This window comes from Cohnella fermenti (assembly GCF_004801405.1).
Taxonomy (GTDB): domain Bacteria; phylum Bacillota; class Bacilli; order Paenibacillales; family Paenibacillaceae; genus Cohnella; species Cohnella fermenti.
Map to the genome: position 1 here is coordinate 1 of NZ_SSOB01000050.1, position 57671 is coordinate 57671.

Annotated in this window: 43 protein-coding genes (1 of these 43 running past the window's edge); 31 read left to right on the top strand and 12 right to left on the bottom strand. The window is 61.3% G+C overall.

Going from position 1 to position 57671, the window contains the following annotated elements; genetic code table 11:
* Positions 1-820: 820 nt before the first annotated feature.
* The 16 genes from E6C55_RS27860 (at position 821) to E6C55_RS27940 (ending at position 19129) form a co-directional block, all read left to right on the top strand.
* Positions 821-1978, top strand: a complete 1158-nt coding sequence (locus E6C55_RS27860; protein WP_136373110.1) for a betaine/proline/choline family ABC transporter ATP-binding protein — start codon at positions 821-823, stop codon at positions 1976-1978.
* The gene (locus E6C55_RS27865) at positions 1968-2642 is read left to right on the top strand and encodes an ABC transporter permease (protein WP_136373111.1); all 675 of its coding nucleotides are present in this window, start codon (positions 1968-1970) and stop codon (positions 2640-2642) included. The genes E6C55_RS27860 and E6C55_RS27865 overlap by 11 nt, the downstream gene beginning before the upstream one ends.
* Before the next feature lie 45 nt (positions 2643-2687).
* Positions 2688-3599: a glycine betaine ABC transporter substrate-binding protein gene (locus tag E6C55_RS27870; protein WP_136373112.1), complete on the top strand. Its 912-nt coding sequence runs from the start codon at positions 2688-2690 to the stop codon at positions 3597-3599.
* Positions 3600-3612: 13 nt separating this feature from the next.
* Complete coding sequence (locus E6C55_RS27875) at positions 3613-4242, top strand: ABC transporter permease (protein WP_407923773.1); 630 nt, start codon at positions 3613-3615, stop codon at positions 4240-4242.
* Positions 4243-4787: 545 nt separating this feature from the next.
* Positions 4788-5519 (top strand): glycerophosphodiester phosphodiesterase, encoded by a 732-nt coding sequence (locus E6C55_RS27885; protein WP_136373114.1) that lies wholly within the window; start codon positions 4788-4790, stop codon positions 5517-5519.
* Positions 5520-5528: 9 nt separating this feature from the next.
* Entirely contained in the window at positions 5529-6695 is a 1167-nt protein-coding gene (locus E6C55_RS27890; protein ID WP_136373115.1) for an SLC45 family MFS transporter, read from the top strand.
* A 410-nt stretch (positions 6696-7105) separates the two neighbouring features.
* On the top strand, positions 7106-8986 hold the full coding sequence (gene htpG, locus E6C55_RS27895; protein WP_136373116.1) for a molecular chaperone HtpG: 1881 nt from the start codon (positions 7106-7108) through the stop codon (positions 8984-8986).
* A 218-nt stretch (positions 8987-9204) separates the two neighbouring features.
* A complete protein-coding gene (locus tag E6C55_RS27900) occupies positions 9205-10158 on the top strand; it encodes a CapA family protein (protein ID WP_230986895.1) in 954 nt (317 codons plus the stop codon).
* A gap of 202 nt (positions 10159-10360) precedes the next feature.
* A complete protein-coding gene (locus tag E6C55_RS27905; RefSeq protein ID WP_136373118.1) occupies positions 10361-13114 on the top strand; it encodes a chitinase N-terminal domain-containing protein in 2754 nt (917 codons plus the stop codon).
* Positions 13115-13219: 105 nt separating this feature from the next.
* Positions 13220-13777 (top strand): DUF1273 domain-containing protein, encoded by a 558-nt coding sequence (locus tag E6C55_RS27910; protein WP_136373119.1) that lies wholly within the window; start codon positions 13220-13222, stop codon positions 13775-13777.
* Positions 13778-13869: 92 nt separating this feature from the next.
* Positions 13870-14289, top strand: a complete 420-nt coding sequence (locus E6C55_RS27915; RefSeq protein WP_136373120.1) for a hypothetical protein — start codon at positions 13870-13872, stop codon at positions 14287-14289.
* A gap of 126 nt (positions 14290-14415) precedes the next feature.
* Positions 14416-15429 (top strand): ThiF family adenylyltransferase, encoded by a 1014-nt coding sequence (locus tag E6C55_RS27920; protein ID WP_136373121.1) that lies wholly within the window; start codon positions 14416-14418, stop codon positions 15427-15429.
* Positions 15430-15538: 109 nt separating this feature from the next.
* Positions 15539-16033 carry a CYTH domain-containing protein gene (locus tag E6C55_RS27925; protein ID WP_136373122.1) on the top strand — a complete coding sequence of 165 codons (495 nt, stop codon included), beginning with the start codon at positions 15539-15541 and terminating at the stop codon, positions 16031-16033.
* Positions 16034-16102: 69 nt separating this feature from the next.
* Positions 16103-16360, top strand: coding sequence for a hypothetical protein (locus E6C55_RS27930; RefSeq protein ID WP_136373123.1), 258 nt, complete (start codon positions 16103-16105; stop codon positions 16358-16360).
* A gap of 905 nt (positions 16361-17265) precedes the next feature.
* A complete protein-coding gene (locus E6C55_RS27935) occupies positions 17266-17934 on the top strand; it encodes a DUF6904 family protein (RefSeq protein ID WP_136373124.1) in 669 nt (222 codons plus the stop codon).
* A 28-nt stretch (positions 17935-17962) separates the two neighbouring features.
* Entirely contained in the window at positions 17963-19129 is a 1167-nt protein-coding gene (locus E6C55_RS27940) for an iron-containing alcohol dehydrogenase (protein ID WP_136373125.1), read from the top strand.
* A gap of 16 nt (positions 19130-19145) precedes the next feature.
* Here the strand turns inward: E6C55_RS27940 and E6C55_RS27945 are convergent, their stop codons facing one another.
* Complete coding sequence (locus E6C55_RS27945) at positions 19146-19421, bottom strand: hypothetical protein (protein WP_136373126.1); 276 nt, start codon at positions 19419-19421, stop codon at positions 19146-19148.
* A gap of 214 nt (positions 19422-19635) precedes the next feature.
* Here E6C55_RS27945 and E6C55_RS27950 point away from each other — a divergent pair, with 214 nt between their 5' ends.
* Complete coding sequence (locus E6C55_RS27950) at positions 19636-25761, top strand: DUF3320 domain-containing protein (RefSeq protein ID WP_168735916.1); 6126 nt, start codon at positions 19636-19638, stop codon at positions 25759-25761.
* Positions 25762-26167: 406 nt separating this feature from the next.
* On the opposite strand, the gene E6C55_RS27955 is transcribed toward E6C55_RS27950, so the two are convergent.
* Positions 26168-27397, bottom strand: a complete 1230-nt coding sequence (locus E6C55_RS27955) for an MFS transporter (protein WP_136373128.1) — start codon at positions 27395-27397, stop codon at positions 26168-26170.
* Positions 27398-27630: 233 nt separating this feature from the next.
* On the opposite strand from E6C55_RS27955, the gene E6C55_RS27960 reads away from it, so the two are divergent.
* The 3 genes from E6C55_RS27960 to E6C55_RS27970 all read left to right on the top strand — a co-directional run bounded on the left by E6C55_RS27960 (position 27631) and on the right by E6C55_RS27970 (position 31212).
* Positions 27631-29037 carry an NAD-dependent malic enzyme gene (locus E6C55_RS27960; RefSeq protein WP_136373129.1) on the top strand — a complete coding sequence of 469 codons (1407 nt, stop codon included), beginning with the start codon at positions 27631-27633 and terminating at the stop codon, positions 29035-29037.
* 111 nt (positions 29038-29148) lie between these two features.
* Positions 29149-30294: a YecA family protein gene (locus E6C55_RS27965; protein WP_136373130.1), complete on the top strand. Its 1146-nt coding sequence runs from the start codon at positions 29149-29151 to the stop codon at positions 30292-30294.
* Positions 30295-30300: 6 nt separating this feature from the next.
* On the top strand, positions 30301-31212 hold the full coding sequence (locus E6C55_RS27970) for a coiled-coil domain-containing protein (protein ID WP_136373131.1): 912 nt from the start codon (positions 30301-30303) through the stop codon (positions 31210-31212).
* Position 31213: 1 nt separating this feature from the next.
* Here the strand turns inward: E6C55_RS27970 and E6C55_RS27975 are convergent, their stop codons facing one another.
* Entirely contained in the window at positions 31214-32482 is a 1269-nt protein-coding gene (locus E6C55_RS27975) for a purple acid phosphatase family protein (RefSeq protein ID WP_136373132.1), read from the bottom strand.
* Between the two features lie 174 nt (positions 32483-32656).
* Here E6C55_RS27975 and trhA point away from each other — a divergent pair, with 174 nt between their 5' ends.
* Together trhA and E6C55_RS27985 are read left to right on the top strand one after the other, a co-directional pair.
* Entirely contained in the window at positions 32657-33295 is a 639-nt protein-coding gene (gene trhA / locus E6C55_RS27980; protein WP_136373133.1) for a PAQR family membrane homeostasis protein TrhA, read from the top strand.
* Positions 33296-33677: 382 nt separating this feature from the next.
* Positions 33678-34616 carry a transposase gene (locus tag E6C55_RS27985; RefSeq protein WP_168735917.1) on the top strand — a complete coding sequence of 313 codons (939 nt, stop codon included), beginning with the start codon at positions 33678-33680 and terminating at the stop codon, positions 34614-34616.
* 284 nt (positions 34617-34900) lie between these two features.
* On the opposite strand, the gene E6C55_RS27990 is transcribed toward E6C55_RS27985, so the two are convergent.
* The 4 genes from E6C55_RS27990 to E6C55_RS28005 all read right to left on the bottom strand — a co-directional run bounded on the left by E6C55_RS27990 (position 34901) and on the right by E6C55_RS28005 (position 39064).
* Positions 34901-35197: a hypothetical protein gene (locus E6C55_RS27990; protein ID WP_136373135.1), complete on the bottom strand. Its 297-nt coding sequence runs from the start codon at positions 35195-35197 to the stop codon at positions 34901-34903.
* Between the two features lie 96 nt (positions 35198-35293).
* Complete coding sequence (locus tag E6C55_RS27995) at positions 35294-36520, bottom strand: MFS transporter (RefSeq protein ID WP_136373136.1); 1227 nt, start codon at positions 36518-36520, stop codon at positions 35294-35296.
* Between the two features lie 22 nt (positions 36521-36542).
* Positions 36543-37874 (bottom strand): D-arabinono-1,4-lactone oxidase, encoded by a 1332-nt coding sequence (locus E6C55_RS28000; protein ID WP_136373137.1) that lies wholly within the window; start codon positions 37872-37874, stop codon positions 36543-36545.
* Positions 37871-39064: an amino acid deaminase/aldolase gene (locus E6C55_RS28005; RefSeq protein ID WP_136373138.1), complete on the bottom strand. Its 1194-nt coding sequence runs from the start codon at positions 39062-39064 to the stop codon at positions 37871-37873. The genes E6C55_RS28000 and E6C55_RS28005 overlap by 4 nt, the downstream gene beginning before the upstream one ends.
* Positions 39065-39174: 110 nt before the next feature.
* Here E6C55_RS28005 and E6C55_RS28010 point away from each other — a divergent pair, with 110 nt between their 5' ends.
* Positions 39175-40074 carry a DUF72 domain-containing protein gene (locus E6C55_RS28010; RefSeq protein ID WP_230986893.1) on the top strand — a complete coding sequence of 300 codons (900 nt, stop codon included), beginning with the start codon at positions 39175-39177 and terminating at the stop codon, positions 40072-40074.
* A gap of 81 nt (positions 40075-40155) precedes the next feature.
* Here E6C55_RS28010 and E6C55_RS28015 read toward each other — a convergent pair whose 3' ends face one another.
* The 3 genes from E6C55_RS28015 to E6C55_RS28025 form a co-directional block, all read right to left on the bottom strand.
* The gene (locus tag E6C55_RS28015) at positions 40156-41619 is read right to left on the bottom strand and encodes an RICIN domain-containing protein (protein ID WP_136373140.1); all 1464 of its coding nucleotides are present in this window, start codon (positions 41617-41619) and stop codon (positions 40156-40158) included.
* Between the two features lie 435 nt (positions 41620-42054).
* Positions 42055-43557: an FtsW/RodA/SpoVE family cell cycle protein gene (locus E6C55_RS28020; RefSeq protein ID WP_168735918.1), complete on the bottom strand. Its 1503-nt coding sequence runs from the start codon at positions 43555-43557 to the stop codon at positions 42055-42057.
* Complete coding sequence (locus E6C55_RS28025; protein WP_136373142.1) at positions 43554-43889, bottom strand: PadR family transcriptional regulator; 336 nt, start codon at positions 43887-43889, stop codon at positions 43554-43556. The genes E6C55_RS28020 and E6C55_RS28025 overlap by 4 nt, the downstream gene beginning before the upstream one ends.
* Positions 43890-44073: 184 nt before the next feature.
* Between E6C55_RS28025 and E6C55_RS28030 the strand changes: the two genes are divergently transcribed.
* The 7 genes from E6C55_RS28030 (at position 44074) to E6C55_RS28060 (ending at position 53943) form a co-directional block, all read left to right on the top strand.
* A complete protein-coding gene (locus E6C55_RS28030; protein WP_168735919.1) occupies positions 44074-45168 on the top strand; it encodes a LacI family DNA-binding transcriptional regulator in 1095 nt (364 codons plus the stop codon).
* A gap of 139 nt (positions 45169-45307) precedes the next feature.
* On the top strand, positions 45308-47923 hold the full coding sequence (locus E6C55_RS28035; protein ID WP_136373144.1) for a glycoside hydrolase family 2 protein: 2616 nt from the start codon (positions 45308-45310) through the stop codon (positions 47921-47923).
* A 58-nt stretch (positions 47924-47981) separates the two neighbouring features.
* Positions 47982-49043, top strand: coding sequence for a serine hydrolase domain-containing protein (locus E6C55_RS28040; RefSeq protein WP_136373145.1), 1062 nt, complete (start codon positions 47982-47984; stop codon positions 49041-49043).
* Between the two features lie 175 nt (positions 49044-49218).
* Positions 49219-50211, top strand: a complete 993-nt coding sequence (locus tag E6C55_RS28045) for a carbohydrate ABC transporter permease (RefSeq protein ID WP_136373146.1) — start codon at positions 49219-49221, stop codon at positions 50209-50211.
* A 3-nt stretch (positions 50212-50214) separates the two neighbouring features.
* Positions 50215-51096, top strand: coding sequence for a carbohydrate ABC transporter permease (locus E6C55_RS28050; protein ID WP_136373147.1), 882 nt, complete (start codon positions 50215-50217; stop codon positions 51094-51096).
* Between the two features lie 136 nt (positions 51097-51232).
* Positions 51233-52711 carry a type 2 periplasmic-binding domain-containing protein gene (locus tag E6C55_RS28055; protein ID WP_136373148.1) on the top strand — a complete coding sequence of 493 codons (1479 nt, stop codon included), beginning with the start codon at positions 51233-51235 and terminating at the stop codon, positions 52709-52711.
* Positions 52712-52902: 191 nt separating this feature from the next.
* On the top strand, positions 52903-53943 hold the full coding sequence (locus E6C55_RS28060; protein ID WP_136373149.1) for a hypothetical protein: 1041 nt from the start codon (positions 52903-52905) through the stop codon (positions 53941-53943).
* Positions 53944-54193: 250 nt separating this feature from the next.
* On the opposite strand, the gene E6C55_RS28065 is transcribed toward E6C55_RS28060, so the two are convergent.
* Both E6C55_RS28065 and E6C55_RS28070 read right to left on the bottom strand, forming a co-directional pair.
* On the bottom strand, positions 54194-55951 hold the full coding sequence (locus tag E6C55_RS28065) for a cache domain-containing sensor histidine kinase (RefSeq protein WP_136373150.1): 1758 nt from the start codon (positions 55949-55951) through the stop codon (positions 54194-54196).
* Entirely contained in the window at positions 55932-57194 is a 1263-nt protein-coding gene (locus E6C55_RS28070) for a response regulator transcription factor (RefSeq protein WP_136373151.1), read from the bottom strand. The genes E6C55_RS28065 and E6C55_RS28070 overlap by 20 nt, the downstream gene beginning before the upstream one ends.
* Before the next feature lie 201 nt (positions 57195-57395).
* On the opposite strand from E6C55_RS28070, the gene E6C55_RS28075 reads away from it, so the two are divergent.
* Positions 57396-57671, top strand: partial view of a peptidylprolyl isomerase gene (locus E6C55_RS28075; protein ID WP_168735920.1) — the beginning only. Its footprint extends 837 nt past the window's final position; the window shows 276 of its 1113 coding nt (coding positions 1-276); the start codon lies at positions 57396-57398; its stop codon lies beyond the right edge, outside the window.

A 57671-nucleotide genomic window follows, 5' to 3' on the forward strand; every position in this document is an offset into this window, starting at 1 on the left:
TCTACAAATAACCATTCTGTGAAAGATGCGTCGAAGAGCCGTATGCGGGAATTCCGCACGTACGGATCTGTGAGGGGGACGGGCACAATCCTCGAAAGGAGAGGCCCTACCTACTCGACCATTCGTGCTGCCCCAAAACCGGCATTCCGCCCGATTATATGTGAAAAATAGCATACATAGAGAAAATGCCGGGCCGAGGTGCCGGATATATGTTAAAAACCACATAAAACGCCGCGATTCCCGCCAATCCACGCCGACGAATGCGAAAAACCACATAAAATCGCCGGCAGAAGGGGAGGGGCGCAGAGTTCGCGGAGGAAGCCGCACAACGATGCCGCGAAGAGGCGGCTGAGGGCGGAGATGAGCGGGAAACTCGCACAAGGCCGCTCCGAAGAGGCGGTTGGAGGCGATACGATGCACTTGGAACACGGAGAATCGCCCGCCACGCAGCACGAAACAAACAACTTCATATGACGTTAAAGGTTGTCAGTTTATCGATTGTTTGTTATAGTGAGTAAAGCCAAGACAGACCAGGTGCCACCCTCTGCCCGCCGCTTCCACCCGCGATTCCACGAGAGCCTCGCTTATCCGCATCGATTACGACAAGAAGCCAGACGCGAGAGCCTCTCGTTTCGGCGGCGCGTTTGTTTTTTTCGCCAGAATGCCCCGTTCGCGACCTTGCATTCGCTTCTCCGGGTTCTCCGATTGTAGAACTTCATTGATCAGAATATTCTGACAGAGGAGAGGCGCGACGGTGCGGGCCTTGTTTGGGCGACGATACGCAGAAGAAGAAGGCAGAAGAAGAAGGGGGAGTTGCGAGATGATAAGACTGCTCGGCGTCAACAAAATGTACGACAACGGACACCAGGTGCTTGAGGACTTGAACCTCGTCATCAAGGAAGGGGAGATCACGGTTCTGATCGGTCCGAGCGGCTGCGGCAAAACGACGACCATGAAGCTGATCAATCGGCTGATCCAGCCCTCTTCCGGGCTTGTCCAGATCGACGGGGAGGACATCTCCGCGCTCGATCCGGTCGCCTTACGGCGCAAGATCGGCTATGTCATTCAGAACATCGGCCTCTTCCCTCATATGACGATTGCGCGCAATGTCGGCGTCGTGCCGAGAATGCTGAAGTGGGACAAGGCGAAGATCGAGCGGAGGGTGAACGAGCTGCTGGAGATGGTCGGGCTCGAGCCGCGAATGTTCGCCGGCCGTTACCCGTCGGAGCTGAGCGGTGGCCAGCAGCAGCGGGTCGGCGTCATTCGGGCGCTGGCCGCGGACCCGTCGGTCATTCTGATGGACGAACCGTTCAGCGCGCTCGATCCGATCAGTCGCGAGCAGTTGCAGGACGAATTGCTCCGCTTGCAGCGGGAGCTGAAGAAGACGATTGTCTTCGTGACGCACGACATGGACGAGGCGATCAAGCTGGCCGACACCATCGTGCTGATGAACGCGGGAAGGGTCGTTCAGGCCGGCTCGCCCGACCAGATTCTGCGCCATCCGGCGAACGACTTCGTGAAGAATTTTATTGGGAAAAAGCGGCTGTCTGCAAACCGGATCTTCGAGGAGATGCCGACGGCGAGCGATGTGATGGTGCAGTCTCCGGCAATCGCCCTGCCGACCCGCGGCTTGGCCGAGGCGATCAAGATGATGGAGAGCCGCAAGGTCGACTCGCTGCTTATCGTGGACAAGGCGAACCAACTGCTCGGCGCCGTCTCCATCTACCAGGTTCTCGACCACTACGGCGACGAGACCAAAGCCGTCGCTGACGTCATGTCGCCGGCGAAGATTACGGTCCGCAGGGACACTCCCGTGTCCGCGGCCTTGAACCTGATGAGCGCGCATCAGCTTCCGAACGTGCCCGTTGTCCGCGAGGACGGCCAGTTCGTCGGCCTCATTACAAGAGGCTCGGTCGTTCGTCATCTGGCCGACGTCTACGCCGCGGAAGACGGAGGGGGCGAGGCCGATGCGGGCTGATTACCTGGAGTTCTGGAAGAATCGGTACCCGGACCTGCTCGCGGCGACGGGAGAGCATCTGACGATCTCCCTGGCTTCGATCGCCCTCGGCGTTGCGGTCGCGGTTCCGCTCGGCATCTACCTGTCCGGAAGCCGGATCAGGTGGCTGCGTTCGCTCGTCTTCTCCGTCGCGAATCTGTTCCAGACGATTCCGAGTCTGGCGCTGCTGGCGATTCTGATTCCGCTGCTCGGAATCGGCATGAAGCCGGCGATCTTCGCGCTGTTCCTCTATTCGCTGCTGCCGATTCTGCGCAGCACGTACGCGGGCTTCCAGTCGGTCGATCCGTCCGTGCTGGAGGCGGCCAGGGGGATGGGCTTCAGCCGTTCGCAGCGGCTGCTGAGCATCCAACTGCCGCTCGCCTTCCCGTACATCATGTCGGGCGTTCGCCTGACGACGGTTTACATCATCAGTTGGACAACGCTGGCCGCCCTGATCGGGGCCGGCGGGCTCGGACAACTGATCGTCTCCGGCATCGGCGTCAACAAGACGGAACTGATCGTGTCCGCATCGCTGTGCGCGATCGTGCTGGCGCTGATCTTCGATCGCGCGCTCGGCGCGGTCGAGAAGTTCGGCGCCCGCCGGGCGAGAACCGAACGGGGCGACGCATCCCTGCTTCACGGATAACACGCATAACCCAAACTAACACAGAGATAACCAGAGGAGGTCACTATGAGCAAGAAAATATTTTCAACCGTTGCACTTGTCCTGATCCTTGCTTCAATCGCAACCGCCTGCGGAGGCGGCAACAGCGGGAAAGCGTCGTCCGGCACGATCAAGATCGGCGCCCAGACGTATTCCGAACCGAAGATTCTGGCCGCGATGTACAAGGCGCTCATCGAGGATCGCACCGACGTGAACGTCGAGATTGTACCCGACCTGACCGCAAGCTCCATCGTCATCAAGTCGATGAAGAGCGGCGACATTCAGATGGCGACGCTGTATTCCGGCGAGATCTTCAACGGGTACTTCGACATCGAGGATACGAAGGACCGCGCGAGCGTCCTGAAGCAGGCGCAGGAGGGCTTCGACAAGAATTACGGCTTCAAGTGGTACGATTCGTACGGATTCGAGAACACCTACGCGCTGGCCGTCCGGAAGGAGCTGGCCGAGGAGCACGGCCTCAAGACCGTGTCCGATCTGGCGAGCCTGGCGGGGTCGATGAAGGTCGGCGTCGATACGACATGGCTGGAGCGGGAAAACGACGGCTATGACGCATTCACGAAGCATTACGGGTTCTCGTTCTCGAAGACGTATCCGATGGAGATCTCCCTCGTGTACAAGGCGGCGGCCGACAAGGAAGTGGACGTTGTCCTCGCGTATACGACGGATGCCGGGCTCAAGCAGTACGATCTGCAGACGCTTGAGGACGACAAGCAATTCTTCCCGCCGTACGACGCGTCGCCGGTGCTGAGCCAGGATACGCTCGAGAAGTATCCCGAGCTTGACGAGGTCGTCTCGCTGCTCGTCGGCAAGCTGGACGCCGCGACGATGGGCTCGCTCAACTACGAGGTCGACGTGAACAAGCGGACGCCGGAGGACGTGGCTGTCGAATACTTGAAGGCGCAGGGTTTGCTTGAGTAGGAGGTGAAGCGCGTTGGGGAACACGAATCTATGGACGTATGTGCAGGACAATTGGCCTCATCTGCTCAGCCTGATCTGGAGCCATATCGTCATGGTGCTGTGCGGCCTTGCTCTGGCGCTTGTCGTCGGCATTCCGCTCGGCATCGTCAGCGCGAGAAGCGAACGGCTCGCAGCCGTTATCCTCGCCGCGGCGAATATCGTGCAGGTCGTGCCCAGCCTGGCTCTGCTTGCTCTCTTGATGATTTTCCTCGGGCTCGGCTTCAAAACGATTGTCGTCGGCCTGTTCCTGTACTCGCTGCTGCCGGTGATCCGGCATACGTACGTCGGGATCAAGCAGGTCGACAAGGGCGTCGTGGAGGCCGGCCGGGGAATCGGCATGAGCCCGCTGCAACTGCTCATGAAGATCAAGCTGCCGTTGTCGCTGCCATTCCTGATGGCGGGCCTGCGCGTCGCGGCCGTCATCGCGATCGGGGTGGCGACGCTCGCTCCCCTTATCGGCGGGGAAGGGCTCGGCCGCGAGATTTATTCCGGCCTTAATATGCGCAACAACGTGCAGATTTACGCCGGGGCGATCCCGGCGGCGCTGCTCGCCATTCTGGCGGATCTCGTCCTCGGCAGGCTGCAGGGGAGGCTTCGCGCCTAAGCGGAATTGCGGCGTGCCGGCAGCAGGGGGAAGCGCTAAGAGGTAAGAAGCAAGAAGCAAGAGGTAAGAGGCAAGCGGCAAGAGGTAAGTTGCAAGAGGCAAGCGGCAAGAGGCAAGAGGCAAGAGGCAAGAGTAAGGCCAAGAACCAAGAGGCAAGTTGCAGGGGCCGCCCCCGAGTCGCAGACTTGGGAGCGGCCCCTTGCTTCTTGCATGCCCATGCCCCGATGAGCGGCATTCCCGCCTAACGCCGCGCCCACCGGACCACTTCGAGCGCCGATGTACGTCAAGCCCGCCTAACTCCTCGCCCACAGCTCAACCCGTGCTCCTATGGGTGGCCCCCTATCCTCCCGCGCGCCCGACTGTTGCACCGATTTCCCGCCCCGCCTATTTCCGCTGCCCCCCTACGGTTCTTTTCTTCGCCCGCGCGTGATCGCTTACATAAAAAGGGTTATCTTTCCCCGTATATCCTGTATAATCGTGTTGGCATATCCAATTCGAACTCCAATTAAATTCCAATTCAACTTATCGGCTTGGGGGAATGACTGGTGGCGGGACTCATTAATTTCGCGCATCGCGGGGCTTCGGCGTATTGCCCGGAGAATACGATGGCGGCGTTCGTCCGGGGAATCGAGCTGGGAGCGAACGGCATCGAGACGGATGTGCAGATGACGGCGGACGGACAGCTTGTGCTGATCCACGACGAGCTGCTCGCGCGCACGACCGGTTCGCCGAAGCTGGTGAAGGACGCGACGCTGGAAGAGATCAAGCGGCTCGATGCCGGTTCCTGGTTCGATCCGCAGTTCAAGGGAGAGCGGGTCCCGACGCTTGCGGAGCTGCTGGAGCTTGTGTGCGGCACGGGCGTTCAGGTGAACCTCGAGCTGAAGAACGGCGTTGTGCTCTATCCCGAGCTCGAAGAGGCCGTTATCGCGGAAGTCCGGCGTTACGGGCTGACGGAGCAAGTCATCATCTCCAGCTTTAATCATTATTCGCTTGTGAAGTGCAAGCTGCTCGCGCCCGAGATTCGAACCGGCATCCTCTACGGAGAAGGCTTGTACGAGCCGTGGGACTATGCGGGGCGAGTCCGGGCGGATGCGCTTCACGCCTTCTATTACGCCGTTATTCCCGAGTGGGTGGAGCAAGCGGCGGCTCGCGGCATTGTATACCATCCCTACACCGTCAACGACGCCGCGACGATGCGCCGGCTCGTCGGCATGGGCGTAGCGGGGATCATTACCGACTACCCGGACCGGCTGGCTGCGGTCTTGAGCGAAGCCTAAGGAGGGCCCATGAAGAAAACCTGGCTGCTTGGCTTCGGCTTCTTCAGCATCAGCATTACATGGGCGCTGTACAACGGCTTCGTGCCTTTTTTCCTCGACAACTACCTCAAGAGCACGGCGCTGATCGGCTTCATGATGACGATCGACAACTACTTCGCGCTGTTCCTCCAGCCCTGGATCGGCAGCCGCAGCGACAAGACGTTCACGAGATTCGGCCGAAGGATGCCGTATCTTCTCTTCGGAATGCCGCTTGCGGCGGTGTTCGTCGTGCTGATTCCGCTGCACACGAGCTTCGTGACGCTGGTGCTGTTCATGGTGCTGATGAACCTCGCAATGAGTCTGTACCGCTCGCCCACCGTCGCGCTCATGCCCGATCTGACACCGGAAGCGCAGCGGACGAAGGCCAACGGCATCATCAACTTCTTGGGCGGCATCGGCGGCATTCTCGCCTACGGAGTCGGTTCGATCCTGTACGATGCGGACAAGACGCTGCCGTTCGTCGCGGCTGCGTGCGTCACGATCCTCTCCATGACCATCCTCTATCGCACGATTGACGAGCGGAGGGACATCGCCGTTCCGATCGAGCGGGAGAAGGAGCGGATTCGCTGGCGCAGCGAATGGGACCGGACAACGCTGCTGCTGCTCGGCGCGATCTTCTTCTGGTTCGTCTCCTACCAGGGAGTCGAGGCTCTGTTCACCCTGTACGGCGAGCATCACCTTGGCTTGTCCGAGAGCGCGGCGGCGTTCTCGCTGACGTTCTTCTCCCTGTTCTTCGTCCTGTTCGCCATCCCTAGCGGCTGGCTCGGCAATCGCTTTGGCAAAAAAAGAACGATCATGATCGGAGTGTGCGGGCTGCTTGTCGTCTTCGCGCTTGTTCCGTTCGTGGAGTCCCTTCTGCCGCTTCGTCTTTTGCTCGCCCTTGGGGGCGCCTTCTGGGCTTGCATCAATATCAATTCCTATCCGTTCATCGTCTCGATGGGAGGAGAAGGCAGCATCGGCGCGCGAACGGGCATCTACTATCTCGCCTCCTCGCTTGCGGCGATCTCGTCTCCTCCCCTGCTCGGGCTCGTCATCGACGGCTTCGGCTACGGTTCCCTGTTCGTCTGCGCGGCGGGCGGGATGCTGGTCGCTTTGATTTTCCTGTCTCTGGTTAAGCATGACGGGCGTTCTGGTTAGTGCATTGACGATCACTTTTTATGTGAAAAATCACATTGGCGGGGCACGATAACGAGCAGGTTGAGCGAATATATGTGAAAAATAGCATAAATGGAGGAAATTCCAGCACGATTTCCCGTATATATGCTAAAAATCACATAAAACGCCGCGATTCCCTCCAGTTCAGGCCAACGAATGTGAAAATTCATATAAAATCGCAGCAACTGCCGAATCAACGTCGGATCAGTGCCGGATATCAGGCAGAGAGCGCGCCACCGTCAGGGTTTAGGACGCTTTTTCTTGGTTGACAGCAATTTCTGCAATATGCTATATAAAAATAAGATTAGCACTCAAAGCCATTGAGTGCTAAAATAATACCCGTAGCGAATAACCTCAATACTCTCCGAACGAGAAAGGAGCCCCATCCATTCATGGCCAAGAAAGAGTTCAAAGCGGAATCCAAACGGTTGTTGGAGATGATGATCAACTCCATTTACACTCAGAAGGAGATTTTCCTCCGGGAATTGATCTCCAACGCGAGCGATGCCATCGACAAAATCTATTATCGGGCCTTGACCGACGACAGCCTCGTCTTCGACAAGGACAATTACTATATCCGGGTGGCGGCCGATAAGGCGACCCGCACGCTGACGATCTCCGACACGGGCATCGGCATGACTGCGGACGATCTCGAGGAGCATCTCGGCGTCATCGCCAAGAGCGGCTCGCTCGCGTTCAAGAGCGAGAACGAGGCGAAGGACGGCCACAACATCATCGGCCAGTTCGGCGTCGGCTTCTACTCGGCGTTCATGGTCGCGGACACCGTTACCGTCGTCAGCCGCGCGCTCGGCAGCGATCAAGCGTTCAAGTGGGAATCCACGGGGGCGGACGGCTACTCGATCGTTCCCGCCGAGAAGGAGACGGTCGGCACCGAGATCACCCTCAAGATCAAGGACAACACCGAGGATGACAGCTACGACGAATATCTGGAAGAGTATCGCCTGCGCGCGATCGTCAAGAAGTACTCGGACTTCATCCGCTACCCGATCAAGATGGAGATCAGCGGCAGCCGTCCGAAGGAAGGCGAAGAAGGCGAGTTCGAGACGTACAAGGAAGAGCAGACCGTCAACAGCATGGTGCCGATCTGGCGCAAGAACAAAAGCGAGCTGAAGGACGAGGACTACGACAACTTCTACATGGAGAAGCGCTACGGCTTCGACAAGCCGGTGAAGCACATTCACATCAGCGCCGACGGAGCGGTCGTCTACAACGCCATCCTGTACATTCCGGAGAGCACTCCGTTCGACTATTACACGAAGGAGTTCGAGAAGGGGCTTGAGCTGTACTCGAACGGCGTCCTGATCATGAACAAGTGCGCCGACCTGCTGCCGGACCACTTCAGCTTCGTCAAGGGCATGGTCGACTCCGAGAACCTGTCGCTCAACATCTCCCGCGAGCTGCTGCAGCAGGACCGCCAGTTGACGGCGATCGCGAAGCACCTCGAGAAGCGCATCAAGAGCGAGCTGCTTAACCTGCTGAAGAACGACCGCGAGAAGTACGAGGCGTTCTACAAGTCGTTCGGCCGCACGCTCAAGTTCGGCATCTACAACGACTACGGCATGCACAAGGAGACGCTGCAGGATCTTCTGCTGTTCACTTCTTCCAAGGAGAAGAAGAACGTCAGCCTCGAGGAATACGTGTCCCGTATGCCGGAGGAGCAGAAGTACATCTATTATGCGACAGGCGAGTCGATCGAGCGCATCGAGAAGCTGCCGCAGACCGAAGTCGTGGCCGACAAGGGCTACGAGATTCTGTACTTCACCGACGATGTCGACGAGTTCGCGATCAAGGTGATCCAGAGCTACAAGGAGAAGGAATTCCGTTCCGTCTCCAGCGGCGATCTCGGCATCGAGCCCAGCGAAGAAGAGAAGGCATCCGAAGCGGAGGAGTCCGAGAACAAGGATCTGTTCGAGTCGATGCAAGGCCTGCTCTCCGGCAAGGTGAAGAAGGTCAAGGCGTCGAAGCGCCTGAAGAGCCATCCGGTCTGTTTGTCCGCCGAAGGCGACGTGTCGATCGAGATGGAGAAGATTCTCAAGGCGATGCCGAGCGGCCAGGACGTTCAAGCGGACAAGGTGCTGGAGATCAACGTGAACCACGAGGTGTACCAGTCGCTGAAGGACGCGTACGCGAACGACAAGGAGAAGCTGAACCTGTACACGAACCTGCTGTACAACCAGGCGCTGCTGATCGAAGGCTTGCCGATCCAGGACCCGGTCGAGTTCACGAACAACATCTGCAAGATCATGCGCTGATCGGGGCGACCCGGAGGCTGGACGGCAAGCAGAAGCATGTTCGGCAGAAAAGATTATTTTGGAGCGAGGAGTGTCCATTAGGCGGATACCCGCGTTGCAGCGAAGAGGCTGTTCTCCCGGTCGGTTGACGATCGGGGGAACGGCTTTTTTTGTGACCACTTGGCATGGGCGCGAATACCTTGTTCACACCGAAGAAGGGAGCGAACGCCTTGGCCCAAGTGACAATCGCGATTGTCGGCGACTTCCTCATGAAGCGCCCGGTCATCGCCTCGGCTCACCGCAAGGGCGGCCGGTTCGAGTTCCATTCGCTGCTGAAGCCGGTTCGCCCGTACTTGAAGCGCCCCGGCGTGACGATCGGCAACCTGGAGACGACGTTCTCCGGCTATTCCGGCCCGGGAGTGAAGGGGAGCGGCTACCCGACGGAGTCGGTCCACCCGAGAACGGGGTATCCCCGGTTCAACTGCCCAGATGAGCTCGCCGCAGCGCTGAAGTCGGCCGGCTTCAACGTCATGGTCACCGCGAACAACCACAGCATGGACGGGGGAGCGCGCGGACTCAAGCGAACGCTGGACGTTCTGGATCGGCACGGCCTGAAGCACACGGGCACGTACCGCCGCGCCCAGGGAGCGGGAGCGCCGCTTATCGTCAAGGCGGGAGGCTTGCGGATCGGCATCCTCTCCTATACAAGAGGAACGAATTCGATTCCCGTCCCGCAGCCGTGGCTCGTGAACCGAATCGATTCGGCAGAGCGGATCAAGAGGACGATTCGCAGGCTCCGCTCGCGCACCGACTTCATCGTCGTCTACCTGCACTTCGGCCAGGAATTCCGGACCTATCCGAACAAGCGGGAGATTCGGCTGATGAACGAGCTAATCCATGAAGGGGCGAATGCCATCGTCGGCGCGCATCCCCACGTTCTCCACCCGGTCCGCTCCTTCCGTGCGCGCGATCGGGACGGCAGGCTGCTGACGAGGGTGGCCGCCTCCTCGCTCGGCAACTTCGTGTCGAAGAAGCTTCGCGGACGGGAGGATTCGATTACCGGCCTCATTCTGGAATTGACCGTGACCAAGAGCGGCAGCAAGGCTGCGGACATCTCCCGGATTCGCCGCATCAAGACCAAAGTTCGTCACGGCGGAGGAAGCGGCTATCGCATCGTCCCCCTTCGCAAGTAACGCTCCTCCTCTTGCCGCAACCGAGCCGACGTGGGCTGGGTTGTTTTTTTCGTTGTTTTGTCATGATTAGCTATTTAAACGTTCATGCGGCGACACGGGCTTTGAGGATTTACCTAGAAATTACAAAACTTTACTCTATTTCTACTAAAGAGGTGATAGACTATTCGGTGAATTCCTATTCCAATTATCAAGGAGGAAGATGATGAGTAAAGCATGGAGCTGGAAGCGCGGTTGGGCGAAGCTGGGGTTGGCACTGACGATTCTGTCTCCGGCGCCGTACGGGCTGGCTGCGGCGGTGCCGTCCGCTGCGGCGGAAGGGCCGGCGGATGCCGCTCCGTCCATCAACCCGACGGTCGTTAACGAGAATGCGGGCAAAAGGGTGCTCTTCGACAACACGCATGCGCAGACGTCGGGTGCGGCGGATTGGGTCATCGACGGAGGCTTCTCGGACTTCGGCAACGCATTGGCTGCGGACGGCTATTACGTGAAGGAGCTGCGCAAGGAGACTGCGTTCACGTACGCGGACCTGGCGGATTACGACGTCTTCGTCGTCGCCGAGCCGAACATCCCGTTCAAGACGAGCGAGCAGGCTGCCATGAAGCAATACGTCGAGGAAGGCGGCAGCATCTTCTTCATCGGCGACCACTACAACGCCGACCGGAACAAGAACCGTTGGGACGGTTCCGAGAGCATCAACGGCTATCGCCGCGGCGCATGGAGCAATCCGGCGCAAGGCATGGACGCCGGAGAAGCGGCTTCCGCCGCGATGCAGGACGTCGCCAGCTCGGACTGGCTGGCGGACAACTTCGGCATCCGCTTCCGGTACAACGCGCTCGGCGACATTAACGCGACGAACATCGTCGCTCCGGAGCAGGCGTTCGGCATCACCGAAGGCGTCGCAGGCGTCGCGATGCACGCGGGATCGACGCTGGCAATTGTCGATCCGACGAAGGCGAAGGGCATCGTCTACTTGCCTCAGACAAGCGAGGCGTGGGCCAGCGCCGTCGACCAGGGCGTCTACAATGGCGGCGGCGTCGCCGAAGGGCCGTATGTCGCCGTCTCCAAGCTGGGAGCGGGCAAGGCGGCCTTCATCGGCGACTCTTCGCCTGTCGAAGACGCTTCGCCGAAGTACTTGCGCGAGGATACCGGCGCGAAGAAGACGACGTACGACGGCTTCAAGGAAGTGGATGACGGCGCGCTGCTCGTCAATCTGGTGAACTGGCTGTCGGAGCAGGAGAGCTATGCAAGCTTCGACGAGGTTCCCGGGCTGACGCTCGATCAGCCGACCTCGCTGCATTCCTTCGAGCAGCCGGATCTGTCGACGGAGCCGCAGCCCGAGCCGTGGGCCGCGCCGAACGCAGGCTACCTCTGGTATGACCGCTCGACGTTCAAGCCGGGCTCCTACGGCGGGGCAACGGTGACGGGAACGCCGGCATACAGCTTCACGACGCCGGCGACGCTGTCCAACGAAGCGGTCACGCAGATTCGCGTCAGCTTCAGCAACCTGGCGGCGAATGCCACCGTGTCCGGCTTCCAGGTCGGAGCATACCTGACGGGCGGCACGCAGATCGCCAAGGTTCAGAATGCGGACGGAAGCTGGCCGTCCTCCTACGGCTACAGCACGTCATTCAGCGTGACGACGGACAGCACCGGCTCGGCCTCCAAGGAGCTGAACGTCATGATCAACCCGAGCGTGGCGAACGGAACGGCCGCGAGCCTGAGGCTTCGGCAGAACAGCACGAACCTGCTGACGACGACGGTTGCGATCTCCAGCGAGGCGAGTCCCGGCATCAACGATCCGGTTACGATCGCCGAGGCGAGAGCGAAGGCCGAAGGAACGTCCGTCATCGTGGAAGGCGTCGTGACGACAGAGCCGGGCGCGTTCGGAGGCCAGGCGTTCTATCTGCAGGACGCGACGGGAGGACTCTACATCTATCAGACTGCGTTCGGCTACCATAAGGGCGACAAGCTGAAGATCAAAGGCAATCTTGCGCTCTACAACACGGAACTGGAGCTGGCCGACATCGCCTCGATCGAGAAGACGGGGACGGACGTTCTGCCCGAATACAAGCCGGTCAGCTTCATTGACGACAGCAACCAGGGGCAGCTTGTCAGCCTCTCCTCCGCGACGATCGCGAACATCATTACGGCCAGCCCGGCCGGTTCCTTCGAGTTCGACGCCATAACCGAGGACGGAACGAACCATGTCCGGGTCGATGTGCGCACGGGCCTGTCCCTTGAGACCTTCTCTTATGAAGAAGGCGACGTCGTGGATATCCGGGGCGTCTCGGCGATTTTCCGCGACTTGTATCAATTGAAGCCTCTCGGGCCGGACGATATCTCGGCATCTGCGTTCGAAGAGCCGCCGCTTGCGACCGGCGCTCCGGGCAAGCCTGCCTTAAGCGACGACAACGGTTGGGATAACGGTCTGCGCGACGGCAGCTACAAGGTGACGATGAATGTGTGGTGGGGCAACAACGGCACGGAATACAAGCTGTACGAGAACGGCGTCCTGATTGCGGACGAGTCTCTGTCCGACGCTTCTCCTAATGCCCAGAGCGCGACCGTGGCTGTCGCGGGCAGGGCAAACGGAACATACGTGTACACCTGCGAGCTGATCAATGTATTCGGATCGGCCTCCTGCGACCCTTATACGGTAACGGTCGTCGACGCCAATCCGGGCAAGCCTGCGCTCTCCCACAACAACTGGGACGGAGACGGCAATTACACGATCTCGGCCAATCTGTGGTGGGGAACGAACGGCAGCGAGTACAAGCTGTACGAGAACGGCATCCTGATCGACGAGCAAGCGCTGACCGAAGCGACGCCGGGCGGGCAGCATGCGGAGACGGCGATCGCCGGCCGCGCCGCCGGAACGTACGAATACAAGGCGGAATGGATCAATGCCGCAGGCGCGACCGTCAGCGACACCTTAACGGTGAACGTGGTCTCGTAAGGACGGGCGGCTTGGGAACAGTGAAGGCCGGAGCCTGGAGCTCCGGCCTTTTGCCGTCGATTATGGTATGCTTAGAGCAAAGTTATCTCGTACAAGGAGCGCCGGATGAAGAACCTTCTCGTAACCGGGTATCGCGCGCATGAACTCGGGATTTTCAGCCAGAAGCACAAAGGAATCGAATATATCAAGAAAACGATCGAGGCCAAGCTCGTTCCGCTGGCGGAAGAAGGGCTGGAGTGGGTGCTGACGCCGGGGCAGTACGGGGTCGACCTGTGGGCCTGCGAGGTTGTCATCGAGCTGAAGCGGCAGTTCCCGGAGCTTAAGCTGTCGATTCTGACCGCGTTCGCGAACCCGGAGGAGAAGTGGAAGGACGATCGGAAGGAGTATTATCAAGGCATCCTGGGCCGAGTCGATTATTACGGAGCGGTGAGCAAGCAGCCCTACAGCGGAGTATGGCAATTCCGGGCCCGCGACGACCTCCTGCTGCGCAAGTCCGACGGCATCCTGCTCGTCTATGACGAGGACTCGGGAGAGGCCAGCCCGCGGTTCTTCAAGGAGGCGGCGCTGCGGCGCCATGCGAAGGACGGTTATCGCTATCTCGCGATCGGTGCGGATGAGATTCAGAGCGTGGCGGAGGAGAGCGAATCTCGCTATTATGAATAAAAATATGCTTTTGGTCCTAAAGCGGGGGTGATAATCTCGGAAAATCATGGTATGATCACTCCATAAGAACTACGCTCTATGGAGGGGTTCCCATGCTGAACGGACCAGTTGTCGCCCAATGCACCGGATGCGGAAGCCTGTATCAGAAGTCCTCCGTTCATCGCAACCAATGCCAAGCATGCGATGCCAAGGAAGCCGAGCTGCTGAGCTCCATAGATCGCCAGCTTCGCCGCAATCGCAGCTTGACGAACGAGCAGCTCTCCGAAGCGGCCTCGGTTCCGCTCAGACAGATTCGCGCCTGGATCCGCAGCGGCCGGATCAAGCTGTACGATTACCCTAACCTCGCCGATAGCTGCGATCTGTGCTCGTCGCCGATCCGCTCCGGCAAGCTGTGCGCGAGCTGCGCGGGCCGAATTCAATCGGCTGTCGCTCATGAATACGAGCAGGATCGCCTCATGAAGGAGCGCCAGAAGAGCGTCCACAGCTACTATTCGAAGCGGGCCTATTCCTAAAGCAATCCGAAACAAGTGTTCAATCCGAAGCAGGCGTTCCAGAACCATTCGATTCGTTCGAGTGGTTCTTTCTTGTTGCTCCCGTCTATCGCTATAATAGAAGCAAGAAGCGGAGGTGCGGGCAACATGGATGAACGATATTCGCGTCAGATCCTGTTCGCTCCCATAGGGGAGAGCGGGCAGCGGAAGCTGGCGGACAGCTCGGTGTGCATCGTCGGGATGGGGGCTCTGGGCACCGTGCTCGCGAACCACATGGTTCGGGCGGGAATCGGATCGGTGCGGCTCGTCGACCGGGACTTTGTCGAGCGGAGCAACCTGCAGCGGCAGATGCTCTACGAGGAGGCGGATGCGGAGCAAGGCATCCCGAAGGCGATCGCGGCGAGGGACAAGCTGGCCCGGGTCAATTCGTCCGTCCGGATCGAAGCGATCGTTGCGGACGCGACGGCGCGCAACGTCGAAGCGCTGCTTGAAGGCGCCGATCTGGTTCTGGACGGAACGGACAACTTCCGGACCCGATTCCTGCTGAACGATGCCTGCTTCAAGCACGGAATCCCGTTCGTCTACGGCGGCGCCGTCAGCTCGCGGGGGATGAGCGCCGTACTCGTACCGGGCGAGACGCCGTGCCTTCGCTGCTTCATGTCGGAGGGGGACGCCGGCGGCCAGACTTGCGATACGATAGGCGTTATCGCTCCGATCGTCGACATCGTCGCCTCTTACCAGGCGATCGAAGCGCTGAAGCTGCTGGTCGGCGACTCCGCGGCCCGGAGAAGAAGCCTCATCAGCCTCGACGTCTGGCACAACCAGATTTTCGAGATGAACCTTGGCGAGCCCGTTCCGTCCTGCCCCTGCTGCGGGGAGAAGCGATATCCCGCACTGGAGGAGACTTCGCAAGACGAGATGCTCTCGCTGTGCGGCAGAGAATCGGTGCAGATCGCGGCGGGGCGCGCCTTCGATCTCGGAGAATGGGAGCGGCGTCTGGCCCCGGCGGCGACCAAGACGAAGCGGAACGAATATCTGCTGCGGGTCGAGCTGCTCGAAGGAGAGCGGCTTGTGCTGTTCCCGGAAGGCCGGATTCTTGTCCAGGGGACGGACGATTTCGCGCGCGCGAAGTCGCTATATTCTCGCTATATCGGGGATTAGCGCCGGCAGTCGGGGAATTGCGGGGAACGGAACGCATTTTTTTTGACCGGGAACCCGACATCCCTTACAATAACAAGCAACGAAGCTAGAGCAGGGAGACGAAGAAGGAATGGCGCTGGAGATTGAGAGAAAGTTTCTATTGAACGAGACGCCGGAGCAGTTGATCGAGCGCGGCGCGATTCGCAAGGCGAAGGAGCAGAGGATCGAGCAGACCTACTTGGCGATGGACGAGACCCAGGAGCTGCGCATTCGCCGGATCACCGACCTGCGGAGCGGGCAGACGGAGTACACGCATACGTTCAAGCTGGGCAACGGCATGACCCGCGAGGAGATCGAGTATTCCATCTCCGGAAGCATCTACGAGCAGGTGGCCGGAGCGTTCGGAGCCGTCCCTCTGACGAAGAATCGCATCACGGCGGAGTGGCAGGACAAGGTGCTGGAGATCGACGTGTACGATCAGCTCGAGCTGACGGTTGTCGAGGTCGAGTTCGAATCCGAGGACGAAGCGAACTCGTTCGCGCCTCCGGAATGGTTCGGCCGAGACATCGGCTCGGAGAAGCAGTACAGCAACAAAACCGTCTGGAAGCAGTTGCAGAACAAGTAACAGGCAACAAGTATTAAGCAACAAGCAGTAAGGAATAAGGAATCCTTGACGATAGGGGAGTCATCCGGAATGGAAGACCAACAAGCGGCAGGAGGCACCTCGGCGGAATCAAGCGTCGAACCAAGTGGCGTGCCAAGTGTCGAGCCAAGTTCGGTCGAGCCGAAGAAGATCAGCCTGGCCGAAGCGATGAAGCGCAAGCTGGAGCAGAAGAAGCAGGCTCAGACGGGGGCGAAGGGCGGAACGGACCACTACTCCACCTCGACGAAGAAGATGAAGAGCCAGATCAACAAGAAGCCCAACAACCAGAAGAAGCGGACTGGGGTGTAGCGTCGTCATTTTCCGAAGTTTGTCTGCTTTTCCACATTAATGCGCTGATGGGGGCGTGTGTGTGTGGATATGTTCTTTTGGGCGGAAAAGCCGTTATCCCTCGGGCTCAGAACTTGGTGGTGGGAGTGACCGGGAATCTGCTATCCCTTCGCCTCAGAATGAGCGGCCAGCGGCTATCCCATCGGCTCAGGGAGATAGGGAGGGGCGAGCAGGGAACCTCCTGTCCCATCGGCTCAGAACGAGGGGACGGGGAGCGGAACCGTTCATTCTGACGGGAAGGGATAACGGTTTTAGGAGGCGAGGATGGATGAGCCCGTCTTGAGAGGTACAACGTCCCTCTCCGCTGATCCCGTCGCGAATACCGAGCTTGAATGATGATTTTATGCGAAAAACCACATTCATTGTCCCGTTTCTGCGCGAAAATGCGATATGTATGCGAAAAATCATATAAATTGTCTAGTTCCGGTCGCGCAATGAGCTGATGAATGCTAAAAATAGCATAAATTGCCCCGAACCGAGTGGACACTGCCCTGATGAATGCTAAAAATCACATAAATCACCTCGATCGAGGAGGGCAGCATGCTGTCCGATGCGAATTAGCGCGATTGCTGTGAGCGAATGGAACATTGGAGCGAAACGGGACGTTGGCAGGCGGACGGTTTGTTGGCGAATGTACGAATCGTTGGTCGGCGGACGGTTGGCTGGCGAGTGGGCGGGCTGCTGGTTAGTGTGCAGAGCGCAGAGAGGGACGCGGGCAAGAGGAAGGCGGAAGGTGCGAGGCAAGAGGGGCGGCGGCATTGCGCAAGAGCGGCAGTCCTTCTCCGGCACGAGGCGCCGTTTAGTGGTAAAATAGACGATAGCCAAATGGAATTCCAGGAATTTCGAAAAAGGGAGCTTACATGAACATGATCCAATTAAAGAGCACTCCGAATCACGCCGGCTTAAGCCTGAAGGGAACGGCCGCGGAGCTGGACGCGCTGCTGAGCGCTTTCGGAGCCGTAGCGGGGGGAGCCGAGAGCGTTCCGGCGGGACTTGCCGCCGCGCGCAGCCGGGTGATCGGAATGCGCAATCGGCTGAACGAGCAATTGAGGGGAGCGAAGAGCCTCGGTCAAGAGGTTGCGACCGTGAAGGTCTTCTGGCCGGAGACGATCTTCGTCTGGGCCGCGCTCAACAATTGCATTCGCCAGTCGTATCTCAGCACGAAGACGCCCGAGTGGGACCTTGCGGTGGCCGCTGTCCGCAAGTTCCAGAACCAGGTCGTCGACTGCCTGCGCATGACGGTGAAGGACTTCTCCGCGGCGAGGGCGTTCCAGGCGCTCAGTACGCAGACGTTCCTGGAGGACAACTACATCGTCCAGTTCCTGGACGAGCAGAATTGCCGCCACCTGGCGCTGGAGGGAGCCGAGAAGAGGCTGGGCAACCTCCCGGTCGTCACCAAGCTTCTGATCGAGCAAGGGTCCGAGTATCGCAAGTTTAAGCAATCGGTGCTCGACGCGGCGCGCCAGCATCAGATCTCCGTGGAGGAGATCGGCTTCAATTCCGAATATCCGAAGGAGCAAGACATCATCTGGTAAGAAGCCTGATACGAGGGGAGAAGAGAGCATGAATTCGTTCGCGTTCCATAATCCTACGAAAATTATTTTCGGAGAGGGGACCGTCAGCCGGCTTGGCAAGGAAGCTTCGGCTTACGGCAGCAAGGCGCTGCTTGTGTACGGCGGCGGAAGCATCAAGAGGACGGGGCTGCACGATAAAGTGCTGGCCCAGCTTCAGGAGCACGGGATCGAGGTGTTCGAGCTGCCGGGCATTGAGCCGAACCCGAGGCTGTCCACGGTGCGGAAGGGCATCGATATCTGCCGCGAGAACGACATCCCGTTCGTGCTGGCGGTCGGCGGAGGCAGCGTGCTCGACGCATCCAAGGCGATCGCGCTTGGCGTGCCGTACGAGGGGAGCGTCTGGGACTTCTACGAGCATAAGGCGACGGCGAAGGCCGCGCTCCCGCTCGGGACGGTGCTGACGCTCAGCGCCACGGGCAGCGAGATGAACAGCGCGTCCGTCATTACGAACTGGGAAGAACGCCGCAAGCTGGGGTACCTTTCTCCGTTGGCTTTTCCAAGATTCTCGATTCTCGACCCGACCTTGACCTATACGGTGCCGCGCGACCAGACGGCGTACGGGGCGGTCGACATGATGACGCACGTGTTCGAGCAATACTTCAATCATACGAAGGACACGCCGCTGCAGGAGCGATTGTGCGAATCGATTCTGAAGACGATTGTGGAAAATGCGCCCGTCGCTCAAGAGAATCCGAACGATTACGCGGCGAGGGCGAATCTGATGCTGTGCGGCACTTATGCGCTTAATGGCGGGATGATCAGCGTCGGGATGGATCAGGATTGGGCGAGCCACGACATCGAGCATGAGCTTAGCGCCGTCTACGACATCGCGCACGGGGCAGGGCTGTCGATCGTCTACCCGAATTGGATGAAGTACGTGTACCGGGAGCGGCTCGACCGGTTCGCGCAATTCGCGGTTCGCGTGTGGGACATCGATCCGTCCGGCAAGACGGAGGAGGAGCTGGCGCTGGCGGGCATCCAGGCGACAAGGGATTTCTTCCGCTCCTTGGGAGCTCCGTCGACGCTGACGGAGGTCGGGATCGGCGAGGATCGGATCGAGGAGATGGCGGCCAAGTCGGTAAGCTTCGGTCCGCTCGGCCACTTCAAGAAGCTCGGGCAGGAAGACGTGGCGGCGATCTATCGGCTCAGCCTGTAGTAGAGAGAACGGCCCGTCAGAAAAAGCTGCGAATAAGAGGAGTCAGGAGGAGCAGCGCGGCAAGCTTCTCCTGGCACAGCCATCTGCCGGGACGGTGCAGGTACAGGACAACGGACAGCGCCGTGCAGGCGGTGAACGTGGCGATGTAGCCAACGAGAACGAGGGGAGACAGGGCGCGGCCGTCCCCGGAGCTGATCCAGTCGAGCAGAACCCACAGCGCGAGGAACAGATAGCCGGCCAGAAGCAACTGTCCGCGCGTGCGGAGCGTCTTGGGAAGCAGCTTGATTCTCATCGTCGTCACCGTCTTGTGACAAAATTCACAAAAAGTTTGTGTATTCATCATACCCGATTCGACACGGGCTTGGCAATAGAGTTATGTGATTAAATTCACATTTATAGGAGGGGGGAGGCGGCCGGCGCGATAATCCGACAAACTTTGTGGAGCTTATGCCGAATTGCGGTATAATGTCTGCATAATGGATAACGCGACAGAGGCGGTGGAAGAGATGGAGAACGCAAGCCCGCAGACGGTTGCGTGCGAATGGCGGCGATACGGGATCGTCAATTATGCTATGCAGCAAAATTTTGTCCCGATTGTCGAGAGCCTTGAGCTGCGGAACGGGACGGAACTCGACTTGCGCGAGGTAACGGTGCGGATCGAGGCGGAGCCGGAATTCGCGCCCGTCTGGACGAAGCGGCTGGATGCGGTGCCGGCCGGGGCGACGCTGGAGCTGGGGCCGATACCGCTGCAGCTAAGCGGCGTGTTCCTGGCCGAGCTGACGGAGCGGCTGACCGGCAAGCTGATGCTGCGGGTGATGCAGGGAGAACGGACGCTGTGGGAGGAAGCTTCCCCGCTTACGCTGCTCGCGTACGATCAGTGGGGCGGGCTCGCGGCGATGCCCGAGATGGTCGCGGCCTTCGCGATGCCGAACCACCCGGAGATTGTCCGCGTGCTCGCGGAAGCCGCGCCGCTGCTCGGGAAGTGGACGGGCAACCCGTCCTTCGACGCGTACCAGAGCCGCAACCCGAATCGCGTCCGGCAGCAGGCCGCGGCGGTATTCGCCGCGATTCAGGCCCGCCAGGTGACGTATTGCGTCGCGCCGGCCAGCTTCGAGGAGGTCGGTCAGCGGGTGCGTCTGCCCGACGCGGTGTTCGGAACCGGCATGGGCAACTGCCTGGACCTGTCGCTGCTCTACGCGGCATGTCTGGAAGCGATCGGGCTTCATCCTCTTGTTGTTTTTACGAAGGGACATGCCTTCCCGGGGGTGTGGCTGATCGAAGAGACGTTCTCGGAGAGCGTGCAGGACGACGTTAGTCTGCTCAGCAAGCGATTGGCGTCCGGCGTTCACGAGATCAGCGTGGTCGAGGCGACGCTGCTGTGCGCGGGGCACCGCGACACCTATCAGGAGGCGGAGCAAGCGGCGCTCGCCCGCCTGGAGAAGCCGGACGAGTTCGACGGCTTCATCGATCTGCGCCGCGCGCGAGCCAGCTCGATCCGGCCGCTTCCGATCCGGATCGCGACTCCCGGCGGCTGGGAGATCGTGCGGGAGAGCAATCCGGCCTCCGCGAGCGGCGAGGCTCCAGAAGAGATCGCGATCCGCGCCCGGCCCACCGAAGTATCCTCCATCGTCGTCACCAAGCAGAAGCAATGGGAGAGGAAACTTCTCGACCTTACTCTTCGGAACAGTCTGCTGAATTTTCGCCTGACCAAGTCGGCTCTTCCTCTCCTCACCTCCCGGCTCGGCGAATTGGAAGACTCGCTGGCGGAAGGCGAGGAATTCCAGTTGCTGGGCAAGCCCGACGACTGGGAGCATACGGTTCGCAGTGCGGAGCTGTTCCGGAGCGTGAGCACGGACCATCCGCTGACGGTGCTGCTTCAGCAGGAATTCCGCAGCCGCAGGCTGAGGGCGGATGCAAGCGACCGCGACCTCTCCGTCAAGGCGATCCATCTCTATCGGACGGCAAGGGCGTCGCTGGAGGAGAACGGGGCGAATACGCTGTACCTTGCCTTCGGCCTGCTGAAGTGGTACGAGTCGAACGTCAGCGAGCTGCCCCGTTATGCGCCGGTCGTGCTCGTTCCGGTCGAGCTCGTGCGCAAGTCGTCGCGGGCCGGATTCGTTCTGCGCATGAGAGACGAGGAGCCGCAGATCAACATTACGTTGCTCGAGATGCTGAGGCAGGACTTCGGCCTCCAGATCGGCGGTCTCGATCCGCTGCCGCGGGACGAGCGGGGCATCGACCTGCAGGGTGTCTTCGCGACGGTCCGGCACGCAGTTATGAACCTGTCCCGTTGGGATGTGGTGGAATCGGCCATTCTTGGCCTCTTCTCCTTCAGCCGCTTCGTGATGTGGAACGATATCCGCAGCCGCTCGGAAGACCTGGCGAAGAACAAGGTCGTCGCGAGCCTGATGGCCGGGCGGATGGAATGGGAACAGCCGGACACGTTCCCCGACCCGGCGCGCCTCGACGCCGAGTACGCCCCCGACCGGCTGCTGCTGCCGATCAGCGCGGACTCCTCGCAGATGACGGCGGTCGGAGCGGCGCTCGGCGGGAACAGCTTCGTTCTGCACGGGCCGCCGGGAACGGGCAAGTCGCAGACGATCACGAACCTGATCGCCTCGGCGCTCGGCGGCGGCAAGACCGTTCTGTTCGTGGCCGAGAAGATGGCCGCGCTCAGCGTCGTGCAGAGCCGCCTGGAGCAGATCGGCCTCGGCCCGTTCTGCCTGGAGCTGCACTCGAACAAGAGCACGAAGAAGGCGGTGCTCGATCAGCTTCAGCGGACGCTCGATCTTGCGCGGACGGCTTCGCCGGAGGAATGGAAGCGCCAGGCGGACCGGGTGGCGGCTTCCCGCCAGGAGCTGAACGGTTATGTGGAGGCGCTCCATCGCAAGCACGGCTTCGGCGCCTCGCTGTATGAAGCCGTTGTGCGGTATGAGCGGGCGAAGACGGCGCCGGCCTGCGTCCGCTTCGAGGAGGGCGTCGCGGAGGCGATGACGCCGGAGCGGCTCGCCGGTTGGGCGGACCGGGCGCGCGAGCTCGCCGTCGCCGGCGAAGCGGCCGGACATCCGCACGGGAACGCATGGGCGGACACGGCCGCTTCCGATTATTCGCCGTCGTTGCGGGGGCTGGCCGAGACGGCGATCGGGGCGTATCGGCAGCGGCTGGAGGAGCTCCGCCGGGCGTACGGGAAGCTGGCGGCCGGCTTGGGCGAGGCCGCCGATGGAATGAGCCGCGGGACGATCGACCGGCTGCGGGAAGCGAGCGAGCTGCTCGCCGTCCTGCCGGCCCCATTCCCCGCGGCCTTGCTGAGCCGCTTCGGGGAGTGGGAAGCGGCCTGCGAGCGGGTCGAGACGGCGGCCGGGCACGGCAAGCGGCGCGATGCCGCCCGCTCGGCCGTGCGCGGCAAGCTGTCGGAGGAGGCGCTGAAGCTGGACGCCGCGTCCATGCTTGCCGAGTGGCGGCAGGCGGAGACGATGTGGTTCCTGCCCAAGCTCCTGAAGCAGAACCGGATTTACAAGTCGCTTCGCACGCTTGCCGTCCCGGGCGGCTCGTTCCCGAAGGCGGAGACGCCCGAGCTGTTGGCGCGCCTGCGGGATTACCGGGAGGAGCAGGCGGCCATCGTTCGCGCCGAGCCGGAGGCCGCTCCGCTGCTTGGAGCGATGTGGAAGGGCGGCGAAGCGGATTGGGACGCGGCGCTTGCGGCGAAAGAGTGGGCGGGGCAGTTGCGGGAGGCGCTGCTTCGCCTGCTGAAGGACGGCGCGCTCGCCGTCCGGGCGAGCGCCGGCCTCGCGGAAGCGCTGGCGGCCGGCCGCGAGGCGTTCGCGCAGCGGGAAGGCCGCGCGGCGTCCGAGTATGCGGCGGCGGCCCGGCAGTTCGCCGAGCAGGAAGCGGCACTGAGCGGGCTGCTCGGGGTCGACTTCGCGCAGGCCGACGAGGCGCGGGCGAAGGAACTGCACGAGGCTCGGGGCGAGCGGCGCGGGAAGGAGCCGGATGGGGCGCGGGACGAGGCGAGCTGGTGGGATCATCGCGACCGGCAGGCGGAGCGATGGCTGGCTGCGCTCGGCACGCTGCGCGAATGGCGAAGCTGGCGGCAGGTGCGCGGCCGCGCGATCGAAGCGGGGCTGAGCTCGCTGGTGCTCGCCTACGAGAGCGGGCAGCTCGCGCATGCGGAAGTGACGCCGGCCTTCGAGCGGGCATGGTGGAAGGCCGCGATCGACGCCGTCCTGGCGGCGGACGCGCCGCTCTCCTCCTTCTCCGGCCCGCTGTTCGAGGAGAAGATCAAGAGCTTCCGCGAGCTGTCGGAGCGGTTCGAGAAGCTGACCCGGCAGGAGATCGCGGCGCGGCTGTCGGCGAACGTTCCGTCGCTTCAGAGCCAGGCGTCGGCCAGCTCGGAGGCGGGAATTCTGCTCCGGGCAATCCGCAGCGGCGGAAGGGGCATGTCCTTGCGCAAGCTGTTCGAGCAGATTCCGAATCTGCTGAACCGGCTCTGCCCTTGCATCCTGATGAGCCCGATGTCCGTTGCGCAGTACCTGGACCCGAAGTATGCGCCGTTCGACCTTGTCGTGTTCGACGAGGCGTCGCAGTTGCCGACGAGCGCAGCGGTCGGCGCGATGGCCCGCGGCCGCAACGTCATCGTCGTCGGCGATCCGAAGCAGTTGCCGCCGACGAGCTTCTTCGAGAACGCGGCTGTCGGCGACGACGGTACGGACGATGCGGCCGTGCCGGAGGACCTCGAGAGCATCCTCGAGGATTGCCTCGCACTCGGCATGCCGCAGGAGCACCTGCTCTGGCATTACCGGAGCCGGCACGAGAGCCTGATCGCCTTCAGCAATCGCCACTTCTATGAGAACAAGCTGCTGACGTTCCCTTCTCCATACGAGAGAAGGTCAAGCGTTCGCTGGCATCCGGTCGACGGCTTCTACGACCGCGGCAAGACGAAGCAGAATTTGGCGGAAGCGGAGCGCGTCGTGGAAGAGATCGCACGCCGGCTGCGCGATCCGGAGCTCTCCCGGCTCAGCGTCGGCGTCGTCACGTTCAACTCGATCCAGCAGACGCTGATCGAGGACCTGCTCGACGAGGCGTTCCGCAAGAACGGCGAGCTTGAGCGGCTTGCCGCCGAGCTTCCCGAGCCGATCTTCGTCAAGAACCTGGAGAACGTGCAGGGGGACGAACGCGACGTCATTCTGTTCTCGATCGGGTACGGACCGGACGCGGCAGGCAAGGTCGTCCTGAACTTCGGCCCGTTGAACCGTGAAGGCGGCTGGCGGCGGCTTAATGTTGCCGTGTCGCGGGCGCGGCATGAGATGCACGTCTTCTCCTCGCTGAAGGCCGAACACCTGGACGTCTCGCGGACGAGGGCGACCGGCGTGAGCATGCTGCGAGCTTTCCTCGAATACGCGGAGAAGGGAGCGTCCGCACTCGGACTGGAAGGCAAGCGGACCTCGCGGGAAGCGGCGGGGCTGGAGGCGGCGATCGCCGAAGCGCTGCGGGCGGAAGGGATTGCGGTCGATACGAACGTAGGGACGTCGGAGTACCGGATGGACCTCGCGATTGTGCACCCGAGCCGCTCGGATGCGTACGAGCTTGCGATTCTGTGCGACGGCGACAACTACAAGACCGGCAAGACGGCCCGCGACCGGGAATCGCTGCGCGAAGGCGTGCTGCGCGGCCTTGGCTGGAACGTGCACCGGGTATGGACGCTCGATTGGCTCGACAATCCGGAGCGGGAGACGAAGCGAATCCTAGCAGCGCTGGAACGAGCGCGGCGTGCGAACGGTCGTCCCGAACCCTCGCCTAACGATTCAACCGTCTCAGCCGCATCAACCGCCTCTTTAGTCTCCCCCGCCGCCATGGCCGCTGGCTCTTATAACGCGAACGGGACTGCTGGAAGCTCGCTATCCGCTGCGCAACCGACCGAGCTGCGGTTGGCACCGCAAGCTGTCGAGCAGCCCGGTGAGCAACTGGCGGAGCAGTCCGCCGAGCAATCTGCTCGGCAATCCGCCCAGCAATCCGCCGAGCAACTGGCCGAGCAGCGGCCGGCTCCGCAAGCCCCGAGCATGGCCATAACGGCGAGGTCTGCCTATCGCCCCGCCGAGCTGCCGCAGACAGGCTTGCCTGCGGAGGAATTGCACCTTCCGGAGCGGACGGCTCTGCTGTCGGGCCAGATCATGACCGTCGCCCGGGAGGAGGGACCGATCAGCCGCCCGGCGCTCATCCGCAGGGTGCTGGCCGCTTGGGGAATCGGCCGGTCGGGGGCGCGCATCGAGCGTCGCTTCGACGAACTGCTTGAATATGCGCCTTTGCCCCGGACAAAGTGGGACGATGTCGACTTCTATTGGCCTCCGGAAGCGGACCCGACGCTGTACGGCACCTATCGGGTGCCCGAGGGCGACGGGGAGCGGCGGAATGCCGAAGACCTGCCGCCCGAAGAGATCGCGAACGCGGTGAAGGAAGTGCTGTTCCACCAGATCAGCTTGCCTGCGGACGATCTCGTGCGGGAGACGGTCAAGCTGCTTGGCTATTCGCGAACCGGAGCGGCGCTCGACCGGGCCGTGCGCAACGGCATCCGGGCCGCAGTCGGCCAAGGAAACGTCGAACTGCACGGAGAACGGGCAGTTTATAAGATCGGCTAAGCCGCAGGCACTACGCAGAAACGTCCCGACCAACCCAGCCTAATGAGAAGGCTGCGGAAGGTCGGGACGTTTTTGGCTTGGCATAGCTTAGAAGTCTAATACCGCCAGATGCCAGGAATTTATGTGAAATTTCACATTCGTGCAGTGCGATAATGGTTGATCTGGGCGATTATATGTGAAAAATAGCATACATAGAGGAATTCCGGGGCCGAGGTGCTGGATATATGCTAAAAATCACATAAAACGCCGCTATTCCCGCTCATTCAAGCCGATGAATGTGAAAAACCACATAAAATCGCAAAATCTGGCGGCTCTGAGGGCGAATCTCACATCGAGCGAAGCCCGCTTGCGGCATCCAAGCCGCCCACAAGACGCAATCCCGCCCGCACGCCACCCCGCCCACAGCCTACGAAGTCAAAGTCGCCTCTGCGGAAGAGAGCGCCGGCTGACGCCGCCCTAGCGCGAAGCTCCACAGCGCGATGAGAAGGCCGACCGCCGCCAGCCCGGAAGCGAGCCATGGGACGCCGTGCAGGCCGGAGTGGGTAATGACGACTCCGCCGAGGTAAGCTCCCGCCGCATTGCCGATGTTCAGGAAGGAGTGCGTCGAGGTCGACGAGAGCAGCGGCGCCTCATGCGCCTCGTTCATGATGCGCACGTTGATGCCCGGGAACGCGCCGAAGGCGCCGATCCCCCAGACAAAAATCGCGAGCACGGCGAGAACCGGAGACTCGAGCATTACGGTCATCAGCGCCAGGACGACGGCGAGCAGGCCGAACACCAGGATGACGGACGGCATCAGCTTCCAGTCGGCCAGCTTGCCGCCGAGGATGTTGCCGAGCGTGACGCCGATTCCGAACAGGACAAGGATGTACGTCACGTTATGCTCGGCGAAGCCCGTGACCGTCTCCAGAATCGGCGTAATATACGTGAAGAGGGCGAACAGGCTGGCGCAGCCGAAGGCGCCGGTTCCCAGCATGAGCAGCACCTGCGGCTTGACGAGGCTGCGCAGCTCCTTGGACAGCTTGGGCGGGGCCGTCCGTTCGTACTTCGGAATGAAGCGGACGATGCCGGCGAGCGAGATCAGGCCGAGAATGGTGATCGCCGCGAAGGAGGCGCGCCAGCCGAGCTGCTGGCCGATGAAGGTGCCGAACGGCACGCCGACGATGTTCGCGATCGTCAGTCCCGCGAGCACGAGCGAGACGGCCCCCGCGCGCTTCTCCGGCTTCACGAGCCGGGCGGCCATCAGGGTGCCGACGCCGAGGAACGTGCCGTGCGCGAAGGCGGTCAGAATGCGCGCCGAGAGCAGAAGCACATAGTTCGGTGCGATGATGGACAACGCATTCCCGACAATAAAAATAAACATAAGAAGGACAAGAAGCTTCTTCTGGGCGATTCGCAGGGTCAGGATCGTCAGCACCGGCGCGCCGACCGCCACTCCAAGGGCGTAGCCGGTGATCAACTGGCCGGCCCGCGGAATCGAGACGTTTAAATCCGCGGCGACGTTGGGCAGCAGCCCCATGATCAGGAATTCGGTCATGCCGATGGCGAAGGCTCCCAGCGTCAGACACAGCAAGGGGAACGGGAACCTCATCTTGCCTGCGGCCTTGCGGGCCGCAACAGTAGGGGGAGGGGTCATGGTGTCGTTTCTTCCTCTTTCTATCCGGATTTTCCCGCCTCTTCGGACGGGTTTGTCTATGAGAACGTACTGAGTATATCACCGTTGGGGGGATTCGTCATTTTGTTCTATTACGCGCCGCGAGTGCATCAGATCGTTCATTGATAACTGGGTTGCTGCGATTATAATGGGACTTACAGGACATAACTGGATGGAGCGATACACTATACTCGGATAGGGAGGGAGATGACAGCATGGGACAGACAAGCCTCATTCTTAGACTGGAGATGGACCATTCCGTGTGTACGTTCGGGGAGGTAGCCACGGCGATCACCGGAGCGGGGGGCGACATTACTTCGATCGACGTGATTCGGCCGGGGAGGGAGACGTCCGTTCGCGATGTGACCGTGGATGCCGGCGATCAGGGGGAGAAGCCGTTCGTCGAAGCGTTGCAGGGGGTGCGCGGGCTCAAGATCGTGAATGTGTCCGACCGGACGTTCCTGGCCCATCTCGGCGGCAAAATCACCATTCGACCGACGATGCCGATCAAGAATCGGGACGATCTGTCTCGCGTTTACACGCCGGGGGTGGCGAGGGTGTGCCAGGCGATCCACGAGGACCCGAAGAAGGCGTTCTCGCTGACCGTGAAGCGGAACACGGTTGCGGTTATCTCCGACGGCACGGCCGTTCTCGGTCTGGGCGACATCGGTCCGTTCGCCGCCGCTCCGGTCATGGAAGGCAAGGCGATGCTGTTTAAGCAGCTCGCGGGCGTCGACGCGTTCCCGATCTGCCTGGACACGAAGGACACCGAGGAGATCATCCGGACGATCAAGACGATCAGCCCGATCTTCGGCGGCATCAACCTCGAGGACATCAGCTCGCCGCGCTGCTTCGAGATCGAGCGCCGCCTGTCGGAGGAGCTGTCCATTCCGATCTTCCATGACGATCAGCATGGCACGGCCGTTGTTGTCATTGCCGGACTGCTTAATGCGCTGAAGGTCGTCGGCAAGCGGATCGAGCAGGTCAGGGTCGTCGTCAACGGAATCGGGGCGGCGGGAGTGTCCATCTGCAAAATGCTGCTCGACGCCGGGGTCCAAAGGCTCGTCCCGGTCGACCGCGAAGGGGCGATCGTGCGAGGAGGGAGTTATGCGCATCATCCGATGTGGAACTGGCTTGCCCAGCAGCCGCAGGTGCAGGCCGAGCCGGGAACGCTGAAGGAAGTGATCGGCGGAGCGGACGTGTTCATCGGCGTCTCGCGCGGAGGCGTGCTCGGCGCGGACGACGTTCGGCGGATGGCGGAGCGCTCCATCGTGTTCGCGATGGCGAACCCGAACCCGGAGATCGCGCCGGAGGAGGCGCTGCCCCATGTCGCCGTCTTCGCGACGGGCAGAAGCGATTATCCGAACCAGATCAACAACGTTCTGGTATTCCCCGGCTTGTTCCGCGGCGCATTGGATTGCCGGGCGAAGCGGATCAGCGAGCCGATGAAGCTGGCGGCCGCCCGCGCCATCGCGTCCGTGGTCACGGAGAACGAGCTGAACGACCAGTACATCATCCCGAGTATTTTCAACGACCATGTTGTGCCGAAGGTCCGCCACGCCATCATCGAGACGGCCATCCTGACCGGTCTTGCCGGGCGTATTCCGCCTGACTTCCGTTAACTATCCCGGGTGCGCAGCTCTAGGTAAATAATTCCAGTTTGGTTGTCGAACCTTGCAACATTCGTTATGATGGAAGGGACGATCAAACCGGTTATACGGAGATAGGATGGAATGATGAGCGTTAATCAATCGTTGAATCAACTGACAGAAGCATTATGGACACCGATGGAAGGGGCGCTCCGCTTGGCGGACGCCCTTGCTCCGCTCTCCAAGAGCGAGCTGACGGCCATCCGCAGCCTGAATAAGCTGAGCGGACTCAGCTCGCTGAAGAAGGACGATCTGGCCGCGCGGCTGGCGGAGCTTCTGCCGCCGCTTGCGGCGGACATCGTAAACGGAGCGGACGAGGAGCTGTTCGGGCTGCTGAAGAAGGCGGCGACGGACGGATGGCTGGCGGAGTCGGCGGACTTCGGCAGATGCGGTTACTTGATGGAGCGGGGCATGCTGTTTCGCGGCAGCGTGAAGGGCAGGAACCGATGGATGATGCCCGTCGAGATCGCGGAGGCGTTCAAGAAGCTGGACCTGGCCGCGGCCCGGGAAGCCGTGCGCGGCAACGAGCGAACGATTCGTCTTGTACGCGGACTGCTGTGCTATTACGGAGTTCTGAGCCTCGACGATCTCCACGCGCTGCTGGGGCCCCATCTGACCGCCCCGCTGACGCCGGCCGATCTGAAGCGGTTGCTGGACGAGGTTTATCTGTACAACGAGGGAATCCAGACGGGCGAATACGGCTATGCGGACGAATCGGCCTTGGAGCCGGAGCAGCTCGCGGAGGAGCAGCGGCTGCGCACGGACATTCCCTTCCGGCCGTTCTCGACGGAGGAACTGCTTCAAGCCGGGGAATGGAATTATATCGAACGCAATGCCAGCTTCAAGGCGTTCGTCCGGTTTCTGGAGACGAATTATGCGCTGTCCGCGGAAGATGCGGACGGTCTCATCCTCGAATGCTCGTTTAACATTCAATTAGGCGCGAGCCCTTCTCAGCTTCTGGAGTTTTTCCAGGAGCAATTGGAGATGGAAGACGCGCTGCTCATCCAAGGCTTCATCGGGCATATTACCGAGCTTCACAACCATACGCGCTTCTGGGGTCTCAAGGGGCATACGCCGATCGAGATGTCCGGAGAAGAAGGCCGCGAGGCAACGACGGCGAAGACGGCCGCCGGCAACGTGATCGATCTGGCGACCGGACGGAAGATTGGACGGAACGATCCGTGCCCTTGCGGGAGCGGCAAGAAATTCAAGAAGTGCTGCGGAGGCTGATGTCTGATGTCGACAACCGGAATCGTTCTGATCGCCGCGCTGGTCGCGGTCGTATTCTTTGTACTCTGGGTGCAATATGGATTGACGAGCGGACTGCTGCGCCGGGAGAAGAAGCGCGCCGGCGAGATGCTGGTGCGTCTGAGCTCCCTGATCCTGTCTTCGGAATTCGAAGAAGCCGATTCCGGTCTTGTCCAAGGGCGGACGAAGGACTCCCTGTCCGATCTGGAGCGGTCCGTGCTGGCGGCGAGGGAGAAGGCGGAGGCGCTTCAACTCAAGCTGGAGGGAAGCCGCGCCAAGTTCCTGTCCTTGTTCGGGAAGTATTCGGAAGCGAAGAAGCTTCAGTACGAAGGGAACGAGATCGCGAATCAGCTTGACCGGTTCAAGCGGCAGATGCTCATGATGGAGAAGGCGGCCGACGAGGCCCGCCGTCTTCTTGAGCAGGCCCGCAGGGATTCGGAAGAAGTGGCGAAGACCGTCGAGGAGATCAGTCGGCGAACGCGTTATCCGCTCGACGACTTCCGGAACAAGCTGGAGCGCATCGACGGCGAGATCCGGAAGGCGGGCGAAGCCAATCTGTTCGACGCCGTGCAGGCGAAGGAGCAGGCCCAGGAGACGCAGACGCTGATTGCCGACCTGCAGGTCAAGACGACGGACTTCGAGAAGAACGTCGGCCTGCTGGACGACATCAAGCGGCGGATCGACCGTGAGGCCGCGCTCCTGAAGGCGCGAATCGAGAAGGACGATTCCCTGAACGCCAACCGGGGACTGCTCGCCAACCTGAAGCAGGTCGAGCTGATGATTGCGGACCTCGAGGCGATGATGAGCCGGGGCGAGACCGTCAACCTGAGAGCCGCCGCGGTCGATATCGACCGTCTGCTGAAGGACACCACGTACACGATCGAAGGCGTGCGGTACTAACCTACCGCCTCGCCTCCAGCGTGAACTCGTCCAGCAGCTTGCCGTCCGCATCGTATGCCTGGTAAGTCAGCGCCTGTCCGGTCACCCGGATTCCCGCGAACATCGGCTTGCCGTTCTGGAAGTGAACGAGGTGGTAGAATTGGTCTTCCTTCTTCTCGTTAAGCTTCGTCCCCGATGCGTTCGGCACGACGTATACCGTCCCTTTGCCGTCCGGAACGATCTCCCCGTCCTTGATCGAATAGGAGCGGGAGTATTCATGGTTGTGCCCCTGCAGCACGAGGTCGACCCCGTACTTGTCGAACAGCGGCACCCAGCGCTCCAGCACCGACTCGTCCTGATTGCCCCCGTAAGGGCCGCGGTGCAGAGCGACGATGATCCACGTTGCTTTCGTCTGCCGCAGGTCCTCCTCCAGCCACTTCGCTTGATCCTTCAGCTTCGATTCGGTGTTCAGCACAATGAAGTGGGCAAGGCCGTAGTCGAACGAATAGGTCGTGCCGGCAATATTGCTCTTGTTGCCGTTGTCCGGCAGGTTGAAGTGCGAGACGAATCGGTCCGCCTTCTTGTCCACCTCGTCGTTATTGCCGGTCACGGGCATGAACGGGTACGACGTTGCCCACCTGCTCGCTTCCCCGAACAGCGCCTCCCAACCGGCCTCTTCCTCGGCTTCTTCCGTCAGATCCCCGTTATGAAGGAAGAAGGACGCATCCGGGAATGTCCCGAACGCGGCGTCCAGCGTCCTTCCCCATACTTTGAAGTCCTCCGAGGTCAAGCCCTGCGAGTCCGCCACGTCAATGAAGGTGAATTCGTCTGTTCCTTCCGCCTCCGTTGCGAAGGAATACGCCTCGCTCCAATGCTCCTTCTCCCCGTCCCCGACCCGGTACGCATAGCGGGTTCCGGCAGCGAGACCGGTTGCCTCCGCTTTATGAACGCCTTGCACTCCCGTGTCGCCGGTATCGATCGACTCGGATTCGCCTTCGAATTCGAGCGTCGCGGACGAATCGAAGGAAGCAGCGCCGCCGTTCGGAGCGGGAACGACCTGAAGGACGGTGCCGTACTCGGCCCCCCTCGTCCGCCAAGCAAAAGCGCGGCTCGTCCGAGGGTCGGACTTGAACGTCGTGACGAGCGAGAGCGGCGTCCAGGCGGAAGGCTCTTGCCCTTCCTTGCCCGATTTCGGGCTTCGCTGTTCATAAATCGCCATTCCGATGCCGACCGCAATCAGAACAACGAGAATGGCTGCGAGCAGCCAATAACTTCGAATCATCGCATTCATAGGGAGCCCCCTGACTTTGCCTCGACATGTTCTTCTTAGCTTAACGATAATAGGGCCTGCAAGTCAAAGCGGCTGCATGTCATCTGTTTGTCATCGAATGGACAAGTGTCCTCTGGGCTCCTCCTGGCGTATAATAAGGAGTATGAAGCCCGAACTAGAGGGGAGATTTGCCGTATGGCCAACACCTATGTCTACTCCAGGAGAGAAGAAGTCGTCAATGCGATCACGCACGGATTGGGGGCGGCTCTAAGCATTGCGGGCCTGACGCTCCTTATCGTCTACGCCAGCCTCCGAGGAGACGCTTGGCACGTGACCAGCTTCACCATTTACGGAGTCACGATGCTTATGCTCTATGTCGCGTCCACCCTCGTTCATTCGTTCCGGGAGGGCAAGGTCAAGGATTTGTTCGAGACCTTCGACCACTCCTGCATCTACTTGTTCATCGCGGGGACGTATACCCCGATCATGCTGACCGTCCTGAGAAGCCCGCTCGGATGGACTCTTTTCGGAATTGTATGGGGGATCGCCGCTGCCGGTATTGTTTTCAAAGCCTTCTTTACGAAAAGATTCCTGTACCTCTCGACACTCTTCTACGTGCTGATGGGATGGATGGTCGTGTTCGCCTGGGGACCGCTGCAGGAGGTCATGAGCCCGTCCGGGCTGCATCTGCTCGTCGCCGGAGGCATTCTCTACACGTTCGGCGCGGTGTTCTACGTCTGGCGGGCGTTCCCGTATCATCATGCCGTCTGGCACCTCTTCGTGCTTGCCGGTTCGATCGCTCACTTTTTCGCCATTCTGCTGTACTTGCTTTAACCCATCACACGCCTCTCATACAGCTCTTGGCCGGGGGACTTTCCCGGTCTCTTTTTTTTGCCCAACCATTCAATCGGCATCCCAATCGGCATCCCCTCGGCTCAGAACGGGGCCCCCGGTCCGGCGAGGGCTCCTCCCCCTAAAATCACTCAGAACCCGCTATACCATCCACTCAGAATGCCACTCAGAATGCCACTCGGAATGCTGCCGTGCCGCTTGCCCCCTCGCAGCCGTCCTTTTCCAAGCAGCCCCGGAAGCCGTTATACCATTGCCTCAGATACGCTCCTGATCCTCGGAAATGGAACGAAATTGGATTGGGGTATTGAAATGAGAACGTATGTTTGTTATAATAAAAACAAATGGAAGATCCAGGGGGCGGGGCATGATGACGCGGACGGCGACTTCTTGGGAGGATGTGCGCGAGTGTTATTCCAGCGAGGAGGCGTGTGCGGAGGCATTGTTTGCCGCTCGTTGGCCGAAGGGCTTCTGTTGCCCCGCTTGCGGGCATTCTTACTACTACGTCACGCGCACGCGCCGGCTTCCGCTGTACGAATGCAAGAGCTGCCGTCATCAGGCGTCGCCGACTGCGGGAACGGTGATGGAGGGCAGCTCGACGCCGTTGTCGAAGTGGTTTCAAGCGATTTTCCTGTTGTCGCAGCCCGGTGGAATCAGCTCGGTCCGGCTTGCCGAGGCTCTGGAAGTTACCTATAAGACGGCGTGGCTGATCTCGCATAAGATTCGCCAAGCGATGCGCGAGGCGCAGCAAGCGGAAGTTCTGGAGGGGGCCGTTCGAATTGAAGCGTTCGGTTATGGCACAAGCTTGCTCTTGCAGCCCAACCAGCCTTTGCTGATGGGAGGTTCGTTCGACGAAGAGGGGGAACTGCGGCATCTGAAGCTGCAGCAGCCGGACCCCGACCATGTGAAGCTCTGGAACCGAATGATTCACAAGGACGGCTACGAGGCCTTCGAAGCAGAGTGCGTCGGACAAGCTGCGGTCACGCGCGGCTTGTATTATTCGACATCTCATCGGCAACTCCACCCGTTCCGCCGTCAATTGAACGAATGGCTCCGGGATACGTTCTGCGGAATCGGGGCGAAGCATCTTCAAGCTTACCTGCACGAATTTAGCTTTCGCGTGAACGGCGAGAGGGCTGTCCGGGCAGCGGATTCACTGTTCTTCTCCCTGCTCGGTTGGTGCTCTTCGGCGAGCCGATTGACTTATGCCGTTCTGACGCGGCCTCGGAGGACGCTCCCGGTTGCCTGGCAAGCTTACGGAACGAAGGGAAAATGGAGCTCGGTGCGGCGCCGGATTTACATCTGAGGGAGAGGCAATCTAGGGGAATCGAAATCGATAACGATCTTTTCGCTTGGAAGCGTCAGTGTGCTGAAGAACGCTGAGTGCTAAATGCTAAATGCTAAATGCTAAATGCTGAAAGTCTGAGCCGATGGGATAATGGGTTCAGAGCGAAAATGGATAATAGGGCGCTCCGGGCTGTGAGGAAATGGAATATATGAAGAGGGAGCGCGTTCGGAAGAAACAAGAAGGGGCTCGCCTCTCTTGTCTCCGAGAGAAGGGCCGGAGGCGAGCCGGAAGGAAACGAAGATCTAGTTCTCGATCCAGCGAATGAGGACGAAGTGGAGCTTGGTTGTCAGGATCGGGATGAGGTCTGCGAGTGTGCCGACGAAGGGGGTCAACTGGTGAGTTCCCTTCGGGCAGACGATCTTGAGGTTGTACTCGTACTGGGCGATCTGGGTGAAGACGGCGCGAGGAGCCTCTTGGCCGTCTTCCAGCGAGTAGACGACGAGCTGTTTGAGTTTGACGCGGACGAACAGATGCGTGAATTGCATGTGATGCAAGGTTCGTTGCAAGAACGTATGGCCGAGGTACAACGAGAAGTTCATCCAAGCATCCTCCTTAGCGGCGGCGGTAACACTATTAAAATATCAGCTATCGACATAATATTCAATAATTTTACATAAATTCTATTTCGGTGCAGGTTATCTCCGAGACGGCCGCTTCGGGACAAGAGGAACGAATGGCAGGGCGAGCAGGACAATCGCAATAAGAACCCCGATGGCCAGGGGACGATGGTCGAGAAGAGCTTGCACGGCAAGGGTTAGAACGATGCCGCCAAGGTTGCCGAACATGAGCAGCACTCCGGCTACTGTGCCGTCTTCCTCGGGAGGGGATTCTCTCTCGGCTGAAGTCAGGATGACGGGAAGGTTGGCGAGCAGCAGGAACCCCGTTAAGGTGAATAAGGCGAAGATGAGCCACACGGGCTTGCCAATCGCGAGGAATGTCAAGGCGGCGGCGCTGACGGCGAGGGAAGCGGTCAGCACGTAACGGGAGCGCGAGCCGATGTCCGCCCAGCCGGGGACAACCGCTGCGCCGACGATGCCGGCAAGGGTCATGGCACCGATGGCGAGTCCGACTTCCGCCGAACTGATTCCGATCGGCTGCGAGAGCACTTCGAGCCAGGTCGTCAGGGTGATGAACAGGCCGAAGCCGGCGAACAGCAACAAGCTGTAAACCCGGACGAAGCGGTAGGACCAGACGGTTCGGATCGAGGCAAGGAAACGAGCCTCTTCCTGCGGCACTTCGTACAACGGACGGCGGCGAAGCGCAAACAGGAACAGGATGGCGGAGCAGACGGCCAGAACGGCTTGGGTGAGATGGACGGCGCGGAGGCCTCCCCAGTCCATCAGGAAGGGGGATGTTACCGAGGAGACGAGAATGCCGATGAAGAGGCTGGCGGTGCCCGCAGCGATGGCGGTCGGTCGCTTCGCGGGTTCGGCATACATCGCGGCCAGCTTGTTGACGGCGTTCAGGATGAACGGCTGGGCGATGGAGACGAGCATCTGGCCGACGAGCGCATATTCATAACCCGGAACGAGACGAACGAGAGCTCCGGCTCCCGTCAGGACGGCTCCCCATGCCAGCGTATGCTTAAAGCGCTTGTCCGCCAAGTAGCCGAACGGGATGGCAAGCAGGACGTACAGCAGCGGATATACTTGGGCGAGCCAGCCGACGGCGTCGACGGAGACGCCCCATTCCTTGGCCGAATCGGTCGTGATGGGGGTATAAGCGACCCACAGAAGCTGGGTTGCGCCGGCAAGGAAGGCGTAGGCGAGCAGGACGGACCAGCGGGTGCCGGCAATCGGGCCGGGGGCAAAGCCCGAGCGGCGAACGGTCGTAGGGGGCTGATAGGACTTATAGGGCGGCATTTTTCTTCCTCCTAGCGACGAATTAATCGGATTCGGGAACGAACAGGCCGCGCAGGTGATCGTTCAGGAAAAGGCCGTCCGGGTCCATGCGGCCGCGAAGCTCTGCGAAGTCCGACCAGCGCGGATAACGTTCGCGAAGCTGGGCGTGCTTCATGGTGTGCAGCTTGCCCCAGTGGGGGCGTCCTCCGTGACGAAGGAAGATGTCCTCCATCGCGGAGAAGTACTCGCGATAGGGCATCCCTCGGTACATGTGGACGGCGATGTAGGCCGAGTCTCTCCCGGTCGCCGGGCTGATCCATAGGTCGTCTCCCTTCGCGTAGCGGCATTCGATCGGGAAGTGGACGGCGAAGCGCTCGCGCTCCATGACGGCGCGCATCTCGCGGATGACGTCCGCCATGGAGGCGGCGGGAAGATTGTACTCCATCTCGTTGAAGCGGACGAGCCGTTTGGTTGCGAAGATGCGGTGGCTGTACTCTACCTTGCGGAATACGGGAACGCTTGAGGCGCTGATGCGGCTGACGGATGTTGCGAGGCCGGGGAAGCGGCGGCATAACCCGGACATGGCGCCGAAGACGCCGTTCTCAAGCACCATCTCGCTGAGGTAATCCCGGATCGGACGGGACGTGATTCGTTCTTCCGATTCGTCCATGAATTTGATCTGGCACGTCTCCGCGTACGGGAACCAGTAGAATTCGAAGTGGCGATGGCCGTCGCGGAATTCGTCCAGCCGTTCGAGGCATTCGGATAGCGGAATGCGGGAGCTGCGGTATTCCAGCTTGTAGGCGGGGCGCAGTCGCAGCTTCACTTGGGCGACGATGCCGAGGACGCCGAGCGAGACGGGGTATGCGCCGAAGGTGTCCGGAGACGATTCGGCGTCGAGCTCGCGGATGTCGCCGTTGCCGTCTATGATCGTCATGCCGAGCACCTGCGTGGAGATGTTGCCGAAGCGGATGCCGGTGCCGTGCGTTCCGGTGCTGATCGCTCCCGCGATGGATTGCACGTCGATATCGCCGAGGTTCTCCTGGGCGAGACCTTCGGCGTGAAGCAACTCGCCGAGTTGCTTCAGCTTGGTGCCGGCCCAGACGGTCGCGGTGCGATTGTCCGCGTCGACGGAGACAATGCCTTGCAAGCGGTCAAGCGAGATCAGGATGTCGTTCGTCGCGGCAATTGCGGTGAAGGAATGCCCGGAGCCGACGACACGAAGGGTGCGATTCTCCTTGCGGCACATGCGAACGGCATCCGAGATCTCTTCCGTGCTGGAGGGATAGAGAATTTGGCGAGGGCTGGCCGCAGCGCTACCGGACCAGTTGCTCCAACGTTGGATGTTTGTGCTCGACTGAATAATCTTGCTCATAGGAAGCACTCTCCCGTCCCGCGATAGGTTCTGTATTCCGCGACAATCCGTCCGTCCGCTACGGCGTGCAGGCTGGAGAACCGTTCGCACAGCTCCCCTGCCTTCGCGTGGCGGAAGAAGACGGGATCTCCGATCCCGAGCGGCTCGGAGCCCGCGTACCGAAGCGGGGTCTGCACTTCGCCGGCGCCTTCGCGAGCCATGAGGGACAGGCCGGCCGGAAGATACGGCTTCGGCAGCTTCTCGTCCCCCGGCGAGCCGGAGGCGACATAGCCTCCCCCGAGGCAGGTGAAGACGCCGGGGGCGGGCCGGCGAACGATGGAGACGGCGAACCCGGCGGCGGGCTCGTAGCGGAACGACCGGTAGGCGTCGAACAGCAGCGGGGAATAGAAGCCGGAGCCGGCGGTAATCTCGGTGACGCCGGGCTCGAGGCGGGAGCTGGAGAAGCTGCCGGTTCCGCCTGCGTTCACGAAGCGAAGAGGAAGCCCGAGCGAGCGGATGCCTTCGAGCACTTCGGCGCGGCGTCTGGCGACCTCGACGATGGAGCGCTTCTTGAGCAGCCGGATGACGCGGTTCTGCAGCGCCTGGCCGGGGACGTTGTCGCCGAGGCCGGCGATCTGGGCTTCATAGCCCATGATGCCGTCGAGGCGGACGTGCTTCGAGGCCGCGATGCGCTGCACGACGGGAGCGGCTTGCGCCCAACTGCCGAGCGGCGAACGCCAGACGCCGAAGCGGAGGCCCGGGTACGAGGAGGACATGTCGATGTCGAGGCAGACGGGCACTTGAACGCCCGCGGCGCGGGCGATCCGTTCGATATGCTCGACCTGCTCCGCGGAGTCGACCATCAGAACGATAGTCCGGCCTTCGCCGATGAGGCGGGCGATGTCTTCGAGCTCCCCGGCGTTCCAGATCGGGTAACCGAGCAGCAGATCGTCGAAGCCTTGCTCCGCCAGCATGATCGCTTCCTTGCCGGCGAAGCACATGATGCCTTGGAAGACGGAGCTGGAAGCCAGGATTCGGCGCAGGGCATCGACGCAGCGAATGGACTTGCTGGCGATTCGGACGCTCTTGTTCCCGGCCGCTTCGGCAATTGCGCGGGCATTGGCATCGAATAAATCCAGATCCAAATAAGCGAAGGGAGTCGGAAGTCCCTCGAACACCCTCCTATAGTGGCCGTACTCGGAAACGCTCATGGCACACCTCTGCGCTCATAGTTATGCATACATTTGTGTACAGAGTTCTACAAGTTCGGACAAATCCCTTTTTTCGCGGTAAAATAGAGGAACTTAAGGAGGGGATTGGCGTGGCGATCGAGATCGGGCTCACGGGATGGGGAGACCATGACAGTCTGATCTTGACGGCTCCCAAGAGCAAGGACAAGCTTCGGATGTACGCTCGGCATTACCCGCTTGTGGAGGTCGATACGTCCTTCTATGCGATCCAGCCCCCTGAGCGAATGGGCAAGTGGGCGGACGAGACGCCGGAGTCGTTCGGCTTCATCGTGAAGGCTTACCAGGAGATGACCGGGCACCAGAGGGGCAAGCCGTATTATACGGAGGCGGATGAGATGTACGCGGCGTTCCGGGAATCGCTGGCTCCGCTCATGGAGAGAGGGAAGCTGCGGGCGGCGCTGTTCCAATATCCGCCGTGGTTCGCGTGTACGCGGGATTCGGTGAATGTGCTGAGGGAGGCGAAGCGGAGGATGGAAGGAATTCCTTGTGCGCTCGAGTTCCGTCACCGGAGCTGGTTCGACCCGGAATTCCGCGAGAGGACGCTGACGTTCATGCGCGAGGAAGGCTGGATTCACAGCGTGTGTGACGAGCCGCAGGCGGGGGACGGTTCGATTCCGGCCGTCGCGGAGGCGACGGACCCGTCGTACACGATTGTCCGCTTCCACGGGCGCAACAGCTCCGGGTGGAATAACGGAGGCGGAGCGGACTGGCGGGCGGTGCGGTATCTGTACCGATACAGTCCGGAAGAGCTGGAGAGCTGGCGGGGGAGGCTGGAAGAGCTCGGACGGCAGAGCCGCGCGGTCGGCGTCGTCTTCAACAATAATTCGGGCGGAGACGCCGCGGATAACGCGAAGATGCTCATGGCGATGCTGGGACAGCGAACGCCGGAGGGGAAGGAGCCGCTCGAGCGGGAGCAGCCGGCCCCGAAGGAACCGGAGCCGGAGCAACTGGATTTGTTCGATTCGTTATGAGACAAGGAGTGCGGTTAGAACGTAGAGAGCCCGGACGACGCGGATGTCGCCCGGGCTTCTGCTTGTTTACCCGGCTTGCCGTCAGCTCGTCGTCGAGAACGAGAACTGCTGGTTGTTGCCGCCGCTGTCGGTGTACTGGATCAGGTCCGCTCCGTTCGCTGTCGAGGCTCCAGTGATGTCGAGAATTTTGCGGCTCTTCACGTTCATGATCTTGTAGTAGCCGGAGCCGACGGAGATGAGGCGGAATTGCTGGTTGAGGCCGCCGTTGTCCGTATACTGAATGACGCTCGCTCCGTCGGCGGTCGAGGAGCTTGTGATGTCCATGATTTTGCCGCTGTTGCGATTCTTGATCTTGTAGTAGCCGCCGCCCGCGTCGACGAATTGCCAATGCTGGCTGGTCCAGCCGCCGTCCGACCACTGCTCGATCTGCGTGCCGTCCGTCGTCGCGCCGCTTGTCGCTCCGAGCAGCAGGCCGCTGTTGCGGTTGGCGATCTTGTAGTAGGAAGAGGTGTTCACCGGCGGGCTTGTCGTTCCGGAGATGGTGCCGACCGCGGCGTCAATTGTCAGCGAGTCGGCCCAGCTCATCGAGAGCGAGGTGCTCGAGGGGAAGGTCAGCGGCAGCCAGACGTATTCGGAGTCGTTCACCTTGCCGCCCCACGCTCCCGCCCAGCGATCGCCCATGTACAGATAGGAGGTCGAGGACGAGCCTTCGACGGGGAGCACGTAGGCAGCCTGAGAGTTATAGGCGTTGGAGTTGCCGAAGTTGGTCAGGCTGCTCCACGTGCCGGAGATGCTCGTCGCCGTCGCGTACTTCTGCTGGTTCGGCGACCAGCCTGTCGCGCCGGAGGTGATGAGGAAGTAGGTGCTGCCGCGTTTGAACATCGCCGGCGCTTCCCGATAAGAGCCGGTCCAGAGCGTCTGGACGAGCGAGTCGACGCCCTTGAAGTCGCTCGTCAGCTTGTAGATGTTCAGGTCTGCGTTCACGTTGGTCGCCGAGATGAGGTAGGCGGTGCCTCCGTCGTTGAACACCGTCATGTCGCGGGAATCGTAGCCGAGCGGACGGAAGCTGCCTTGGTACGTGTAGGTGCCGTCCACGGTGCTGGAGTAGGCGACGGCGGTGCGCGCCTGGCCGTAATCGACTCCGTTCTCCCAGTGCATCCACATGACGTATTGGCCGGTCGAGCTGTTGTAGATGACCTTGGGACGTTCGATGTTGGAGACGTTCAACTCCGTCGCGGAGCTGCTCGTCAGCACGTCGCCGCGGTACGTCCAGCTCTTCAGGTCTGTGGAGCGATAGCAGGAGACCGCCTTGAACGTGCCGTCCGTGTTGCGGTTCTCCCCGAACCAATAGTAGTAGCTGCCAACCTTGATGGCGCCTCCGCCATGCGCTTGGATGACGTTGCCGGATGTGTCCGTGAATTGCCAGCCGTTGTTGGCGATTGTGACCGAAGCGGCGGATGCCGGACCTCCGAAGCCGACATACGTCGCCAGAACAAGAATAAGCGCAATCAGAAGCTTGGCCGTGCGATCGAGCGGGTGAGCCATTCCAATTCCTCCTCTCGTAATGGGAAGCACACTGGAACAACATCGAATTGATAACGCTTACAGGATGGTTTGAAGTCAACTCCCTCCCTCCTTCCGTTCGGAGCTGGTTGAAGACCGCCGTGCCTGCGGCTCGCGGAAGTCCGTGCTCGCCGGCGTTCTCGCTGCCGGGGCGCGATGCGGCCTTGCTTCCACTATAGCAGGAAGACAGGTGCGGAACGACTGAACAATCGTGCGATCGGCCCGCCGACGGCGGGTGCGGGAATGAACAATGGTGCGCAGTGTGAACGATTCTGCGAATGGAGTCGGAGATCGGCATTGCGAGGAATTTGGCGGTGCCATGTGGCATAAGGTCGGAAGGCCAACCGAATACGCGGAGAAGGAAGTGCGGGAACGGCGAGCACGACGTCGCGGTGGGCGTCGCCGCGCTCGAGGCGCTTAAGCCCCATCTCGGTTCCGGCTATGAGGTGCTGACGCAAGCGGATATCCGGAAGCAACGAGCCGCGGAAGCATGTCCTTGCGCCGGTAAACGCCGAGCAGGAGGCCGATGGACGCCAGCTCGCACACGGTCTGCAAGCCGCTGTAGCCGACGAATGGCATGGCGATGCCGACGAACGGCAGCACGCCGACCGACATGAGCAGCGTCCAGACGAGCTTGACCGCGAGAATGGAACCGACGGCGAGCGCGAGCAAGCGGGCATACGGCTCCCGCGACTGCCGCGAGATGCGAACGGAACGGTAAACAAAAGCGGCGGCGAGGAGAACGAGCGCGATGCCGAAAGCCCAGCCGAGCGCACCGACCAGGTAGGCGACGATATTCTCGGTATAAGCATAGGGAAGCCGATCAAGCCCGACATCGAAGCCGTGCCCCTTGAAGCCGGCGGAACGGATAAAATCGCGGGCATAGGTGCCTCCGTCGATGAAGGAGTCGTCGCCGGCGAAGCGCTGAAGATAGGCGAGGATGCGCTGATAGAAGATGGAATGGCGCATCTCCCCGAACCGGAATTCCCTTAAGGCGAACAGGACGAACAGCAGCGAGCACATATAGAGCAGAAGCCGCTTCCAGCCCCCGTCCCTCGTCAGCAAGAGGAGCGCAGCTCCGACCAAATGAACGGAGAGCGAGACGAGCGAAGGAGACACCAGATAGAAGTAAGCGGGAAGCGCATAGAACAGCAGCAGCTCCTTGCCATACCCGCGCAGCTTCTCCCGGATACCGCCGACCGGCCGCTTCTCTCCGGCCAGATAACCCGCATAGGCGAACAGGAACAGATAAGGGGCGATCGAGGCGGCGTCAAGGGCGAAGCCTCCGATGTAGACCCAACGATAAGCGCCGTTCACCATTCTGCCAAGCGTATGGGATTGGGCGAGCAGGAACAGGACGACCGCGAGGCCGTAAGTCCACCAGGAGTACGATCTCAGCTTGCGATAATCGACGAAATAGAAAATAAGCAGAGCGGCCGTTCCCATCCCGACGCAGAGGAGCTTGTTCGCCAGAAACGGAATGTCCGGCATTCGTTCGGAGGGGGCGAGCTCCTGCAACGCATACATCGCCATCAGCCCGATGCCGATCAGCACGATTGCCAGCGACAGAAGGCTCCACTCCAGCTTCGGCCTGTGGACGCGCTGAAGCCGCTTGCCGATTGTCCGCGGATCGCCCATCTCCTTCAGCGCGTAAGCGATCGCTTCATCGAATGAAGCATCGATCAAAGCATCGCCCGAATTCCGGCAGACTTCCGCCGATTGCCCTTCCGCACCGGAAGCCGGACTCTCCGCATTCCTCGCGCTCCTCGCCGGCTTCAGCCTCTCGAAGACAAGCTCCTCCAGATGGCCGCCGATCTCCAGCCGAATCTCTTCGTGCAGTTCCTTCGCCCGGACCTGTCCGCATACGTCGTCCAAGTATTCGCGGACCGCCTTGTGCTCCCGGATGCGCCGTTCGATCATGGGGTTCCCCCCTCTCCCAGAACCCGGTTGACCGTTCCGCTGAAGAGGCTCCATTCGCGCTTCTTCTCCTCAAGCTGCGCGCGTCCCTTGTCCGTGATCCGATAATACTTGCGCGGCCGCGTTCCCTGCTCGTCCCAGTAGGCCTCGACCAGCCCGTCCGCTTCCAGCGCATGAAGAATCGGATACAAGGTGCCCTCCTTCAAGACGAACACGCCGCCGGACCGGGCTTCGAGCTCCTTCGTCAGCTCGTATCCGTACATTTCTTTGCGGTCCAGCAGGGTCAGGATCAGAATGACGTTGCTTCCCTTCATCAGTTCTTTGCTAATTTTCATGCAGACCCTCCAATGTAGATTGTCGATGCATCGTATATCTATGTATAGAGTAAAGGATGCCTGGGCAATTGTCAATGAACGGAACCCCTTCCTCTCTGGCTGGTCTGTCGCACACCCGTCCGCTTTTTCCAAGAGGTTGTGCTATGATGGTGTTGACGAAGGAACAGGGGATGGGAGTTCGGAGATGAGGAGATCCGCAAGCAGCAAAATCACGATGCAGGACATTGCCGACACGCTCGGAATATCGAAGTCGCTCGTGTCGCGGGCGCTGGGGAACGACGGCAAGATCAGCGAGCGGACGAAGGAGCAGGTGAGGCTGACGGCGCTGGAGCTCGGCTACCCGCTGAACTCCTCGCTGGCGGCGGTGCCGTCGTCGAGGACCGGCAACATTGCGGTGCTGATGCCCCGCTCGCACCTGAAGGACGGGGAGTTCTGGGGGCATGTCGTGAGCGGGGCGGAGGAAGCGCTCCACCGGGCGTCGTTCAGCCTGGTGCTGGCCGGAGTGGAAGGGGACGACTCGCCGGCCGAAGGAATGCCGAGTTGCATTACCGATCGGAAGGTGGACGGAGCAATCTTCATGGGGCGCGTATCCGCAGGCGTCATCGCGGAGGTGCTCGCCTCCGGCATTCCGGTCGTGCTCGCCGACGTGCGGACCGCAGGGCTGAAGCTGGACCATGTGCTGGCGGACAACTTCCGCGGGGGCGGCGAAGCAGCTCTGCATCTGCTGGAGAAGGGGCATCGCCGGCTGCTGTTCGCCGGGGACCCGGCGTTCTCGTTCAGCTTCGCGGAACGGAAGCGGGGAGCGCTGCAGGCGGTGCGGGACTTCGGCGACGGGGCTTCGGCTTCGGCATTGGCTTCGGAATCAGCAGCGGAATCGGCATCTGCTTCGGCATTCATCGAGGCGATCCCGTCGGAGCTTGAAGGCGGCTATAAGCTGGTCGTGCCGATCGCGGCGCTGGAGGAAGCGCTGCAGCGGACGGGAGCGACGGCGGTCGTCTGCGCGAACGATTCGGTCGCGTTCTCCGTGATCGAGAACCTGCAGGCGCTGGGCCTTCGCTGCCCGGAGGATGTCTCGGTCGTCGGCTTCGACAACGTGGAGAGGTGCGAGTGGGTGACTCCCAAGCTGACGAGCGTCGATGCCGGCAAGACGACGATCGGAAGGCGGGCGGTCGAGCTGCTGCTTCGGCGGATGAACGACTCCGAGACGAGGCCGGAGACGCGGCTTGTCGCAACGGAGCTCGTGGAGCGGCAGTCGGTGGCGGTCCGGGAGCTTCGATGATGCGGGGTGCGGCGACTCGAAGTTTCAATATTTATTGAAACAAGTTTAAATAAATATTGAAACAAAACCCTATCCATCGTAAAATCGAACTGACGATACGAGGCGGATAGGGTTATTCGCTCAGGAAGGAAGCTATTCGATGCGTGAGATCAATGCAAGCGGGCAGTCGTGGGAAGTGAAGGGCTTCTGGCCGTGGGTGCCGATCAAGGGAACAAGCATGGAGCTCGGCCAGGAGCTGATGGGGGTAACGGAGTGGATGCCGGCGACGGTTCCGGGAGCGGTGCAGTACGACCTGTACCGCGCGGGGCTTATTCCGCATCCTTACAAGGATATGAACAGTCTCGCCTGCGAATGGGTGGAGAATCGCTGGTGGATGTACCGGACGACGATCCGTCGCCCGGAGCCGGCCGGAGAGAAGCTTGAGCTCGTGTTCAAGGGACTGGACTACGAGGCGGCGATCTATGCGGGGACGAAGCTGCTCGGCGAGCACAAGGGCATGTTCCACGAAGCGGCGTTCGATGTGACCGAGCTGCTGCGGCAGTCGGAGACGCTTGAGCTGTCGGTGCTGCTGCGCCACGCTCCGGACGAGATGGCGCAGATCGGCAAGACGTCGGACACCTTCACGCAGAAAAGCCGCTTTACCTACAAGTGGGACTTCTCCACCCGTCTTGTCCCGATCGGCATCTGGGACGATGCGGTGCTTCGGGTGCACGGCGCGTTCTCGTTCGGCGAGGCGTACGTCCGCACGGAGGCGGCGGCCATCGCGCCGGACGGAACGGGAGCGGGGCGCATCCATGTCAACGCGCGGGTCGAAGCGAATAGAGCGGACGCCGCTGCGGGACTTGCGCTGACGGCGGAGTGCCGCGATCCGGACGGCAAGCTTGTCGCTGCCCGCGAGTTGGCGCTTGAGGATGACGGAGCGGCGAGCGCGGTGTTCGATATCGAAGGAGCGCGGCTCTGGTACCCGAACGGCTATGGCGAGCAGCCGCTGTACGAGGTGAAGCTGATCCTTCGGGGAGGCGCGGAGAAGCTGGACGAGCGGACGTACCGGGTCGGCATCCGGCAGCTCGAGTACGTCGCCAATGACGGAGCGCCGGAGGAGGCGCTGCCGTACACGGTCAAGATCAACGGTCGACGCATCTACATTCGCGGGGTCAACATGACGCCGCTCGATCATCTGTACGCCAACGTGACGGACGGCCAGTACGCCTGGATGGTTCGCCTGATGAAGGAAGGCAATGCGAACCTTGTCCGCGTCTGGGGCGGGGGGCTGATTGAGAAAAAAAGGTTCTACGAGCTGTGCGACGAGAACGGAATTATGATCTGGCAGGAGTTCATTCAGTCGAGTTCCGGGGTGGACAATATTCCGTCCAAGCGCCCCGAGTTCCTGGCGCTGCTGGAGAAGACGGCAAGGGCGGCGCTGGCGGACCGGCGCAACCATGTATCGCTGACGGTGTGGAGCGGCGGCAACGAGCTGATGAGCGAGCCGAACAAGCCGTCAACGATGGACGATTCGAACCTGGCCATACTGAAGGAGCTTGTTCGCGAGTACGACCCGCAGCGGCTGTTCCTGCCGACGTCCGCGTCCGGCCCGGTCGAGTATATTACCGAGGAGAAGGGGCTTGGGCACGATGTCCACGGGCACTGGAAGTACCAGGGCGATCCGTATCATTACGAGCTGTACGGAGAGAATGACAACCTGTTCCACAGCGAGTTCGGCGTCGACGGCCTCAGCCGGATGAAGAGCTTGCGGAAGTTCCTGAACGAAGGGGAGAGACGGCCTAAGGCGATGAAGGACAGTCTCGTCTGGCGGCATCACGGCGAGTGGTGGGATACGCTTGCGCGCGACGAGGCGATGTTCGGCAAGCCGGGGGACCTGGCCGTCTTCTCCGACGCCAGCCAGTGGATGCAGGCGGAGGGGCTGCGCTTTATCCTGGAGGCGAATCGGCGCCGCAAGTTCAGCAATAGCGGCAGCATCATCTGGCAGCTCAACGAGCCGTGGCCGAACGTCTCCTGCACGAACCTGGTCGATTACTACGGCGAGCCGAAGATGGCGTACTACTGGACGAAGGCCGCGTTCGCGCCGCTGCACGTCTCGCTCGATTATCGCAAGCTGAAGTACGCGAAGGGCGAGCCGTTCCGCCGCCTGCTGTACGTGCATGCGCACGAGCCGGGCGTCGCCGTGTCCGTCCGCGCGGAGGTGCTCGATTCGGCGGGCTCCGTTCTGCATCGCGCCGAATACGAGGGCGCGACGGCGCACGAGCGGGCGCTGCCGCTCGGCGAGCTCGCCTTCGCCATGCCGGAGACGGCGGACGGCCTCGTCTTCGTGCGGCTGGCGTACCGAACGGAGCAGGGGAGCGCCGTGCTGCCGCCTTACGTGTTCTCGACGGCGGACGGTCCCGCTTACGAGCCGGCTTGGCGTCTGGACGGGGCGGGGCTCGAGGCGCGGCAGGCGGGGGAGTGGCGCGGGGCTGCCGACGCGGCAACCGTCTATCGAGCCGCCTTCGAGCTGCGCAACGATGGCGAGCGGGCCGCGCTGCACGTTCACGCGGAGGAGACGACGGACGGCTTCTGGATGGAAGCCGACGAGCAATACGTGACGCTGTTCCCCGGCGAGACGCACACCGTCGACATTCGCTGCGTTCGCAAGAGCGGCGGCGGTCTGCTGGCGGAGGAAGCGGCTGCCGCCGCTGCCATCGCTCTCCCGCAGGTGCGCTTCCGCGCGATGTTCGGCGGTTCGAGCGGAAGAGGATAAGGGAAGAGCGCAAGGAAATAGCACATGGAAAAAGGATCGCGGAGGAGGAGGTCGCAGGATGGGGGATGGGCAGGAGCGATTGGCGGATTACTTGAACCGCCGGGTTGCGGACGGCTGGGCGACGGGCTTCTCCGTTGCCGTCACGGACGAGTCGGCGATTCGGCTTCGCGCCGAGGTCGGCGGCACGGCGGCCGCGCTTGGCGGCGAAGAGCGGCCGATCGACGCGCGCACGCTGTTTAACGTCGGTTCGGTGACGAAGCCGGTCACCGGGACGCTGCTGGCGAAGCTGGTCGAGGAAGGCGAAGCGACGCTGTCCGATAAGGTGCGGAGCATTATTCCGGAGTACCCGTTCGAGGACACGGAGGTGTTCCATCTGCTGGCCCATACGGCGGGCTACGATCCGGCGAACGTGCCGGTCGAACGTCCGCTGCGGGCGAAGGGGGAGGAAGGCCAACGCGCCTACCTGTCTTCCCTGTACGGAATTCGCGAGCGGATCTCTCCGGTCGGCGAGACGGCGCGCTACTTCACGGAAGGCTACTCGATCGTGATGGATCTCATCGAGCGGGTCGCCGGCTGCGACCTGGAGAGCTTCGCCCGGGAGACGCTGCTGCGCCCGCTCGGCATGGACGACTCGACCTTCGATCCGGCGAAGCTGGACCCAAGCCGCGTCGTCTTCCCGGTTGACGGCGCAGGCCGCGCGCTGCTGGAGCTGGCGGACTGGGGCGTTACGGGAGACAGCGGTCTGTATACGCACGCGGACGATCTGCTGAAGCTCGGCCGCCTGTTCCTAAGCGGCGGCTGCGCGGCGGACGGCCGCGTTGTCCTGCGCGAGCGGACGATCGCCTTCCTTCTCGCCGATGCGAGCGGCGGGCGGCTGAACCAGACGCCCGCCTTCTGGGTGAAGGGCGCCGAGGACCGCTACGGCTGCTTCGGCGATCTGCATTCGCCCTCGGCCGTCGGGCATACCGGCTTCAGCGGCTGCATGCTGTGGATCGATCCGGCTTGCCGTGCCGCGGGCGCCATCCTGACCAACAGCATGACGCTGCACGGCGATTGGCGGCGCTACAAGAGAATCAACAACCGCCTGCTGTCGCTGTTCGAGCATGAACAGCCGCGCTGACCGCATTTGAACGCTCTCGGGGTCTAAGGACTAAGGACCTCGGGGGCGTTTTTTTGCTTGTTGAACAAACCTTTTCGCAGGTTCGCCGGATGTTGGCGCTCCGAATAAAGCGTTATCATCTAGGTAGCGCTTAATTTCGTCGACTTACTCCAGCACTCGCAGAAAGGAACCCGCCATGAACGTTATCCCGGATACGTCCGTCCGCAAGCCGACACCAAATCCAAATCCGATACCGAATCCGGCATCGGCCCCGTCACTCCAGCCGGCCCCCAAGCCGGCCGCCAGTCGAATCCTCCGCTACCTCGCGAAGGAATGGTCCTCCTGGCTTCTGGTCGTGCCGACCATCATCGTCTTCCTCATCTTCGCCTGGCAGCCGCTCGTCTCCGGCATCTACCTCAGCTTCTTCCGCACGGAGGGCTACTCGGCGGTCGAATTTATCGGCTTCGGCAATTATGTCGACGTCATTCAGAACTCCGTCTTCCTGCAGACGCTGAAGAACTCCTTCGTCTACGTCTTCTGGTCGCTCGTCATCGGGTTCGTCTTCCCGATTGCGGTCGCCATCGCCATCAACGAGCTGCGGCGCGGCAAGTCGTTCTTCCGCTTCGCGGTGTACTTCCCGAACATGGTGCCGGCAATCGCCGCCTCGATGGTGTGGCTGCTCCTGTTCCAGCCCGGCGAGAACGGCGTGCTCAACATGCTGCTCTCCTACATCGGCATCGGCCCGCAGGGCTGGCTCCAGGATTCCCGCCTGACCATTCCGCTGATCGTCGCGACGATGACGCTGCGCGGCTTCGGCGGCACGGTGCTGCTGTATATGGCCAGTCTTCAGGGCATCAACCAGGAGCTGTACGAGGCTGCATCGATCGACGGCGCGGGCGTCTGGCGCAAGCTATTCCGCATCACGCTGCCGCAGATCTCGAACATTGTCAGCCTGATGTTGATTTTGCAGATCAGCGGCGTTTTCCAAGTGTTCGGCGAACCGCTCGTCATGACCGAAGGCGGACCGAACAACGCGTCGATGTCGCTTATGCTCCAGAGCTACTTCTACGCGTTCCGCTACTTCGAGGCGGGGCATTCGATGGCGCTTGGCGTCATTACGTTCCTTATCCTGATGGTGCTGACCGTCATCTACTTCTGGCTCGACAAGAAATTCGACAAGGAGGCCTAACCGATGAGAAAATCGGAAGCAACGGGAATCATCGGCCAACTGGAGCTCCGGACTCCCGGCGTGAGGGCGCTCTACATGGTGCTGTTCCTGCTGATGGCGCTGCTCGCTGTCGTGTGTGTTTTCCCCTTCCTCTGGGTCATGGTGTCCAGCTTAAAGGATATCAAGGAGTTCTACCGGATGCCGCCGACGTTGATCCCCCAGACGTTCAACATCGAGAAGCTGGGCGAGGCGTGGAACGAGCTGCGGTTTATGCAATACTATTCGAACACCTTGATCATGACGGTCGGCTCGGTCGTCTTCTGTCTGGCGCTTAACGGGCTGGCGGGCTACTTCTTCTCCAAGCTGAAGCCGCGGGGGAGCGTCTTCCTGTTCACGCTGATCGTCTGGACGATGCTGCTGCCGAACACGGTCGGGATGGTTCCGATGTTCAAGAACATTATCGACTTCCCGATTCTGCATCTGAATCTGACGAATACGTACTGGCCGATGTGGCTGATGGCTGGCGTGAATCCCGTCGTCATTCTGATCTTCAAGAGCTTCTTCGACAACATTCCGCAATCGCTGCTCGAGGCGGCGAAGATCGACGGGGCGACCAAGCTCGGCATCTTCGTGAAGGTGATGCTGCCGCTCAGCGTGCCGGTTATTGCGACGATCACGATCATGACGGTCAACGCGGTGTGGATGGACTTCTTCTGGCCGTTCATGGTGCTGAAGGATCAATCGCAATGGACGGTCATCGTCGCGATCTACAACATGAAGGCGCTCATGCCGATCGACCAGCAGTACATTACGCTTACCTTCGCCATTCTGCCTCCCGTCGTGCTGTTCCTTTTTTTCCAACGCTACATCATGCAGGGCTACACGTTCAGCGGGATCAAGGGGTAGGGAATCGTGCAGAATCGCAAACCGTTTCGCATTATTGCCGCCTGTCGGGCGCCGAGAGTACCGTGGTAACCTGATTACGCAAGCAAGGAAAGCGCTTTAATCCATCACTTCCACACAAAGAGAGGGTTATCGGAACATGAACACAGCCTATTGGCAAAAAGGGGCGCGAGCGATGCTCGGTCTCGGTCTGGTCTCGTTATTGCTGAGCGCGTGCGGGGGCAACAACAACGGCGGCACGGCTTCCCCATCGGCTTCGTCGGGTTCGGCGGCGTCTGCGGAAGCGACCTCCTCCGCCGGCGCGGCGCCAACCGAATCGACGGAACCGGTCACGATCAAGATCGGCAACTGGCCGAAGCCGAACGACGAGGCGAACAAGCAATTGTTCGAGGACATCGAAGCGCAGATGAAGACCAAGTACCCGTATGTGACGATCGAGCACGACGAGTGGGGCTACGACGTCGTCTCCTTCCTGCCGAAGGCGGTCAGCGGGCAACTGCCGACACTGTACGATTCGTTCTACACGGAAGCCGACAAGATCATCAAGGCGAAGTATTCGGCGGACATCACCGACATGATGAAGAAGTACGGCTACGACACCGGCATCAATCCGGAGCTGCTGAAGCTGGTCGAGCGCGACGGCAAGTATTACGGCCTGCCGAAGGACGGCTATGTGATCGGGATGATGTACAACCTGAACGTGTTCAAGGAGGCGGGCCTCGTCGATGCGAACGGCGTTCCGCAGATGCCGAAGACGTACGAGGAGCTGGCCCAGACGGCCGTCACGATCAAGGAGAAGACGGGCAAGGCCGGGTTCTTCTTCCCGACGAAGACGAACCAGGGCGGCTGGATGTTCACGAACATCGCCTGGTCGTACGGCGCGGACTTCGAAGAGCAGGATGCCAGCGGCAAGTGGAAGGCCATCTTCAATTCGCCGGAAGCGGTCGCCGCCCTGCAGTACGTCAAGGACCTGAAGTGGAAGTACGATGTGCTCCCGGACAACAACCTTGTCGACACGAACGACCTGCTCATGATGTTCGGCGCTGACCAGGTTGGCATGAGCTTCGGCATGTACGAGTTCCTCGGGCCTCTGGTGCTTAACGCGAAGATGAGCAAGGACAGCCTGGCGCTCTCCTCGATGCCGAGCGGCCCTGCCGGCAAGGCGGCGCTGCTGGGCGGCGGCCTGTACATGTTCGCCCCGGGCTCCACGACGGAGCAGCTCGATGCGGCGTTCAAGTGGCTTGAGCTGAGAGGCCTCACCCCGAAGGCGACGCCGGAGGCGCTGGCCGCCCTTGAGAACAATCTGAAGATCCAGGTGGATCAGGGCTATGTCGTCGGCCCGCACGGTCTGCAGATCTGGACCGATCCGGAGCGCGTCGCCGCCGAGCAGGAGATCGCGGCCAAGTACGCGAACGTCAACATGGCGCTGTTCCAGGACTACATGGACAACAGCGCGGCGAGCATGCGTCCGGAGCCGGCGGTCAATGCGCAGGAGCTGTACAAGGCGCTCGACACGGTCATCCAGGCCGTTCTGACGAACAAGGATGCCGACCCGCAAGCGCTGCTCGACCGCGCCGTCCAGGAGTTCCAACGCGACTACCTCGACAAGGTGCAATAAGCTTTGTTCGGTTCGAAGCCTCGGCGCGCCAGATGCGCCGGGGCTTCGGGTTGCATGGCGGGTTCAGATAAGTCGTGGTGACTCAACCTTCTTGGCCTCGCCTCTGCACAACAGCGGTTTTCCGTATGTTACTATATAATTGAAGAAGGTAAAGATGCTCCTCAAGACCGGGAAGAGAGGCGGGCGGAACGATGTTCAAGCGGCTTGATCGCAACATCCAGGGCGTGCTTCTGTCCGTGGTGTTCATCTATTTGGTCTTGTCGAGCTGGGTGGTCTATCGGTCGATGGAGTCGAGGGGGACGGAGTCGCTGCAGCGGATGTCCGTGCAATATACGGGGCAGCAGCACCAGAACGCCGAGCTGTTCAAGCGCTGGATGGAGGAGACGGTGCAGATCGTCGTGAGCCGCGACGGTATCCGCGATGCGCTCTCCCGCTTGCCGCTCGACGATACGCTTCAGCCGCAGCTTGACGGATTGCGCGCCTCGAATGTGGATATGTCGAGCCTTGTGCTGTACGGCAAACAAGGAGCCGTTTATTCCTCGGGAAATATTACGAGTCTCATGACGATGGACAACCTGGCGGAAGAGCCGGAGATTGCGCGATATCTGGCCTCGGGACAGGATGGGGAATGGCTCGCACTCTCGGCGAAGAGTCTCTATTATCCGGCCGGAGGCGGAGACCGGATGAGCCTCTTCCACTTCACGAGAATCAAAGACCGGCTGGGCAACGATCTCGGCGTGCTCCAGTTCGAGACAAGCCTGCCGAAGCTGCTCGGCTTGTTCCGTTCCGAGGCGAACACGATCTACGGCGGCAATCGCCCGTACTTGATCACGGAGGGCGGGCAATGGCTCGGAGAGAACGGGCTTCCCGCCGACGTGCCGGAGGAGACGAAGCAAGAAGCGGCGCGCTTGAGCGGACAGCGGGCGGAGGCGGAGCTGAAGGAAGGCTTGCTGCTCGTCTATGCGCTGGAGCATTCCGCAGATCGGATCGCGATCGTCATCCCGGACGCCGGAATGAAGGGGGAGCTGCGCAAGCTCGGGCTGATCCTCATCGGAGTGGGAGTGGCGATGGCGCTGCTGTTCGTCTGGTTGATCCGCAAGCTGAGCTTCAGCCTGACGACACCGTTGCAAGCGCTCTACCACAAGATGCGGACAACGATGAAGGAGCCGGAAGGGCGAAGCGGAGGGCCGGAAGATCGCGAGAAGGCCATGCTTGATGAGGGGAAGGGGTAGCGAGGGCGATATGCGGGCAGCCGCATAATGGAGCACGTCGCTCCCGCCAACCATTGACGCTTCGTCCTCTCGAAGATAATTTCCGTATTATGGAATATCCGCGGCGCTATCCTCCTTCTAGACACTTATGCCTCTTCTCCCACCGGCTCAGGAACATCCCCTATCCTGAACGAGCGGCAGAAGAGACCTAATGCCGCCAGAGGGGATGCGGCGCTGAGGGGAGGGGGGGGCGTGCCGGATGGCTCGCCCCTCACGGCTCCCTCCGTATCCGCACCGTGACGGTTGTGCCGACGCCGCGTTCGCTGCGGACGGACAGCCCGCAGTCCGCGCCGTATTCGAGCTTGATGCGCTCGTTGACGTTGCGCAGCCCGTAGCCGCTCTGGAACAGGACGTCCGCCCCGGCCGTCTCCAGAGGGCGGTCGCCCTTGAAGCCGACGCCGTCGTCGCTCACCTCGAACACAAGAAAGCCCCCGTCCATCCTCCCGGTTACTTCGATCGTTCCCTTCCCTCTTTTCTCGCTGATGCCGTGTTTGATTGCATTCTCGACGAGAGGCTGCAGGATAAGCTTCAGAATCCGTTGCCCGCGAATGCCCTCCGCCATGTCGTAGACGACCTCGAACTTGTCCGGGAAGCGCATGAGCTCGACGGTGACGAAGCTCTGCACAAGCCGGATCTCCTCTTCAATCGGAATGAACTTGTCCCCTTTATGCAGACTGATGCGGAAGAACGTCGCCAGCGAAGAGATCATCCGCTCGATCTCCGGCTGCTTCCTCAGTCTCGCCGTCCAGGCAATCGCGTCAAGCGTGTTGTACAGGAAGTGAGGATTGATCTGCGACTGGAGGGCGACCAGCTCCATTCTTCGCTGCTTCTCCTTCTCCTCGTCGTTCTCCGTCAGCAGTTGGTTGATCCGGTCGACCATCTGGTAGTAGCTGTTCTCGAGCTCGTTGATCTCGTCCCCGCGCAGGTGGCGCTTCTCGATTGTTCGCAGGCCGGTCTTGCCGAAGCTGGCAAGCTTGCGCCGGAGCCGCAGCACCGGATCGGTAATCCGCGAAGCGATGACCATCGACAGCACGAACAGGAAGACGAAGGCGGACCCGGCGAACAGAATCGCGATGCGGTTCCCTTCGGAGACGGCGGTCAGCAGGTCCGGGCTCGAGACGACGCTGACGAACTTCCAGTCGACCCCGAGCGTTCGCAGCCGTTGATTGAGCGGATAGGTGATGACGAGATATTCCCGGCCGTTCTCCTTCATCGAGCGGTAGCCGGCCCGGTCGGCGGGATGGAACCGGTCGGATTCGGGGAGATCGTCGCCGAGCCTTGCCTTGTCCGGATGCGAGACGATGTGGTTGCCGCCGCCGACGATGAACGAGTAGCCGAGCCCTTCCATGCTGGCTTCGTACGCCTCGAACAGCTTGGATTCCTCCAAGTAGAAAATAATCGTGCCTGCGTTCTGACCGGTATTGAAGTTGCGAAGCTTCTGACCGAAGGGGATATAGGCGTCGCCGTCCAATCCCCGCTTGATCGTGCCGACGACCGGAATCTCCGAGGCCTCGACGCTGTGCAGGAACAGATCGTCCGGCCGCTCGACGATGTCCTCTTCGCTGCGCATCCGATACTCCTTCTTGTCGTCCGTCACAACGAACACGTCGCCGATCAGCTCGTTGCCGCCGATCAATTGGGAGGCGAGCCGGCGATAGTCCGCCCGGCGGACCTCCTCCGGCAGCGTCTCGTCGCCAAGCAGGCGATACAGGTCGGAGCTCGCAAGGAACTGCAGGAACAGCATCTGCACGTCGTCGACCATCAGCTCGATGCTGAGGCCGATCTGGCTGTGGGTCTGCTCGACGTGGCGGTACAGGCTGCTCTTCAGATAGTTCTGGGAGAAAACGTTGAACACGGCGAGCATAAGAGCCAGGTGCAGCGTAAGTCCGGCCAGAAGGACAAGGACGATGCGCGAACGGATGTTGAGCCTTCGCAGGAAGGCGCCGCGATTATCCTTCCCGCTTCGCATATTCGCTCGGAGTCATGCCCGTCAGCTTCTTGAAAATCTGGCTGAAATACTTCGAGTCGCCGAACCCGACCCGGTCGCTTACCTCGTACACGCGGTACTTGGGATCGCGCAGCATTCGCTTGGCCTCCTCGATGCGCCTCTCGGTCAGGCATTCGTAGAATGTTTTGTTCAGCTCCTTGCGGAACAGATGCATGAGATGGGTCGGGCTGACGAACACCTCGGACGCGACCATCTCGACGGTGATGTTGGAGGCGTAATGTTCGCGGATATAAGCGAGCGCGCCCCGAATCTCCCGGCGGGTGGCCGTCTCCGCCTCGTCCTCCGCGTACCAGACGCCGCCGAGGCTCGAGGCGGCCTTGAACGCCGCTTCCTGCGCGTCGCCGTAGGAATAGTGAAGCTGCGCGAGGCGGTCGGCCGGCTTGCCGATGCCGACCGCCAGCTTCGGCAGGCCGTTCTCTGCCGAGAGGCCGACGATCCCGTAGCCGAACGCCCGCAGGCGAGCGAGCCATGCCGCCGGATCGCCGCCCGCCGCGGCCACGACGGTCCATTCGTCCGGACCGGACGGGACAAGCGCCTCGGCGCGGACGGAATGCGCTTCCAGAAGCGGCGTCAGATGGCGTTCGCCAAGCTCCGGCGCCGGAGTGGAGGCTGCGTCGGAGGCAGTGACGGAGGCGGCAGCGGAGCGTTCCTTCCGGCGAACGACAACCGCGGCGAGGGAGGTTTGCCCGATCCTCGGGAGCAGCGCGGAACGGCGCGAGATGTCTTCCTCTTCGCGCAGTCTTCCGTGCAGCAGATCGAGCCAGAACTTGCTTGCGACTTGCGGCAGCTCGTTCTTCAGCTCGCCGTAGTGAGCGCGTTCCCGGGCTTGCTCGCGCACCTGCAGGCCGAGCTTCCGGACGGAGGCGGCCAGCTCGGCCGTGTCGACCGGCTTGAGCAGATAAGAGGAAGCGCCAAGCTTAAGGGCGGCCTGGGCGTATTGGAATTCGTCGTAGCCGCTGAGGACGATGATGCCGGCTTCGAGCCTGTTCTCCTTGATGCGCTCGATAAATTCAAGGCCGTTCATGAACGGCATGCGGATGTCCGTCAGGATGACGTCCGGCCGATGACGAAGCGCGAGCTCCAGGCCGTCCTCGCCGTTGTCCGCTTCCCCGACGATCTCGACCCCGTAGGCGGGCCAGTCGATCGTCTCGCGGATACCCGTGCGGACCAAGTATTCGTCGTCTACGACAAGCGCTTTCAACAATGCGGTTCACCTCTTGTTCGGCAAGTTCAATGGATGCGTATGTTCCGAATTCGACAAGGGGAACACGATCCCTTCCTGAAGCGGGAAACCGAGCAGAATGCCAAACTTTTTCGCAGGAATGCGGAGTATGGAACGGGAGAGGCGCGTGCTATGATGGGCGGGCATCGGCATGGCATGTTCGGGAAGCGGAGGAGGCAGGTCATGGGAATGGGGAGGAAAAAAACGACGGCAGAGCGTTCCGACGGGGAGAGAGCCGGGCGGAGGCGGGGACTGCTGACGGCGATGGCGGTTCTCGCGGTTGCGGTTGCGGCGGGGGCGGTTCTGCTCGCTGTCGCCGCCCGGCACTTGGACGCGGGGGACCGCCCGGTGCTGGCGGGCGGCATCCCGGTCGTCCGGGAGGAGCTCGCGCTGCTCGCGGGCTTCGACCGGGCGGTTGTGGCGAGCGAAATGCTCGCCGCGTCCGGCGAGGCCGATTCG

Excerpts from the sequence above, each read along its gene's own strand:
- E6C55_RS27905 (WP_136373118.1), top strand. The coding sequence starts at position 10,361 with ATGAGTAAAGCATGGAGCTGGAAGCGCGGTTGGGCGAAGCTGGGGTTG.
- E6C55_RS27935 (WP_136373124.1), top strand. The coding sequence starts at position 17,266 with ATGATCCAATTAAAGAGCACTCCGAATCACGCCGGCTTAAGCCTGAAG.
- E6C55_RS28055 (WP_136373148.1), top strand. The coding sequence starts at position 51,233 with ATGAACACAGCCTATTGGCAAAAAGGGGCGCGAGCGATGCTCGGTCTC.
- E6C55_RS28060 (WP_136373149.1), top strand. The coding sequence starts at position 52,903 with ATGTTCAAGCGGCTTGATCGCAACATCCAGGGCGTGCTTCTGTCCGTG.
- E6C55_RS27975 (WP_136373132.1), bottom strand. The coding sequence starts at position 32,482 with ATGAATGCGATGATTCGAAGTTATTGGCTGCTCGCAGCCATTCTCGTT.
- E6C55_RS28020 (WP_168735918.1), bottom strand. The coding sequence starts at position 43,557 with ATGATCGAACGGCGCATCCGGGAGCACAAGGCGGTCCGCGAATACTTG.
- E6C55_RS27995 (WP_136373136.1), bottom strand. The coding sequence starts at position 36,520 with ATGCCGCCCTATAAGTCCTATCAGCCCCCTACGACCGTTCGCCGCTCG.
- E6C55_RS27870 (WP_136373112.1), top strand. The coding sequence starts at position 2,688 with ATGAGCAAGAAAATATTTTCAACCGTTGCACTTGTCCTGATCCTTGCT.
- E6C55_RS28065 (WP_136373150.1), bottom strand. The coding sequence starts at position 55,951 with ATGCGAAGCGGGAAGGATAATCGCGGCGCCTTCCTGCGAAGGCTCAAC.
- E6C55_RS27970 (WP_136373131.1), top strand. The coding sequence starts at position 30,301 with ATGTCGACAACCGGAATCGTTCTGATCGCCGCGCTGGTCGCGGTCGTA.
- E6C55_RS28030 (WP_168735919.1), top strand. The coding sequence starts at position 44,074 with ATGAGGAGATCCGCAAGCAGCAAAATCACGATGCAGGACATTGCCGAC.
- E6C55_RS27945 (WP_136373126.1), bottom strand. The coding sequence starts at position 19,421 with ATGAGAATCAAGCTGCTTCCCAAGACGCTCCGCACGCGCGGACAGTTG.
- E6C55_RS27865 (WP_136373111.1), top strand. The coding sequence starts at position 1,968 with ATGCGGGCTGATTACCTGGAGTTCTGGAAGAATCGGTACCCGGACCTG.
- E6C55_RS27960 (WP_136373129.1), top strand. The coding sequence starts at position 27,631 with ATGGGACAGACAAGCCTCATTCTTAGACTGGAGATGGACCATTCCGTG.
- E6C55_RS27955 (WP_136373128.1), bottom strand. The coding sequence starts at position 27,397 with ATGACCCCTCCCCCTACTGTTGCGGCCCGCAAGGCCGCAGGCAAGATG.
- E6C55_RS28045 (WP_136373146.1), top strand. The coding sequence starts at position 49,219 with ATGAACGTTATCCCGGATACGTCCGTCCGCAAGCCGACACCAAATCCA.
- E6C55_RS27910 (WP_136373119.1), top strand. The coding sequence starts at position 13,220 with ATGAAGAACCTTCTCGTAACCGGGTATCGCGCGCATGAACTCGGGATT.
- trhA (WP_136373133.1), top strand. The coding sequence starts at position 32,657 with ATGGCCAACACCTATGTCTACTCCAGGAGAGAAGAAGTCGTCAATGCG.
- E6C55_RS27930 (WP_136373123.1), top strand. The coding sequence starts at position 16,103 with ATGGAAGACCAACAAGCGGCAGGAGGCACCTCGGCGGAATCAAGCGTC.
- E6C55_RS27925 (WP_136373122.1), top strand. The coding sequence starts at position 15,539 with ATGGCGCTGGAGATTGAGAGAAAGTTTCTATTGAACGAGACGCCGGAG.
- htpG (WP_136373116.1), top strand. The coding sequence starts at position 7,106 with ATGGCCAAGAAAGAGTTCAAAGCGGAATCCAAACGGTTGTTGGAGATG.
- E6C55_RS28050 (WP_136373147.1), top strand. The coding sequence starts at position 50,215 with ATGAGAAAATCGGAAGCAACGGGAATCATCGGCCAACTGGAGCTCCGG.
- E6C55_RS27920 (WP_136373121.1), top strand. The coding sequence starts at position 14,416 with ATGGATGAACGATATTCGCGTCAGATCCTGTTCGCTCCCATAGGGGAG.
- E6C55_RS28040 (WP_136373145.1), top strand. The coding sequence starts at position 47,982 with ATGGGGGATGGGCAGGAGCGATTGGCGGATTACTTGAACCGCCGGGTT.
- E6C55_RS27985 (WP_168735917.1), top strand. The coding sequence starts at position 33,678 with ATGATGACGCGGACGGCGACTTCTTGGGAGGATGTGCGCGAGTGTTAT.
- E6C55_RS28015 (WP_136373140.1), bottom strand. The coding sequence starts at position 41,619 with ATGGCTCACCCGCTCGATCGCACGGCCAAGCTTCTGATTGCGCTTATT.
- E6C55_RS27950 (WP_168735916.1), top strand. The coding sequence starts at position 19,636 with ATGGAGAACGCAAGCCCGCAGACGGTTGCGTGCGAATGGCGGCGATAC.
- E6C55_RS27990 (WP_136373135.1), bottom strand. The coding sequence starts at position 35,197 with ATGAACTTCTCGTTGTACCTCGGCCATACGTTCTTGCAACGAACCTTG.
- E6C55_RS28005 (WP_136373138.1), bottom strand. The coding sequence starts at position 39,064 with ATGAGCGTTTCCGAGTACGGCCACTATAGGAGGGTGTTCGAGGGACTT.
- E6C55_RS27940 (WP_136373125.1), top strand. The coding sequence starts at position 17,963 with ATGAATTCGTTCGCGTTCCATAATCCTACGAAAATTATTTTCGGAGAG.
- E6C55_RS27965 (WP_136373130.1), top strand. The coding sequence starts at position 29,149 with ATGATGAGCGTTAATCAATCGTTGAATCAACTGACAGAAGCATTATGG.
- E6C55_RS27890 (WP_136373115.1), top strand. The coding sequence starts at position 5,529 with ATGAAGAAAACCTGGCTGCTTGGCTTCGGCTTCTTCAGCATCAGCATT.
- E6C55_RS27860 (WP_136373110.1), top strand. The coding sequence starts at position 821 with ATGATAAGACTGCTCGGCGTCAACAAAATGTACGACAACGGACACCAG.
- E6C55_RS27915 (WP_136373120.1), top strand. The coding sequence starts at position 13,870 with ATGCTGAACGGACCAGTTGTCGCCCAATGCACCGGATGCGGAAGCCTG.
- E6C55_RS28035 (WP_136373144.1), top strand. The coding sequence starts at position 45,308 with ATGCGTGAGATCAATGCAAGCGGGCAGTCGTGGGAAGTGAAGGGCTTC.
- E6C55_RS28025 (WP_136373142.1), bottom strand. The coding sequence starts at position 43,889 with ATGAAAATTAGCAAAGAACTGATGAAGGGAAGCAACGTCATTCTGATC.
- E6C55_RS28000 (WP_136373137.1), bottom strand. The coding sequence starts at position 37,874 with ATGAGCAAGATTATTCAGTCGAGCACAAACATCCAACGTTGGAGCAAC.